Source organism: Streptomyces sp. NPDC050564 (genome assembly GCF_044457265.1).
Classification (GTDB): Bacteria; Actinomycetota; Actinomycetes; order Streptomycetales; family Streptomycetaceae; genus Streptomyces.
This window is the reverse complement of the sequence record NZ_JBITGS010000051.1, coordinates 1-54,186: the sequence shown is the minus strand read 5'-3', so window position 1 is coordinate 54,186 and position 54,186 is coordinate 1. Positions and strand designations below refer to the sequence as shown.

Sequence of the window (54,186 nt, the reverse complement as noted above, 5' to 3'; positions counted from 1 at the left end):
CCGTCTGGCGACGCCGCCACCAGGCCCGATCCCAGACCAGCCACTACCGGCGTCAAGCCGCTCAAGCATGAAGATCACGATCTACGGCTGTAGTATTAGGCGCTTTGGCGAACCCTCAGCGGTCGCCAACGCCGGCACCACGGCGGTTCGCTGCCGTGGTGCCGGTCAAACGTCCCGTCAGCGCACGGGGGTTGCCTTGGCCGGTACGGTGTCCCCGACGGGTGCGCCGGGCAGTCCCACGCTGCTCTTCCGCCCCACCTGGTTGAAGGCCAGATTGAGGCCGAAGGCCACCAGGGTTGCGCTCGTGACCGGTGATCCCAGGACGATCTGCACCCCGTCGGGGAAGCGGGAGTACAGGTCGGGCGCGACTTCGGGGGCCATTCCGGCGCCTATCGCCACGGCGACGACGAGCAGATTGTTCGTGCCCTCGAACTCGACTTTCCGCAGGGTGTTGATGCCGACCGTGGCCACGGTCGCGAACATCACCAGCGCGGCCGCGCCCACCACCGGCTGCGGAAGGCCGGCCACCACAGCGCCGAGCTTGGGCACTGCGCCCAGCACGACGAGGACGGCGCCCGCGACCGTGGCCACATGACGACTGCGCACCCTTGTCATCGACACGAGCCCGACATTCTGCGCGAAGACAGTGTCGATAAAGGCGTTCATCGCTCCGCCCAGCACGCCCGACAAGCCGTCGGCCGCCAGTCCGCGCGCCATGTCCCCGGTGGTGAGCCGCTTGCCGGTGAGTTCGGCGACGGCGATGAGATCGGCCGTCGACTCCGCGAAGAGCACGAGCATCACCACGCACATGGACAGCACGGCGACCGGCGGAAAGGCCGGCGCACCGAAGTGGAAGGGCGCGCTCACCCCGATCCAGTCGGCAGAACGGGCGGCGGTCAAGTCCACCAGACCAAGGGGAATTGCCACGACCGTGCCGGCCAACAGCCCCAGGAGCACGCCCGTCTGGGCCAGGAATCCGCGCCCGAACCGCGCCACCAGCAGGATCACGACGATCACGAACGCGGCGAGGGCGAGTCGCGAAGGCGCCGCGTGGTCCGGCGCCTTCGGGTCGTTGCCGACGACCAGACCGACGCCCACGCCAATCAGCGAAAGACCGACCACCGTGATCACGACGCCGCTGACCAGCGGCGGGAAGAACCGCACGGCCTTAGCGAAGGGCCAGGCGACGAGCATGCCGAAAACTCCGGCCGCGAGCATCGATCCGTATACGGCCTGCAGTCCGTAGTTCCCCGCGATAAGGATCATCGGGGTCACGGCGGTGAAGGCCGCGCCGGCCATTACGGGCATGCGGACGCCGAGCACCCGTCCCACGCCCGCGCCCTGGATCACCGTGATGACACCCGCGACCAGCAGGTCGGCGTTGATGAGCAGAGCTGTGGTCGAGGCGTCCAGCCCGGCGGCCGTGCCGAAGACGAGCGGCACCGTGACACATCCCGTATACATCACGAGGACGTGCTGGAGGCCCAGCACGGCGAGCCGCCCGAACGGCGCCCGCGGCTTGGAGGACATCATCACGACGGCTTCCCCTATCGCGCGAAGTTGGCGGCTATGCGCTGCTGGATGTAGTCCCCTGCGGTGATCGGGGGATAGCGCCTCTCCGGGCCTTCGATCACGACGTTCCGGTCGGCCTGCGCGAAGTAGGCGATGCTGTAGCGGGCCCCGCGGTCGTCATCTGGTCCTGGTGACTTCACGCGGTGGAAGTTGGACGGCAGCCGGTCGTCGCTCCAGCGCATGAGCATGTCCCCGATGTTGCAGGTGATTACGTCGGCCGCGGGCACCACGGGCGTCCACTCCTGTGCCTCGGCCTCCCTGCCCGGGCAGACCTGCAAGCCGCCCTCGCCGTCCCGCTGGAAAAGCAGGGTGAGGCAGTCGAAGTCGGTGTGCGCTGCTGCCCGCCAGACGTCCGGGTCCAGCTCGGCGTCCTCGGGGATCGCGAAGTAGTGGAGCATGCGCAGCGTCGACTGGTGGCTGTCGCTCGCCAGGTCGTGAGCACGGCCGAAGAAGTCCCGCTCGAAGCCGAGCCGTTCGGCGAAGCAGGACAGCACGCGCATGGCGACCTGGCGGCACCGCGCCTCGAAGGCCAGCGTCTGGGCACGGAAGTCCGGCAGCACGTCGTCGGGCCACAGACCGTCCATATGCGGCCGGGTGACCTGGTACGACTCCTTCTGATCGGGTGTCTTGACCGACGGCCTGACCTGCGTCATCGACTCCCAGCCGGCGTTGCGGCCCTTCTTCAGCCGGTGCCTTCCCTTGACGTCCTCCGGCAGGGCGAAGAAGTGCCTGGCATCGGCGAAGGCGCGGTCCACCAGATGCTGTTCGATGCCGTGGTTGACGAGCTGAAAGAATCCGATGTCGGTGGCCGCGGCCCACAGTTCCTCAGTGATCTCGGCCCTGCGCCTGTCGAAGTCAGAAAGGTCGACGCGCCGGATCTCCCGGTCGGCGGTCTCCTTGCCCGCACCGCCCATGCGGGTTTCCCTGTCGAGCTCGGCGAGGGTGTACGTCGTTTCATTCATCGCGGCTGCTACTCCTGTGGAGTGTGGTCCGTCTCGGGATGCAGTCACCGCCCCTGCAGTCCCCACCGCGGACACTGCGAGGTCCGCGGGCACGGTCGCGAAGGGAGCCCGTCGGTGGGCCCCGCGCCGTGGGCTGGCATGTGAACCATGCGCGATGGGGAAAGCCTTTCGCTGCTGTGTTTCCTTGCGGCGTCGGGGCGTTACGCCCGCGTAAGACATGTAAGAACGGGGTGGGGAGCCGTGCACCGCTCCTCACCCCGCACTTGGTCAGCCCCGCAGCGAGTCCGCGAGCGACTCCTCACTCAGCCGGAGGCTGCGGCCCCCGCGCAGCACTGCTTCCCCGGCCACCACGACCGTATCCACGGTGCGGCTGCCCGCGCAGGTCAGCAGCGTCGCGCCGGGGTCGCGCACCGGCAGGCACGCGAAGTCACGGTCGAAGCGGTGCACGACCAGGTCGGCCGGCATGCCCGGGACCACGCCGGAGGCCGCGGACTCCAGCCCCAGCACGTCGTTGGCGCCGCTCGTGGCGATCCCGATCATCTGCTCGAAGCCGAGCAGATCCGCCCGCCGGTGCGCCGCGCGCTGGAGGTAGGCGCCGATCCGCATCGCCTCCAGGATGTCCTGGGTGTCGTTGCTCGCCGCTCCGTCCACCCCGAGGCCCACGCGCAGCCCCGCCGCCAGCATCGCCGGCACCGGTGCGATGCCGCTGCCCAGACGCATGTTGCTGAGCGGGTTGTAGGAGACCCCGACGCCATGCCGGGCGAGCCCCGCCTGACCCGCGTCGTCCAGTTCCACGCAGTGCACCGCGAGCAGGCGGTCCCACAGGAACCCGGCCCGCTCCAGGTACTCGACGGCGCCCAGACCGGTGTGCTGCCGGCACATCGTCTCGTCCGTCGCCGTCTCCAGGAGATGGATCGACACCGGGAGACCGTGTTCCTCCGCGTAACCGCGGACGGCCCTCATCCCCTCGACCGTAAGGGAGCGGGGGTTGGGAACGGCCAGCCCCAGGGAGATCCGACTCCCGGTCCCCTCGGAAGCCATTTCGGCGGTCAGCTTGTCGACGTGCGCGAATACGTCGTCAAGGGGCTGCATGAGGCGTGGGTCGAAGCCCCACTTACGGGTCGGGTCGACGAGGTCGGCCACACCGCGGCAGACCACCGCCCTGATCCCGGTGTCGCGTAGGGCGCGCAGCACCGCGTCGTGTACTTCGGTCGACGGATGCGGCCACATGTGCTCGACGAGGGTGGTCGTACCGCCGCGCAGGGCTTCCGTCGCCGCCGCCGCGGCCGCCGCGTACGCCCGCTCGGGGCTGATGGCGGCAGTCTCGTCACCGACCTCGCGCAGCCAGGACAGCAGCGGCTGTCCCTCCCCGATCCCGCGCATGACCGCCTGGAACAGATGCGTGTGCGTGTTGACGAGCCCAGGGGTGACATGGCAGCCCGCGGCGTCCACCACCCTTGTCCCGTGCGGCAGCTCGCCGGCGGCTGTCACGGCCGTCACGCGTCCGTCCGCGACATGCACGTCACGGGACTCGAGCCACTGTCCGTCGCTCCACACGGTGGCGTTCGTGAGGGTGTCGATGTGGTGCATCAGGAGGTCCCCTCCGGACTGGCGTCGCCGGGCGGCGAGAGCCGCGACGCGGGCCGGGACCCGGCATGGTGGAAGAGGAAGTTCAGCGTGAAGGCGACCAGCCCTGTCATGGCGATACCACTGTCCAGCACGGTGCGGAGGGTGGCGGGCAGAGCACCATAGACGTCCGGAGCGCCGACCGGGAGCATGCCCAGGCCGAAGGCGAGCGCGGCGGTAAGCAGATTGCGTCCGTCCCCCAGGTCGGCCTCCGCGAGAATGCGCAGCCCGACCGCCCCGACCGTGCCGAAGATGATCACCGAGACGGCGCCGAGCACCGGACCCGGTACCGCTGCCACCGCGGCTCCCAACACGGGGAAGAAGGCGAGCACGACCATCATCGCCCCGGACAGGGCGACCACGTGACGGCTCATCACCCGGGTGACACTGAGCAGTCCGACGGACTGACCGAACGTCACGATGGGGAAGGACGCCAGTCCGCCGGAGAGGACCGTCGCCGCACCGTCGGCACGCAGCGCCCGTACGACGGTCTTCTGGTCGTTGCCGCGCCCGGCGATCCTGCCGACGGCGAGGGTGTCGCCCACCGACTCGACCATGTTGACCAGTTGCACGACGAGCATGGCGATGACGGCGGGCAGGACGAACGTCGGGGCACCGAACGCCGTGACATCGGGCCGGGCCACGGCGTCGGCGTCCGTGACGCCGGAACCGTCGAACAGGCCCAGGGGGAGCGCGAGAAGGGTCCCGGCGGCCAGCGCGAACAGGACAGAGAAGCGGGCCAGCGCGGGCGGCGTCAGCCGCTCGACCAAGACCACGAGGGCGATGGTTGCGGCGGCCAGGGCCAGCCCCCTCGCTCCGGTGCCGCCGCCCGAGCCCGAACCGGTGATCAGGCTTGCCGCCGAAGGCACCAGGGAGAAGCCGATCACCGCGATGACCGTGCCGGTGACCAGCGGCGGGAAGAGATGCAGGCAGCGGCCGAACCAGGGCGCGACGGCCACGGTCACGAGCCCGGCGACGACGGTCGCCCCGAACACCGCGGCCAGGCCGTGCTCCCGCCCGATGAGTATCGCCGGAGTGATCGCCGTGAACGTCGACCCCATGACGATCGGGAGCCGGGCGCCCACCCACTTGACGCCCAGGCTCTGCAGCAGCGTGGCCAGCCCGCTGACCAGAAGGTTCGCACTGATCAGCAGACGGATACGGTCCCCAGGCAGGTCCAGCGCGACTCCCACGAGCAGGGGCATCGTCGCCATGCCCGAGTACGACACGAGCAGATGTTGCAGGCTCAGGGGCACCATCCGGCGCAGGGGCGGCCGGGCGTCCACCGGAGGCGGAGCCGATTGTCCAGAGGCGGGCCCGTGGTCGTCGGGGCCGGGGTGGGACAGGGTGTCGGTGGCGTGCGTCTGTGCAGCCATCGGTCCTCCCTCGAAAAGGCGGTGGAAGATGGCTGGTTAGCGCCGACTGGGGCCGGTCACGCGCCGGCCGTTGCAGCCATGACCGGTGTGCGGAAGACCATAAGGATGGTGTGTTTCGGCCGCGTTGCGGCCACGAACCCGGCGCGTTCCAGGAGGGCGCGGCACCGCATGACGGGACCTGGACAGGACCGCCGAAACTCAGGGACCCGGACCGCTCGGTGAACCAGACAGCCGACCCCTGGGATGGCCGGAAGGCTGACCCGGACCGGCCCTGGGAGTCACGGCGAGGCGTCTGGTGGGCGGATCACCCATGACGTGGGGGAATGTCCTGCGGCTCGTGTTCGACACGGTGTGGGCCGAAGGCTGAGCGGTATTTCGGGGCACCCGACGTTCGTGTGCCTCTATGGCGGGACGCCATCGCGGAGTCACGGCGTACGGTCATCGGGCGCTCGCCCCGGCTTCCACAACCTCCAGTTGCTCCCCGGAAGGTTGGACGGTGTCCTATGTGGTGATCGCTCGTTGGTCTGTGTATGGGGCGGGGTACGTGGAGTTGGATTGTTCCGGACGGGCTGTGGGAGATCGCCGAGCCGCTGATCCCACCGTCGAAGGTGCGGCCGCAGGGTGGCGGAACGCAGGACACGCCTGATGAGACGCTGTTCGCGGCGATCATCTACGTGCTGGTCAGCGGTTGTGCCTGGCGGGCTCTGCCGCCGTGTTTCGGGATATCTAAGTCGACTGCGCATCGCCGGTTCCTGATCTGGTCGCGGGCCGGGGTGTGGGGCCGGCTGCATGAGGCAGTGCTGCACCGGCTCGATGACGCCGGCCTCATCGATGTCTCGCGCGTGGTTCTCGACTCCGCTCACGTGCGGGCTAAAAAGGGGGCGAACTCACAGGTCCGAGCCCCGTGGACCGGGGTAAGCCGGGTTCCAAGATGCACGTCCTGTCGGACGCGAACGGCCTGCCCCTTCTCGTCGGCGTCTCCGCCGCCAACACCCACGACAGTGAAGCGCTGTCATGCCCGGCCAGGGAGGGCGGGAAAGCCGTCCGCAGGGCGAAGGGGGCCAGGTGATCGGGACACCCGAGACCCGGGAGGTATGCGAAATGCAGAACGCCGAAACGGTGCCGGATGTCCAGCGCGAGCAGCTGAACCACTCACGCAGTGATCACTGGAGAGCCGGATGATCGGGAAACCATCACGTCCGGTTCGGCGGGAGGCCGCGCGGAACAGGACCTGCCACGGCAGGCACCTCGCCGCGCGGCCGACCCGACCGGGTGGCTGATGTTCCACCGCCGTCTTGCCCGCGACTACGAGACCCTCCCGGCCCGCTCCGAGGCCATGATCCACCTCGCCATGACGGACCTCATGGCCCGCCGCCTCACCGGCGAAGCCACCATCTCCTGGCGCGACCGCAAAGTCGTCTGCGAGGCCGAGTGCCGCTGGGGGAGGACTTGTCAGTGCCTCCCGTGATAATCACCTCGCCACGCTGACCATGCCGATCGGAGGCACCTGTTGTCCGCGCTCCATGAGTTCACGACGTGGGAGCCGCTGCTGCACGTCCTGCGGTCCACTCACACCGCGACGCCGGACGCTTTGGGCGGTCACCTCGCCGGACGGATCGGCACCCATGCGTACAGCGTGCCGATGCCATGGGGGACGATGTTCACCATGCACGGGCAGGCGTCTGACGAGGCGGACAGGCGGCCCGAGTTCGACGCCGTGCAGCGGGTGCGGGGCGCGCTCGCGGAGGCCGGCGCCGACGGCGTCTCCTTCGTGGCCCGGATGTCCCCGGACGGCCCGGCCGTGCTGGACCTGCTCGACTTCGGGCCTGCCGTGGAGGCCGAGGGCAGCGGGCCGCTCCCAGGTGCGCTCGTGCTGGTCGAAAGCGCCGTGCCCGGGCCCTGGCGCCGACTGCCCGATCCGGTACCCGGCGCGAAGCTCTCGCCGGCGGCGGATCCGGCGGCCCTGGAGAGTTTCCTGCGCGAATGCCTCCCCGACGCCGTCGGCGCCACGGAGGCGGAGCTGGCGGAGGCGGAGGCACGCCTCGGTGTCGCGCTGCCCGACGAGCTCAAGGCGCTGTACCGGGTGACCCGAGCCCTGTGGGAAGACTGGAACGACGACTACGAGTCGGCCATGCGGGTCGCCAACGCCGTCGGCTGCCAACTCTTGTCCCTCGACGAGCTGTACATTGCCGACGCCGCCTCACGCCCGTCCCAGTGGCGGTTCGCGGCGATGGAGGCGGAGGCGGTCGACACCCGGCCCGACGCCGCGGTGCAGGGACTGGTCGGCTCACCCGGCTGGATCGTCTTCGGCGACTGCGACGGTGACCGGATCGCGGTCGACCTGACCCCGGGGCCGGGCGGGCACACCGGGCAGGTCATCATCCTCAGCCGCGAGGAGAGCATCGGCGCGGGCCTGATAGCCGGCTCCCTCACCGAGCTGGTGCTCCCCGGATGGGGGAAGCGCGGCCCCCGCCGGCGCGCGGACGACGAGCCCCCGGCCGTGGCACACGTCGACATCCGCGGTCTGAGCAGCGTCGAGGCCGCCGCGCACCCCGCACTGGAGGTCCTGAGCATCGGTGTGTGGGAGGGCGAACCGCTCAGCCTGGAGCCCGTCGTGGACCTGCCGCGGTTGCGGACCCTCAGGGCCGAACCCGGTACGCTCGCCGACCCGTTGGAGATCTCCCGGCTCACCGGCCTGGAGTTCCTGGAGCTCTGCCCGCAGGACTGGCGCGTGCTCCTGGACGCCGACGCGGTGCCGCGCACCCTGCTGGCCGCCGGCATCGGGGTGCGCAACGACGTCGACCCCCTGCCGGTCGCGGACCTCGCCAACGAGATCCTCGCCCGCTGGGACCGCCCCTTGATGACCCGCATCACCCTGGAGGGCAGCCTCGGCCCCGTGTTGTAGCCCAGGTGGCGGTTCGGCAGGCCCGACGAACCCGGTCCCGTCCAGGTACGGTTACGGCTACACCACCCGTTGGTTCGGCGCCGAGTCCCCTTCGGAAAACTCGAACCCACGGCCCTTCGCCATCTTTCGGAGCACGGCCGCGGTCGCCCGACAGTCCCCGAGCGGGGCACCGACGGAATTCGCTGATCAGCGGGTACGCGAGGGTGGTCACAGGTCGTTTCCCACGCCCACGGAGATCGTTTCCCACTGCCCTGGTCACACAGGTCCACATCCTGCATCCCTCACAGGCTGCATCTCCCGGCGGCGAGCGCCGTGATCGCGCACTCGGCGGCGTGCCGGGCCGCGAGCGCGGAAGGGAAGGGGCCGCAGCCGTGGGCGGTACGGCCGGTCGGTTCGTTCGTGATTCGCCACTGCCAGGCGATGCGGCCGCCAGCAGGCGAGGGGTGATACCAGACCGGCTGTGCGGCGGAGGGTGCGTTCTCTGCCTGTTGGATCAGTACATCGTGGACCACTTCGCCGATCACGGTTGAGGCGCGCCCTACGTCGTCGTCGGTGGTCCAGTTCAGGGGCGCCGGGGTGGACTCCGACACTTCCAGAAGGACGTCGGCGAGGTCGGCCAGGGTCCGGTACAGCGCGGCACGGACCGCGTCGGTGTGGTGACGGCCCCACTGGCATGGGGTCCGTTCGGTGATTTCGTCCGCGATGGCCTGCGCGGCGAGTTCGTCCAAAGGGTCCGGCTGTGCGAGACGTTCCCGTCCCAGGACCGCGGCGGCACCCCATGTGAGGTCGTCGCGGGTCATGGCGGTGCCGCGGGCCAGCGTCCACAGGTCCCCGGGGCCCAGGTCGTCGACCGTGTGCTGGATGCAGCGGGTGGCCGCGTCCGACGCGGGTGGCACGTCGGCGTTCAGGAGGCCGGCGCGCACCTCGGTGGCTGCGGTGACGTCGCCCGGTTGCAGCGCGCCCATGGGCAGCGACGCCACAGCGCGAAGCACGTGCTCGTGGACGCACCGTGCCGGATGAGACCTTGAGGGGGGCGAAGGGCGCCCCGACAGGGAGCACAAGGCGTCCAGCAGGTCTCCGGGTGCGACCCGCAGGTTGACGCACGCCCTCGACAGACGGACGTCCATCCTGCCCCCCTTTCCGATCTCCAGAATGGAGGCTGGTCTGGCACGGCCCCGTGGACCGTGCCAGACCAGCCTTGCTCTCGCGTTTCTGTGGCTGTGTCAGTCGTCCAGCACTGCCAGGGCGTCGATCTCCACGAGGAGTCCCGGCGGGAGCTGCATGTAGACGGTGGTGCGGGCGGGGAAGGGCTCGCCGACGGCAGCCGCGTAGGCCTCGTTCAGTTCGGGCAGGTGGGCGGGGTCGGTGAGGTAGACGCGGAGCATCACGACGTCTTCCAGGCCCGCGCCGGCCGCTTTGAGGACGGCGGTGACGTTGCGCAGGACCTGTGCGGTCTGCTCGGCGACGGTGGTGCCGACGACCGCGCCGGTGTCCGGGTCGAAGGGGAGCTGTCCGGAGACCTGCAGGACGGGGCCCTTGCGGATGCCCTGGGCCAGCGGGGCCGGGAGAGCTGGGGCGTTCTCGGTGGTGATGACGGTTCTGGTCACGGTGTTCCTTGAAGCGGTGGTGTTCCTTGATGAAGGTGAGCTGGCGAAACCCGTACGAGCGTCAGCTCCAGGCCTGTCGTTCCCGGCTGCGGGGGTCGTCGATCTGGCTCCACTCGGCGTCGATGTGCATCGTGGCCCTGCGCTCGGTGTCGTACGGGTCCCAGCCGGGGTCGCCGGTGGTGGCGAACCGGATCCAGGTCTCGTGCATGCGGTCCGCGAGATCCGCCGGGGGCTTGTCCGGGCCGAGCAGGGCAGCGGGGCCGAGTAGCTGCGGCAGGTCGGTGAGGTCGAAGACGAAGGGCAGCTCGACCGCGTGCGTGGCACCGAGCTCTCCGTCCAGGGCGTGCGATCGCCAGGCGAACTCGTAGGCGAAGGTCGCGGACTCGGGGTGGGCGGAGTGGGCGGCGGCCAGGGCCCGGGTGCCCGCGCCGAACAGCGCGTCGCCCATGATGGCGGAGCGCAGTTCGCCATAGGACGCCTCGGGACGTGTCTTGCGGTACGTCTCGACGAGCTGCGCCGGGTTCGGGTGCGAGCGCGCCGCCGTGTCGTCCACGTCCTCGGCGGTCGAGGAGGCGTACTTGTCCACAGGGACCAGGTAGAGGAGGCCCTCTTCGGTGTTGGTCCCGATGAGCAGGTCGACGTCGGAGCTGAGTCCGGCGGCGACGGCTTCGGCGGGCTGGGTGTCCAGGACCAGGCTGAAGGGGCTGAGGCCGATCAGCGGGTCGGAGTGGGTGGCGGTCTGCAGGTCGATGCCCGCGAGCTTGGAGGCGACCTCCACGAGACGCTCGTCGGAGATCTCCGCGAACGCGTCCACGTGCGGCTCGACGCCCAGAGCCTCGGCGGCTGCGGCGGTGACGCGGGCCGCCTGCTCGGTGGTGAACGCGCCCAGGCCGCTGCCGCTCTGCACGATCGCCCGCCGGAACAGGCCCGCGGCCTCGGAGGTGGCGAGGACGCCTCCGACGATGGTGGCACCGGCCGACTGGCCGAAGAGCGTCACGTTGTCCGGGTCACCGCCGAAGCCGGCGATGTTCTCCCGCACCCAGCGCAGCGCGCCGACGACGTCGAGCAGACCGCGGTTGGTGGGGGCCCCGGGCAGGTCCAGGAACCCGGCGATGCCGAGCCGGTAGTTGAGCGTGACGAGGACGACGCCGTCACGGGCGAAGGCGGACCCGTCGTACATCGCGGACCGCGTCGAACCGGCGACGAAGCCGCCGCCGTGGACGAACACCATGACCGGCAGGTCGCTCTGCGCGACGGCGGGCGTCCAGACGTTGACGGTGAGGTAGTCCTCGCCGCGGCTCCAGCCGGTGCCGAAGTAGGGGGCCATGTCGATGCTGCCGAGCTTGCGCTCGGACTGCGGCGCGTTGGGTCCGGGGACTGTGGCGTCGCGTACGCCGTCCCACGGCTCGTGCAGCTGGGGCGGGGCGAACCGGTCGGCTCCGCGGGGTGGGGCGGCGTAGGGGATGTTCAGGAAGGCGGCGGTGCCGTCCTCCTGGCGCAGGCCGCGGACGGCTCCCTGCTCGGTGGTCACGACGGGTTCCGGGTGGTGGTTCATCTCTCGTGCCTTTCCGCAGGCTTCAGCGCTGCTCGGTGTACGGGGTGAAGGGCGCCCAGCCCTTGATGGCGAAGGTGCTTCCGTCGCGTACGACTTCGGTGGCGCCGTGGCCGCCCAGGTGGGCCGGGATCAGCAGAGCGTTGTTGTCGGCGGCCCAGCCCAGCACCTTGCGGCGGGTGGCGCGGGCTTCGGCGGGGTTCTCGCAGAAGCAGCTGTTGGCGTCTGGCTCCAGGATCTGTACCGGGCTGTGCAGCATGTCGCCGACGAATACCGCGCGGTCCGTGCCGGAGGTGAGGGTCAGCACGGAGGAGCCGGGGGTGTGCCCGGGAGCCGTGTCCAGGCGCAGGTTCGCGTCGATCTGGTGGCTGTTCTCCCACAGCTGGGTCAGGCCGGCCTGGTGGACGGGGGCCACGCTGTCCTCGAAGACGTTCTGGTTGCCGCGGCCGAGGAGCGGCTGGTGGCCGTTCTCGGGGTTCCAGAAGTCGAAGTCGTCCTTGGGCATCAGGTAGGTGGCGTTGGGGAAGGTGGGGACCCACTGCCGGTCGTGCAGGTAGGTGTTCCAGCCGACGTGGTCGATGTGGAGATGCGTGTTGATCACGATGTCCACGTCCTCGGGCTGGACGCCGGCCCGGGCGAGGTTGGCCAGGAAGTCCGTTTCGAGGTGGCTCCATACCGGGGCGTAGGGACGCTCCTTGTGGTTGCCGACGCCGGTGTCGACCAGGATCGTCTTGCCCTCGCTGCGCAGCAGCCAGGTCTGGATCGCGGAATTCACGATGTTGGTCTCGGAATCCAGGAAATGCGGGGCCAGCCAGTCGGCACCGGTCTCCCAGACTTCCTTCGAGCTTTCCGGGAAGAACGTGTCGGGCGTCATTTCGACGGGACCGAAGTATTCCCACACCCGGGTGATGGAGACATTGCCGAGGGTGATCTGTTCCATGGGATGTCCTTGGAATTCGGAGGATTTACTCAACCGTACGAGCGGCCCTGGCGGGCCCGGTATCCGTCACGTGACTGCACCTGTGTGTACAGCTCTGAGCACGGGGTTTTCCTCTTGTGGCCAGGTGAAAAAAGGTGAGGCGGCTCCCGTTCCGAGTTCCATTCCTGGATACCTCGTCGACGAGCACATGGCGACCTCACTGCAGTCAGAGGCCGGAGCCGGATGCGTATCGGCCGTTTGCCGGTCGTGTTGTGCGCGGCGGCCGTTATGCGATCTGCCGGGGTGTCAGCCGGCTTGGGCGCGTTCGCACCGGTGGGCGAGATCGGTGCAGCGCACCGCGGCGGCCGGGTCCGGGAGGTGCGGCGCCGGGATGTCAACGCGCTCGGAAGGGACCGAAGCGGTGTGGTTGTGGTCCGAGGTGAGTGGGGCCAGGGCTCGTACGAGCGCGGTCAAGGTGGCATCGAGGCGATTGATGTGCAGGAGCAGGCGTTGCTCCAGCGACGGCCGGTCGCGGCTCACGCGTCGCTCGTCCGAGAGCAGGGACAGTGCCCCGATGACCATGGGGGGTGCCGTGCGCGCGGTACTTTCCGGCCGGTGGCCGGTGACGCGGATCAGGTGGGCCGCCGTCTCGTGCGCGCGGTCGGCCGCGGCGGTGAGACGGGTGGCGCACTCGGGGACGTGGCCCGCCGGGAGACGTTCGGCCGTGGCGGCCAGGCTCCGTGCGTGGTACGCGCCGGCCTCGATGAGTTCCAGCAGGTGGCGGGCGCGGTGGCGTCGGGCACGCTGTGGATTGAGCGGATGGGTGAGAGGCAGGCACGCCTTGCGGAAGGATTCCAGTGCCTGGTCGAGGTCGTGTGCCGCATGGACCCAGCTCGTCGGGGTTTCTGTGTACGGGGTTTGTGACGCGATGGCCCGAAGGAGGCGGTCCAGGACGCGCAGGAAGCCGACCAGCTCCTCGTCACTGGCTCGGCGGACCGTGGTGGGAAGGACGAGGGCGGCAGCAAGAATCCCGCAGGACACTCCCAGTGCGGTCTCCTGGACACGCAGGAGCAGCACGTGGGTCGAGAAGGTGTCCATGAGCGCGAGCAGCATGCTGAGCGTGCCGGTGATGAAGAACGTGACGGCCCAGTAGGCCTGTGACGGGGTGTAGAACATCCCGAACATGCACAGCAGGAGCAGGATCAGCAGGGCAGCGCCGTCTCCGCCGACCAGGGCGGCGAGGCCGTAGCCGAACACCACGCCGAGGACGGTGCCCGCCAGCCTCCGGGCGCTCTGCAGCAGTACCTCGCCGGTGCTCTCGGTCTTGATGAAGACGACCCATGCGGCCACGACGGCCCAGTACCACAGGTGCGGGGACAGAAGATGACCGCCCGCGATGGCGAGGGCCGAGGCAGTGGTCACCTGAAACGCCTGACGGGTGGCTCCGCGCTGCAGGCTTTCGGTGTCTCTGTCCCTCTGTGGCACCGTCCCGAAGGCTCGCGAGGCGGGCTTGCTCAGGGGGTTCCCGAGTCCTGCCCGGCGGCCTCGTGGGCCGAGAACCCTCAGGGCTGCAGCGAGTTCGTCGACTGCCGGGAAGCAGTCCTGCACGTGTGCGGAGCCGGTCGGCCGGTTCGCCGGACCGGCGTCGTACCTCTCCTCACGCTGCTCGGGCGCACCAGCCGTTTCCGTGGTGAGCCGGTGGCTCAGAGCGCGGATCCGCTGCGCGAGCCGCTGTCGCGCTGTCCGTTCCGCCAGATCGTTGCGGGCCGCCGGTGTGCGGACCGCGCGGACCGTCAGTACGGCAAGACGCTGCGCGGCCACCTCCACCCGGCTGATGTGCCACAGCAGCGCCTCGGTGTCCTCGTCGACGGCGCGCTCGTCGAGAAAGTCCTCGATCAGCAGCACGGATGCGTGCAGCCTGTCGAGGCGGTCCTGCAACGAGCGGCTCCAGGTGCCGACGTCCTGCCCAGTGGCGACCATCGAGGCCGTGTCCCGCAGGACGTCGTGCAGACGCACGTCGAATGCGTGCCGCAGCCGCCTCAGAACTCCGGCCGCCGTGACGGGGCCGGCGCAGTACCAGACGGCCGTGACAGCCCCGAACGCCACGAGCACCGACGCACCGAGCTGCGGAAGCTGGTCTGCTGGGGCCCGGGTGAACTGAGACAGCAGGAAGGCCATGAAACCGAAGATCCCCAGGCCCAGCCCTCGTGGTCCGAACCGGCGGGCCTGGACGGCAAGGTAGATCACCACCAGGAAGACCAGCTTGGCTGCCGTCGGGTACGGCGTCAGCACGGCTCCGGCGGCCAGCGTGGCGAGGGAGAGCGGAGCGCCGAGTCCAAGAGTGATGAGCTGGTTGCGCGGGTGCAGGTCACTGATCGCCAGTGATGTCACCATCGCGGTGAAGCCGCCGACCACCAGCGCCGTCTCGGGCGCCTGCAGCGTTGTCAGCACGGCAAGGGCCGCGGCGGTGCCGAGGACGGCGCGCGTCGCGGAGGCCAGACGGATCAGTCCGGGGTCGACGGCGGCGAAGCGGTCCCACAGCGATGTCGTCGTCCTTGTCACCATGGGGGTCTCCGTAGATCGTTTCGCCTGTGCACGGCCGGAGACTGTCCCTGAGGTCCTGACCGGTCACCGTCCGCGTCACCAGTCTCGGCACGCAGGGGTTGCGTCCGGTATGCGTCAGGTGACTGCTCCGGGAGGTGCCGCAAAGACAACGCGTCCGTTGTCGGAGTCGACGATCGCGCGGCGCCGGACTGGCCTGCCTCCGTCGGTTCCAGGGAGCTAGGCAGTGCAGGGACTGGGGACGCACAGCCGCCAGGTGCCCAGAGCATCACGCGACACCCGGCGCATCTCGACGCAGCTGTCGTCGAGCCGCAGGTTGGCGTGCGCCGCGCGTTCGCTCGGGTCGTTCGCCCGCTCAAGAGCAGCCTCGTGGGCCCGCTCCGGATCGGCCATGCCGTCCACGACGTAGAAGTGGCGTACGAGCCGTCCGCGTGGCGTACGGAACCCGAGTCCGACCAGCCACGAGCGTCCAGTAACCATGACAGCGCCTTCCGGTGGAGATGTACGGCTTGCTCGATCCCCGTCTGTGGTGGCGCGACGCCACCGGCGACGCACGGCCGTGTCTGTCCGCCGACCCGGAAAGGCGCGGCCGTGCCCGTTTCACGATTCTGCGACCGGTCGAACAGCCGGGGGTATGCGTCACGTGACTGCATCGGCGCTGGTCACCCGCGAGGGCGCCCGAGCCTGCCCGATGTCCCGCCGTGCCGGTCCGCGGGCGGATAGAACTCCTTGGATGCCACGGCCAGGAATATCCCGGACGACGACTGCGCTCGGATGTGCTTTTGAGCAGCCTCTATGCCGCTACCGCGGACGCTGCCGTGGTTCTCGCACGCTAGTATCTGGGATATCTCAATTCCCTGGAGCATCCGTGGAAAACGATGTAACGGCTCGTGGGGACCAGCGCTCGACGTGGAATTCCGATCTGCCGCTGGTAGGCCGAGAAGCCGAAACCTCAGAAATCATCCGGCGTGTGGGCGCCGCCCGATCCCACAGCGACGTGTTGATCGTCACGGGTGACCCCGGCGCCGGAAAGAGCACGCTGCTCGACCTCGCGGCCGACCGCGCACGGGGTGCGGGCGGCCGCGTGCTGCGGGCGGTGGGGAGCGAATCCGAGGCGCACCTCGGATTCGCCGGTCTTCATCAGTTGTTGCGTCCGGTGATCGGTGCCGCGGAGATTCTGCCGTCGCGGCAGCGGTCCGCGCTCCGTGCCGTCCTGGGGCTGGACGAGTGTGCCGGGACCCCCGACGCGATGATCGTCGGTCTGGCGGTGCTGACCTTGTTGTCGGAGCTGGCGGAAACCGCCCCGCTGCTGGCGGTGGTCGACGACGCGCAGTGGATCGACCGCGAATCGCTGGACGCTCTCTCCTTCGTGGCGCGACGCATGGACAGCGAGCCCGTCACGCTGTTGGTGGGAGTCCGCACCGCGGACGCGTTGCCCGGCTTCGACAAGGGATATGAGCGCCTCGAACTAGGCCCGCTGGACGGTGAGGCGGCCAACCGGCTGCTTGACCGGCAGCCCACGCCACCCACCGGCCGAACCCGGGTACGGATCCTCGAAGAGGCGGCCGGCAACCCGATGGCCCTGGTGGAACTCGCACACGCCACCGCGATCCGGCAGCCCGAGGGCAGCAGCGTGGAGGGACCACTGCCGGTCACCGACCGACTGGAGCAGATCTTCGCGGGGCACGCGGCGGGCCTGCCGGAACCCACCCGCCGCATCCTGCTGCTCCTCGCGGCCGCCGACGCAGCGGACACGCAGGCAGCCGCCATGGGACTCCTCGAGGCGGACGGCACGGCATGGGAACCCGCGGACCTAGCCGGTCTCGTACGCCAGGACGGATCCGGGATCTCCTTCCGCCACCCCCTCGTCCGCTCCGCCGTCTACCACTCCGCGTCCTTCGAGGAACGCCGCCAGGCGCACCTGGCTCTCGCGGAACTGCTGCGCGAGGAGCCCGACCGTCGCGCATGGCACCTCGCCGCCGCGGCCGTACGCCCCGACCAGGACGTGTCGGCCGCCTTGCAGCAGACGGCTGACCGAGCCCGGCGCCGAGGTGGCTTCGCGGCCGCCGCCGCGGCCCAGGAGCGCGCCGCGGAACTCAGCCCGCGCCGTGAGGACCGGGCGCGCCTGCTGACCGAAGCCGCCGCCACCGCCGTCTTCACCGGCCAGCTCGGGTGGGTGGAACACCTGGCCGCCGCGGTCCGCGAATGCACCGACGACCAGGAGCTGCTGGGCAGAGCCGCGCTGGCCACCGGACAGCTCATGTCCCTTGGCACCCATCACACGGCAGCCTTCGCCCTTCTCATGCGTGTCGCCGACGAGGCGGCGGACGCCCGGTCGCCCCTCGTACTCGACGCGCTGGCTGCGGCGGCCGTGGTCCGTTACTACTCGGGCGAGGAGTCCCAGCAGCGACAGATCCAGAGCCTCGTCTCCCGCATGCCCGACGATGCCGCCAGAGCGGCGCTGCACGCCTGGGTACTGGCCGTCTCCGACCCCAGCGGCGCAGGAGGGTTGCTCGCACCGGTGCTGCCCGGGCTCATCGCCGAGGCCAAGGGTGACGCCAAGCGCCTGACCGCGCTGGCCATCGTCGCCTGGTTGCTCGACCAGACCACCCTCGCCGCCAGGACCTTCGACGAGGCGTTCGACCAGTGGCAGGCCCATGGACCACTCCCGGACGGACTGGGATGCGCGGCCGGCTGGACCCGCCTGGAGCAGGGCCGATGGGCCGAGGCCCGCTCCGTGGCGGCCGACATCGCGGCTATGGCGTCATCGGCCGGACTTGACCACGCCGAGGCGTGTGCCCAGGCACTCGACGCGACGGTGGCCAGCCTGCTCGGCGACCCGGACACCGCGCGCCGGCTCGCCGAGCGAGCCCTGTCCCTCGTCGATCCACTGGAGAGCCGCTCCGTCGCGGTCTTCGCCCGTCGTGCCCTGGGGCTGGCGGCCGTGGCCGAGGGCGACTACGACACCGCGTACACGCAGTTCCGCTCCGCGTTCACCGACGACGGCGATCCGGTCCACTACCACGTCTCCTACACCGTCCTGGCCGAACTCGCAGCAGCGGCCGTCCGCCGAGGCCAGCAAGAGCACGCCGCGGAGCTGCTGGAACGGTCGGCACGGCGGCTGGGTGAGAGCATGTCGGCACGGGTGGCCGCACTGATCGACCGAGGCCGCGCCCTGCTGGCGGATCCCGAGCACGCGGAACCGTTCTTCCAGACGGCGCTCGCGGATCCCGTGGGCGAACAGTGGCCCTTCGAACGGGCGCAGACGCGGCTCGACTACGGGGAATGGCTGCGGCGGCAGCGCCGTATCGCCGAGGCCCGTCCGCTGCTGAGCGCCGCCCTGGAAACCTTCCAGCGCCTCGGCGCGCGGCCGTGGATCGAGCGGGCACAGGCAGAACTGCGCGCCGCCGGCATCGAGGCGACCGACGTGGTGCCCAGCGCCTTCACTGAACTCAGCCCGCAACAGCAGCAGATCGTCCAACTGGCGGCCCGCGGTCTCACGAACCGCGAGATCGGGGAGAAGCTGTTCCTCTCACCGCGCACGGTCGGCTCCCACCTCTACCGGGTCTTCCCCAAGCTGGGCATCACCGCCCGCTCACAACTGCGCGACGTGCTCGAAGGCAGCCTGTCGGGTACCGGCGTCCAGGGCTGAGCGCCGAGTCTGCCCCGAATGCGCGCTGACGAGCGTGCCGTCTGCCGGGCGGCGCCCGTCGCGCTGCAGTCGGCTGACGGATACCCGCGGCTCGATTCCGCATGACAGATTCGTGGAGCGCGACGACGAGCGGTCACATGAAGTCGTCGAACCGCACAAGGGATTCCCCCGGGCGCCTTACCCCTGCGCCCGGCCCCTTGGGGGGCGTGAGAGCTGTCCGAGCCCTGGCCTGCCTTTCACGCCCCTACACCTGCGCCACGATCATGCCGAGTACTCCGGCCCCACCAGCGCCGACGACACGGCAGAGAGGACCGGATCGACGTGCTCGATCCGGTCCTCGGCGTCAATGGCGCTGTTCCGCACGAGGTGCCGCGTCCTGCGTCGGCTGCGGACCCCGCCCGGCGTTGCGCCCGGAGTTCACCTCACACCACCGACATCACCGGGCACCGGGTCAACACGGCCGGTTCCAGCCCCAGTTGCGCTCCCGGCTCCTTCCGGGTGGATCGAGCAGCTCCACCCATTCCCGGCGCCGTCCTTATCTCTGCGGGCGCTCCGAGAACACGACGGTCGCTTTGGAGCATGGTGGTGGGCATCCGCCTCCGCTGAGCGGTGGATGGGTGCCCAGGGAGCCCGGATGGTTGCGGAGTGCCGGGCCGGTGTGTCCGTGCCGACGCCTCGATCGTGGCCCAGCGGATGCAGTGCCCCTTCGCTCATCGCCGGAGTGGCCGTCGGAGGGGGCCCGGGATGCCGGGAGCTTCGTCCGGCCGGGTCAGCTGCGGCTGAAGCCCGCCCAATCCGTGATCTTGAACTGGCTGCCGTTGCGCTTCACTTCGGCAGCGCCGTGGCCGGGAAGATGCGCGGGAAGGACGAGGGCCTTGTGGTCGGCGGCCCACTCCAGTTCTCGGCGCCGGCTCGCGAGCGCCTGCTTCTCGTCTTCCTCGAAGCAACTGTTGAATTCCGGGTGCTCGAGCTGGAGTGCTGTGTGGAGCAGGTCGCCAATGAACACCGCCCTGTCAGTTCCCGACTCCAGCCGAACCACGGACGAGCCGGGAGTGTGCCCGGGCGCGAGATCCAGCTTCAGGCTGGAGTCGAGCGTGTGCGAGCCGTCCCACAGCTTCACCAGACCGGCCTCGTGAACCGGGAGCACGCTGTCCTCCCAGACGTTCTGGTTGCCCTGCCAGTACTTCGGCCGCACCGGCCCCTGCGGGTTCCAGAAGTCGAATTCGACCTTCGGGATCAGGTACGTGGCGTTGGGGAAGGTGGGCACCCAGTCACGGCCCTCACGACGCGTGTTCCAGCCGACATGGTCGTTGTGCAGGTGGGTGTTGACGACGACATCAACGTCCTGCGGCCTGACTCCGGCGCGGGCGAGTCGGCGCAGGAAGCCGGTGTCCATGTACTGCCACTGCTTGGCGTACGGACGGAACTTGTCGTTCCCGGCGCCCGTGTCGATCAGGATGGTCTTGCCCTCGCTGCGCAGAACCCACGTCTGCAGAGCGGAGTAAACCATGTCGGTGCTCGGCTTCCAGAAGTCCGGGCTCAGCCAGTCCTTGTTCTCCTGCCACAGTTCCTTCGAGCTGGACGGGAAGAACTGACGAGACGTCAATCCAACTGGACCGCTGAACTCCACGACACGGGTGATGGTGACCTTGCCCAGTTCGATGGTCTCGACCCGCGTCCGGTCTTCGGTGGCGGAGGAGGCCTCGGCCGGCTGGAGGATCTGGTTGCCGAACAGTCCCACAGCACCGACAGCCGCGCCGATACCCGCGGTCACTCCGACAAAGCGGCGTCGACTCAGGGAAGGTGAGGAATTTTCGCTGTCCATTTGAGCACTCCAATGAAATCGCTCATCACGTCCTGTGGTGCCAGCCGTGGGCGCGGCAGGACGGTGAGAGGGCCGCGTTCATGTCGTCGCGGCGGGTATCACCATGGTGCAAAATGGGGGAGCCGACGGGTATCAGTCACGTGACTGAAACGCAAAGACCGCTGACGTCGCGAGGAAGTCGCACTCTTACCGGCGCTCACGGACAAGGCAGCGACTAGGAACTTGGCAGGCGGTCATGCACTCGGTTGGGCCCGAAAATGGATCTCCACGTGGCCAAGAGTAGCCGACCTGCGCTCCTTCGCCGTCAAGGAAGCGAGCGCGTAGCCGTGGCCAAACTCCTGGCCACCGGAGGCGATTGAAAGGCGACGGCTCACCACCGTACCTGTGTCCGGCGCCCATTGACCCGTCAGTCACGCGGTTCGCCGCCATCCGCTGCAGCGCCGCGCCGAGCGGCGAGGCCACGAGCACAGGTGCTGTGCCCCGGCGTCGTCGCCACCGAATTCCACACGCGCCAGGGCCTCGACATGAGCGTCGTGGCCCGCATGTCCGCCGAGGACGTCGTCACCGCCGGCCTGCGCGGCCTCGAACTCGGCAAAGTCGTCTGCGCCCCCGGCGTGGAAGACGCCGGCCTCCTCGACGCCGTCTTCCACGCCGACCTCGCCGCCTTCGGCAGCCAGAGCCCCGAACGCGCCTGCCGCTACCGGACCAACTTAAGCCGCCTGAACCGGCACCAAGTAGCCGGAGAAGTCCTGGGTCGCTTTGGGGCTTACCTCGGCGGCCCCGCTGCTTCCCGATGACACGTCATGGACAGATCAGAGGCGCTCAGGGTCGCGGAGTCGCTGTCGGTGTGCATCTGCGGACCTCTTCTTCGGGTGGTCGGCCAGGCGGCGGGTGCTGTGGGGCTGGCGGCGCACTGTGTGCGGACGAGGAGGCCGACGGCGATGAATGAAGTTGTGGACTGGGTTTGGTCTTGTCCGTTGTCCATCGTTGAAACGCATGTATGGCCTGCACCACCGATGCGTCGGCTGTCACGCCATCACATCGGCCTTGGCGCGGGTTGCGAGTCACTCGGGTGTCGCGGTGGCGCGGTCTGGGGGGTCTGGGGTGTGAGGAACGGCTTGGTAGGAGGACAGCAGGTTGAGCTTCTCGACGTTTTCGGTGTTGCGGTCGGCGTGGTGGACGACGAGGAGCAGGCCGACCGATCCGGAGATCGCAAGTTTCCCCCGGTTCAGGGTGAGTTCGCCGACTTGCGGATGGTCGAGCGTGACGGATGCGCCTTCACTGGCGTGGACGTCATGGCGTGCCCAGAGCTGGCGGAACCGGTCGCTCGCGAGGGAGAGTTCGCCCACGAGTTCGATGAATCGCGGGTCGTCGGTGTCCGTGCCGACCGACTGGCGGAAGCCGGCGACCAGGCCGGCGGTGGCGTCCTCCCAATCCGGGTAGAGGGACCGTTCGGCCGGATCGAGGAAGACATCCCGCAAGCGGTTGCGGCCGGTGGCCAGGCGGGGCTGGAGCGCCGTCGCCAGAGGGTTGGCGGCCAGCACTTCGAAGTAGCGGCCTTCGAGGAAGGCCGGCAGTGTCAGCGAGTCCAGGAGCTTGCGGATACCAGATGGCACGGCCTCCTTTCGGGGCCGACGGCGTGTGCGGCGGGGCCTGTCGGACCCGAGGCCGAGCAGATAGGCAGTGCTGTCGTCGTCGAGTTGGAGCACACGGGCGAGCGATTCGAGGATCTGGACCGAAGGGTTGCGGTCGCGGCCCTGTTCGAGGCGCAGGTAGTAGTCGGCGCTGATGCCGGCGAGCATCGCGACTTCCTCGCGCCGCAGGCCGGGAACGCGGCGGACGCCGAACTGCGGCAGACCGACACTGTCCGGCGTGACGAGTTCGCGGCGGGCGCGCAGATACTCGCCGAGCATGTTCGTGTCGCGGGTCATGGACGAAAAATCCGATTTGGGGAGCTCCTCGACAGCATCCAAGTCCCCTCCCCCGATGAGAGCTCGCTGCAGAAGACCAGCTCGTGAGGAGCGGGCTGGGCCCTCAACGTCCAGGTTCAGCTGGAGGGTGAGTGCCTCGTACTGACGGTTGACGGACCACCCGCCGCCCCAGGCGACCGCCGGCGGCTTCCCCGGGGTTGCTTGCCCAGGCACAGCCAGCCCCGGAAGCCGCCATGACGTTCAGCTCTGCGCCCGTGCTTCAGCTCTCGGTGTTGCCTTCCAGCCTGGCAGCAGGCGAGAGAGCATCGGATCGCTCTCGATCTTCTCCTGAGTGAGCCTCATGCCCTCATCGATGACCGCATCCCACTTCTCCGTGGCGAACTCCACCCGGCACGGTCACTCCTTGATGGCTCGGCGCTCCACGGTCAGATGCAGGACCGCGTGACTCCCCCGCTGACCGCCCTCAGCCTGCCCGGGATACAGAGTCAACAGCACCGCATCCCCCTCCTCAGCAATCCGGCGTGCGGCTTTCCGCGCCGCGCTCACCTCACCCTTCGTGGGAGCCCGCCCAAGGGACTGCGCCAGGACTTCACGCACATCGATCGTTTCTCGTTCTCCCAGCGCCGCAAGCAGGCACTGCCGGGATGAATCAACCATGGAACCCATGGGAAGAGTCTGGAGCCCAGCAGACGGCATTGGGCCGATCACTCTCGTTGTCCGAACCGTGTCGTGCCTTACGTGCCCCGAAAGAGGGCACGGCCGGCTGTAGCGGATCATTGTCGACGAGGTTCCCGACGGCCCGCCAGGCCGCCACCCTTCAGCCAACCGCCATATACGACCAGCTCAACCCCCTTACGGGCGCACCCTCGTGACGGGATTCGACCGTCCTCCAGACGTGGAGCACATTGAGCAATTGGCCGAGCTGGCGCGCTGTATCGACGAGCACAAACACCCTGGCCAGGCAGGCGCGCGATCTGTGAGGCTTCGCCAGCTTCGAAATGCAGGTCGGAGGCTCTGGCGTGGCGCTCGCTCGGGATACTCATGCTGATCTCGGGCGGGAATCTGCGGTCTTGATCAACCGTCATGTCATCGGTCGCGGCCGTCACATTTGGGTCATTGAACCCAACCCAGCCAGCCGGGTTGTTAATGTCAAACAGCCGCTCGCGGCGGCGCGGCCCGAAGGGCACATCAGCCCCCAGCGTCATCTCCCGGTGCGGTAGGCTCTCGCGGCCCACGGCCGGCGACGGCGTCCGCGAGGGGCGCAGCCAGGTCTCAGTTGTATGTAGTGTGCGGCCATGACAAGAAGCGAGCGGCTCGCGGAGCAGTTGGACTGGTACTGGCGCAAGAACCTGCGGCCGCGGCTGGAGGGTCTTACCGATGAGGAGTACTTCTGGGAGCCGGTGCGCGGCTGCTGGAGCATCCGCCCACGTGGCACGTCGGTCGCACCGATGTCGGAAGGTTCGGGGGAGTGGACGATGGACTCCGCGTCCCCTGACGCGGTGCCAGTGCCGGAGCCGGTGACCACGATTGCCTGGAGGCTGGCGCACATCATCGTCTCCTGCCTGGGCTATCGGGTCGGATGGTACTTCGGCGGCCAGGACGTCGACTCCGAGACATTCGCCTACGCGGGAACCGCTGACGAGGCGCTGAAACAGCTCGATGAGATGTATGGGAGATGGAACGCGGGGGTCCGCGAACTCTCGGACGCTGACCTGGAGAATCCGCCCACGGTGGGTCCCGAGCGGTTTCCCATGGAGAACAGGGTCCTGCACGTCAACAGGGAGCTGATCCATCACGGCGCCGAGATTTCCCTGCTGCGCGACCTCTACCGCTGGCAGGACGGAGCCGTACCGCGCCGAATATGACTTTCCGGTAACCGGCGATCGAGCTTCGGAAACCTACGTGGACTCCGTGACGCTCCGTGGCTGCGAGCTTCAGTGAAGCTGCGCCCTCTTGAAGTAGCTGGTCAGGGTGGTGGCGTGAGGGTCGTTCGGCGTGGTCATGCTGGTGTTGGGCGGAGGTCTCGGGTGTAGATCATCTGTCAGCGGGCTCCTTCGAGGTTCGTTAGGACGAACAGGGCGCGCAGCAGGCCGGTCGCGCGGGCGGGATCGGTGCGGAGCTTGGTGAGGATCCGCCAGTTCTTGAGAGGGGCGAAGCCGTGCTCGACCGGGGCGCGTGCGGCGGCGAGCGCCCGGTTCGCTTCCTTTTTCGCTGGTGGTGAGCTTGCGGGCCCGGGTGGCCTTGAAGCCGGTGACGATCACGGGGTCATCCGGGTCGTCGTCCAGGCCGAGGAAGCCGAGATCGGCCAGGGCGCCGAGGCCGGCGGCGCGTAGGTGGGACAGGATGCGGTCACGGCGGGCGGTGATGTCGTGAGTGCGGCCGAGCCGAGCCGCGGAGATCCAGATCATCCGGCCCCGTTCGTCGGTCAGGGCGAGGACGTGCAGGCCGTGGCGGTGGTGTTTGCCGGAGTAGTTCGGCCGGTTCGCCGTCCCGGTGCGGCGCTGGGTGGGGATCTGAGTGCCGTCGATCAGGACGACCTCGCCGCGCCGCCGGGCGATCTTCTTCAGGGCGCGGTCCAGCCGTTGGGCCTTCTTCGAGTCCGTCCAGCTCCGCACGACGTGCGGCGATCCGTTCCTGTATCTCGGGGTCCATCATGCGCCGGAGCATACGAGCGGCGCCGATCCCGACGGACGAGAACCCGCAAAACCAACCTTGCCAGACGATCTACACCTCAGACTGCCGCCCGCCACCAGCACGAGCAACGACCCTCACGCCACCACCCTGATCAGCTACTTCAAGATGGCGCAGCTTCCGTGATCACAGCTGCAGGTGTTGTCATGCCCGTCATCCTGCCTGCCAGCACTGACGTTGCCCGATGCAGCGGGAGGGATGAACGACGGCGAAGACGACGGGGCGAAGGCCATGCAGCGCCTAGTCCCAGCTCTCAGCGCCAGCAGCCACGCGTAGCACCATGGACATCATCTTTCGGTGCCGCCCATGAGCGGGCGAAGCGGCGTATGCACTCGCAAGAGGTGGTAGCGCGGCGCGTATACCGTACGGGATACTACGGGGTATGGCTGAAACCACTGTCAAGGTCGACACGAGCACCAGGGACACCCTGCAGGGCCTCGCCGCTGCCGAAGGTCTGTCTGTGAAGGCCTACCTCGCCAAGGTGGCTGGGGAGAAGGAACAAGAGCGAGCCCTGCAGACGGCGACCGCCGCTTTCCGCCGCGCGATCAGCGAGCCCGGCGTCATGGACGCCTTCGATGCCGAGTTCGGCGGGTTGCCGTCCGTCGCGCACGACACCTCGCGGGCGGCCTGACCTGTGCCTCCCGTCGTGTACGTCGACTACCGGTGGTTCCTCGAGCGCCAGGAAGAGATCCTCCGGGACGACCTGACCGTCAACGACTTCTCTGTGCTCGTCGGCATGGCCCAGCGCCACCGGGTCGACCCGCCCCGGCATGATCAGCACCATCCCGACGCCTTCTGGCGGGCTGCGGTCATGCTGGAGGAGTGCGTGCTGCTGCGCCCGCTCCCGGCCCGCAATGAGGTGTACGGATACGGCGCCGCCATTGCCTACCTCGAGGCCTCCGGAGAACGCGTGGACACGAAGTTTGAGCTCTGGCGGGAACTGATCTACGACATCCGGGGGCTGCGGCTGGACTCGTACGGCATCGCCGAGAGGCTGCGTTCCTGGCGCCAGGCCTGACCCTGACCGGCGCTGCGTATTCCAGGGAGAATCGACGGTTGCTCGCTCGGTGGACCGGGCCACGTGCTGCGCAGTCAGCGCAGCACACCGAAGTAGCTGAGCCCAACTCTGGCGAGGTTGCCCGGCTACCGTGGAGGGCATGGTCAGGGAACTTCGCACTGAGCTCGATGAGGAACAGTACGAGCAGCTTGCGCGCGAGGCTCGGGATTGGCACGAGGATCCGACGGTGTACGCCGGACGCGTCCTGGCCCAGGAGCTCGACAAGGCGCGGTTCCTCGAAGGCAGTGCTCGCTTCCTCAGCACGCCCGGTATCCGCGAGGAGTTCGCCAGCTGCTTCGGCCCGCAGCCCGGCGCGGCCCCGTCCGTGGCGTAGGACGGGCACCGACGCAGTGGATCTCTCGGCAGTGCCGACCTACTCGGCGCCGACGAGACCCCAAGCTCCGTCCAGTGGAGACGTTGCTGATCATCACGGCTGCCGTCCTGTGGGGCTGCGGCTCGGGCGTGCTCATTACTCCGGCACGACTTGCCCCTCGGCGCTGACCGGGGGGCCATCCCGTGAGCTGGCGGTGATGACCAACGGAACTGCGTGATCACCGGGTGGCGTTACTGCTGTCACCATCCTCTCGGTCAGCGCTGGGCTGGCAGGTGCCGCACAGTTCATGACGCCGTTGGCGGGTGATCACGCTTCCCCAGCCATTGCATGTTTCGCAGTCAACGGCCAGGGCGGCGTTGGCCCGGGGGGTCGGGTTGGGAGCGACATTCGCTCCGTATGTCATGTAACTCTCCAGGATCGATGGAACCTGTCCTAATGGTGCGTGCATCCGCTGCCGCCAATGCCCATTCTGTACCATTTAATGACTGATTAGTTCTGTTTCTGTGTATTTTGCGACTGCTTTACTTCCGAGTGCGGCTTCATCGCTGCCCGCGGCGGCACCGGGCCATCCAGCACGGTCGTCGGCGGCTCGGTCCGGAGCCGGGCTCAGAATCGTCGGCGGTCTCGTGGCCGGGAGGACGGGACAACCGCGCGGCGGTGGGCACCGAACACCGTGTCACCGTTCCTGCGGTACCAGCCCGACCCGCGCCCACACGCTGTGCGGGTCCGCCTCGGCGAGGTTGAACCCGTCCCAGGTCACCGAGGCCGTAGAGGCCACGCGCAGTCCGGTGAGGAGTGCGGACAGGGTGGTCTTGCCGCCGCCGTTCTCACCGACCAGCGCGATCAGCTCGCCTTGGCGCAGGATGAGGCTTTTCAACGACTCTGCCAGAACACCCCACTCCGCTCCCGACAGTTGACCAGCCGAAGATCGCCAACAGCATCCGGGAATCTCGAAAGAGCCATGGTTCAGCCGCCGCCGACAGCCCGCCTATCCCACGTCGACGACCTAGATGCCGTTCTCGTATGCGCAGAACTGCACCCACGAACGCGTCCGGAACCACTGCGCGCCGTGCCAGCCGCCCGGCGCCGGCCACGGCCCCAGTCGCACGAGGGCCGCAGCGATCACCTCCATGATCTTCTGCCGCTCCTGCTCAGGAATCTCCGCCAACGCTTCCGCGTGGAATGCCAGGGCGACTCGATACATTCCGTGTCGGCCCGGACGGCACCGGGCATCACGGCCTCCGTGATCCTGGCCGGGGAGGACTGGCCGCTGCGGCCGAATGGTCTTGCCTGGGAATCGCCGGCGCGGGCGCTGATCACCACCGAGTCGGGGCTTGCGGAGGTGGATCTGCAGAGGGGCGGCGGTGTGCGGTGGCGGCTGCCGTCGCCCGGCGTGCACGGCGCCGCCGTCGTGCTGCCGGACGGAGGCGTTGCGTACTGTGCGGGCCGGCGGTGGCGTCGGAGTAGACGGCTGTCGCCTTCACCGCGGCCAGTTCCGACAGGGAGGACGCGACGACAGTCTTGGGGACGCGGGTTTCCGTATGCGCCAGGGGCGTCCACCGGTCCCGAACGGCTTGAGCGATCGACGGTTCCACCGCGAGCACGTTCCCCGGGTTGATGTCCGTCAGGTTGCAGGGGTCCGCAACCTGCGGGAACCGGGATCCCGGCCGAGGCCCCTTTGACCCTCCTCCTGCGAGATCGACAACCTGGTTCACGAACACGTTTCCGTCGGCGTCTCGCCACAGAAACTCGTACGCACCGACCGCCTCGTCGTACTGACACGCGACGGCATCGACATGCACGGAGTTGTGCAACCGAAGGAGCCCTCGGGATCGGAACTCCGTCAGGTCGGTCGACGTCCACACCAGGACACAGCCACGGCTTTCCTCGTCCTGTGCTCCCCGGGGTGCGACACGGACGGCGACCAGCCCGAACCCGCCTTCTCTCGTGCGGAACAGGAAGGGGTTCTTGGCACCCTTCTCCAGGATCGTGTTGTGCTCGCTCACCGTGGCTTCGGGAAACAAGATCCCGTAGTTCTGGTTGAGCGGCTCAAACGGTGCTCCGTCTTCGCTCAACGCGAGGTGGATGCTGTTGCTCAGCGACTCCGTGTACTCGCCGAGCGGTGTCCGGGTGTAGACGAGAACTCTGTCTTCCATGACGAACCCCGTTCAGTGTCTGGCGCTGATAGATGGTCTCTGGATCCGACGACGGTTTTGGACGGAGGGCGACGTGTGGTCGGTCAACAACCCTATGAGGTCGTAACAGGATCATGAGCGGGTCTTCTTGAGGCGCCTCCAGCAGATGAGAGAACAGCCCAACGAGACGAAGGCGTCGTGGAGTTCGAGACGTCGTTCCCATCGGACGGCGAGGCGCTTGAACTGGTGGAGCAGGGCGAAGGTCTGCTCGACGACATAGCGGAGTTTGCCCAGGCCCCTGATGTTCGCAGAACCCTTGCGGGAGATCACCGGCAGGATCCGGCGCCGACGCAGTTCGTGGCGCACGGCCTTCGAGTCGTACGCCATGTCGCCGAGCACGGCATCGGGGCGCCGACGGGGACGGCCTAGGCGTCCGGCCACCGTTCCGGAGGGTGAGAGCCGCTCCGAGAGGCGAGGGCACGGGAGTTGTCGATGGCCGAGGTCGACGCCCTTTCCTGGCAGGACTTCGAGAAGTACGTCGGCGCCCGAGCACGGCGCGGACGTCGCGCTCTTCGTCACCACCTGCCGTGCCTTCACCCGGCCGCCCTCCAGTTGGCGGTGCGCCAGCGCCCGGAGTCCGGTCACGGCGGCTGGGTGCTTCTGCCGTGACCGGAGCCGGGGGTTCAGGCCGGGTCGCCGTAGATGACCCCCCGTCCGTTGGTGCCGAAGTAGACACGGCCGTGGATGCGGGGGTCTCCGGTGATGGTGCCGCCCGTCCAGGCGTATTGGTGCCGGTCGTCGTTGATGCGGACCCAGGTCCGGCCCGCGTCGTCGGACCGGAAGATGCCGCGCACGCCGCCGATCCTGGAGCTGGTGAACACCGCGGGGTACGGAGCGCCCGGTGCGGCCTTGCCGAAGCCGACGGCGTCGCCCTGCTCCACCGCTTCGATCCGGGTGAAGGTTGCTCCGGAGTCGGTCGAGCGCCACATGCCGTACGGCGTGGAGGTCCCGTCCTTGTCGGTGCCGCCGGCCAGCCAGATGTCGCCCTCGTGGCCCGGCACCGCCTTGAACCGCACGTTTCCGTCGGTGGGCAGACCGGTGGCCGCCGTACGGCCGAAGCTCTCGCCGCCGTCGCTGCTGACATAGAAGTCGCCGGAGGCGTACGCATAGAACTTCGCCGGGTTCACGCGGTCGGAGCGCACCGGCGCCCCCGCCGGCAGCCCCTTCGCGGCGGTCCAGGTCGCACCGTGGTCGTCGGACCAGCTGACCGCTGCTCCGGCCGGTGACCAGACGATCCGTCGGCCGTCGGCCCCGACGGCGACGGCCTGGTCCTCGACACCGGGGCCGGTGAGGCCGGCCGGTTCGTCGCCGGACGGTTTCCAGGTGTCACCGCCGTCGGTGGAGACAGCGAGGTGCTGGGTCCAGCCGCTGGTGGGGCGGCCGACCCGGACGACGGTGTAGGGCGCGAGCTCTGCGTAGTCCAGGGCCGGGGTGTTGTCGAAGGTCGGGGTGTCGTACATCTTCGACGCTTTGTGCAGGTCCGTGTGCCGGAAGCCGCCGACGTCCCCGATGCCGGAGAAGAGATGGGCGCGCCCGGTCGGCGGGCTGATCAGGCACAGGACCGCTGTCTCCTCCAACCCCTGGGCCCGCACGGACAGATGGACCGTGCCGTCGCGGTCCCAGTCCGTCAGGTTGTCCGCGCCGTAGATCGTCGCCCCGGTCCCGTACAGGAAGCGGTCGGAGTCGAACGGGTCGATCTGGACGGACTCCATCATCCAGCCCAGCTTCGGGGCCGCCTCGGGGGGCTTCGGGGAGGCGTTCCACGTCAGCCAGGGGGCGTCCGAGGTGTCGATGTCGTAGCGGAACGTGCGCTGCCCGTCCGCGTCCTGGTCCCAGATGCGGCTCCAGTGGGCGCCGCCGTCGGTGGACCGGAACAGGAGGCAGTCGGGGTACCACTTGACCTGGGTGGACACCATCAGGGTCCGCGGGTTTCGCCGGTCGATGGTCAGACCGCTGTAACCGTAGGCGTTCTCGTCGCTGGTGGAGGGGACGGGGCTGATACGGGTCCAGGTGTCGGTGGCGGTGTCGAGCTTCCACACGTCGCCCTTCGAACCGTCGTAGGGGCCGGCGGTGTCGCTGGTCGCGAGGTACAGGTAGCCGCCTTCGTGGTCGAGGACGGCGTGGTGCGGGATGTATCCGGTGGGCTGGCCGGGGACGCGCTGCCACGTGGCTCCCGCGTCGGTGGACCGGTAGAGGATGTTGTCCTTGTCGGCGACGGTGACGTACAGCGTCCGGGTCGCCCTGCCCGGTCTGCCGGTGCGCTTGTCGAAGACGACCTGCAGTACCCCCAGGTTGTCGCCGTTGTAGCCGCCGGGGTCCGACGGGTCGGGGACGAAAGTGCCGACGTTGGGAAAATGGGTCACCTGCGCGAAGGTCTTGCCGTGGTCGGTGCTGCGCCACAGACCGTGGCCGCCGCGCACGCCCAGATAGAGGATGCTGTTGCGGTTCGGGTCGATCACGAGGCGTTCGCCGATGCCCCGGCCGGGCATGTTGCCGCCCAGACGGAACGGCAGCGGGGTGGTCTTCCAGGTGCGGCCGCGGTCGGCCGAGCGCAGGATCGCCGCCATGTCCGGGTCCCAGTCGGGCAGGGTGTAGGTACCCGCCGCCAGATAGACCCGGTCAGGGTCGGCCTCGTCGGTGGCGATGCTGATGATGCCGGTGTGACCGTACTCGTCCCAGCCGATCCAGTCGGTGAGGGGGACCCACCGCCGGGACGCCGTGTCCAGGCGGTAGGCGCCGCCGATGTCGGTACGGGCGTACACCAGGCCGGGCTCGCGCTGGTTGAAGACGATCCCGTGGACGAAGCCGCCGCCGACTATCTCCGCGTTGCGGAAGCGGTACGGCGCTTCGGCCCTTCCGGAGCCGGCGGCGGACGCCGCGGAAGGGGCGAGCACCGGGAGCGCGGCGGCTGCCGCGCCGGCGGCCAGCAGTCCGCGCCGCGAGAGGTGCGGGGTGGGAGGCATGGACGGTCCTGCCTTTCTGGTGGGCGTCTTGTCTTGAGGGCCTGGCCGGTGTGCGCACGAGAAGTGGGTGCCCGGGGCGTCGTCAGGCCAGGTGTTCCGCCATGCCGGACCCCTCCCGCACGAAGACCGGGATGCGTTCCAAGGGCGCTTCGGCGTCGAGCGTCGTGCCGCCCTTCAGCAGGGCTCCGGTGGCAGGGTCGAGCCAGCCGGTCCCGGACGGCAGGTACACCCGGCGGGCCCGGGCGCCCGCCTCGTACACGGGCGCCACCAGGACATCGGGGCCCAGCAGGAACTGGTCGTCCACGTCCCAGGCACCCGGGTCCTCGGGGAAGTCGAAGAACAGCGGACGCATGGGCGGGGCGCCGGTGCGGTGGGCGTCCTCGGCGAGGCGGTGCAGGTAGGGGCGCAGGCGTTCACGCAGCAGCAGATGCTGCCGCAGGATGTCGTACGCCTCCTGCCCGTACGACCAGACCTCGTTCGGCCCGGCGGTCATGTCGGTGGAGAAGGTGGGGTGGTTCGGCTCCCGGTCTCCGTGCAGCCGCATGACCGGACCGAAGGTGCCGTACTGGAACCAGCGGATGAGCAGTTCACGGTAGGCGGGGTCGTCGGGGTCGCCGCCGGCGAAGCCACCGATGTCGGTGTTCCACCAGGGGATGCCGCTCATCGCGACGTTCAGGCCGGCCCGGATCTGGCGCGCCAGGGAGTCGAACGTGGTGGGGATGTCGCCGGACCACAGCAGGGCGCCGTGCCGCTGGCTGCCCGCCCAGGCCGACCGGATCAGTGACAAAGGGCGGTCCTCGCCCGTCGCGTGCAGACCGTCGGCCACCGCGCGGGCGTGCTGCAGCGGGTAGAGGTTGGCGGTTTCGGCGGCGGGCCCTGCCGCGTACACCGCGCGCTCGGCGAACGCCGGAGGCAGGTCGGGCTCGCAGGCGTCCAGCCAGAAGCAACTGACGCCCACGGCACGGTAGTTGTCGTTCAGGCGCTGCCACAGTGCCGCGCGGGCGCCGGAGTGCGTGGCGTCGTAGTACGCCATCGGGCGGGTCAGCGCGTCGCCGCCGTGGCGGGAGGGCCACGGGAAGGTGAGCAGGCCGCCGTCGGCGTCCGTGACGAGGTGCCCGGCCGCGCGCAGTTCGTCGTAGGTGTCGCTGTCGGGTTCGACCGTCGGCCAGACCGAGACGGCGAGTTTCACCCCGAGCCCTCCCAGCTCTTGCGTCATGGCGGCGGGGTCGGGCCACTCGGCGGGCTCGAAACGCCAGTCGCCCATGCGCGGCCAGTGGAAGAAGTCACAGACGATGACGGACAGCGGCAGGCCGCGTTCCTTGTACTGCCGTGCCACCGACAGGAGTTCGTCCTGAGTACGGTAGCGCAGCCTCGACTGCCAGAAGCCGGACGCCCACTCCGGCAGCAGGGGCGGCCGGCCGGTGGCCTGTGTGTAGGCGTCGAGGATCTGGGCCGGGGTGTCGCCCGCGGTGATCCAGTAGTCGATGCGTCCGCCGGCGTCCGCGGTCCAGCGGGTGGCGTCCGCGCCCAGCTCGACCCGGCCGGTGGCGGGGTTGTTCCACAGCAGCCCGTAGCCCCGCGAGGAGTGCAGGAAGGGGACGGCCGCCACGGTGTTGCTCTGGACGAGATCGATCACGCAGCCCTTCTGGTCGAGGCGTCCGTGCAGATGCTGCCCGAGGCCGTGGAGCCGTTCGCCGTCGTAGGCGTCGAAGGACTGCTGGGTGCGGCCGCCGGCCGCGAGGACGCGGGAGCCGGTGTGATGGGAGCGCGGGTCGCGCTCGGCGAGGAGTACGCGACCCAAGGCGACGTGACGGAACGTCAGCCGGCCGTCCGCCGACGCCTCCACGGCCAGCCGGCCGTTGACCAGACGGGCACTGCCGTCGTCCGATGCGGACAGGGCGTCGGGGGTGGCGGGCGCCGGGGTCTCCAGCGCGCCGGGGGCGGCGGGGTCGAGGGTCCCGGCCGTGGCCCGTACGCGTACGGCGTGCGGGCCCCAGGGCTCGATGCGGAGCATCTCCGCCGCGGTGTGGCGCTCCAGGCCGCCCGCACGGATGCTGTAGGACACGGTGTCTCCCTTTGATCGTCTCGGACGCGGCCCACGCCTATGAGGTCTCCCGGCCGCGGCAGGGGCCGCGGCGCCGGGATCAGGAGGGGGCACAGACTTCGCACAAACTTGTTTTGCGCTGGTGGGCGCGGTGAACGCTCAGTCGTCCGCCGGGGACGAGTGGAAGCGGTACGCGGCGAGGCGCAAGCGCCCGCGCAGGATCAAGGTCAGGTCGTGCGGGCCGGGTTCGACGCCGGACAGCTCGGCGGCTACCTCGGTCCACGCGTACCGGTCGCCGGTGACCGGGACCACGATCCGGCCCAAGCTCCGCTCGCCCGCCCGCACTTCCACGCTCGCCTCGCCCTCGGCCTCGGCCTCCTCCTCGCGGGCGACCTCGGCCGCGAAGCGGACGGCGCCGGTCAGATCGGCCGAGCGGAACAGCAGCGTCGTGGGGCGGGACGGATCGAAGGGGGCGACGGCGTCGCCCGCGGCCCGGGTGGCGTCGACCAGGACGGCGCGCGTGTGGTCGTCGAAGTCGCAGGCGCGCGTGCGGCGGCCGACGACCGTACGGGGCACGGGTGGTGGCCCGGTCACACGGAGCCCCGCGCCGGCGACGACGTCCCCGGCGGAGCGTGCCACCAGTACGTCGTAGTCGCCGGGGTCGACGGTGAAGGTTCCGGCCCCCACGTCCCAGTGGGCGAACTGCTCGGCCGGGAGCCGGAAGTCGAGCCGCCTCGTCTCGCCGGGTTCGAGCCGGACCTTGCGGAAGTCGGCGAGGCGCAGCCGGGGCGCCTGGTAACGGGCGTGACGGGGGCGGACGTAGAGCTGAACGACCTCGCTGCCGGGCCGGGATCTGGAGTTGACCGTCGTCACCGAGACGTCCAAGGTGCCGTCCTGGGCCATGGTGTGCGCGGAGAGCCGCAGGTCACGATAGGTGACATCCGCGTACGACAGGCCGTGCCCGAACGGGTAGAGCGGCGCGGCGTGGTGGTACTGGTAGGTCCAGCCGGCCTTGATGATGTCGTAGTCGAGCAGGTCCGGCAGTTCGTCGTCGCCGCGGTACCAGGTCTGCGGCAGCCGTCCCCCGGGATCGGCCTCGCCGAGCAGTACGGCCGCCAGCGCATGGCCGGTCTCCTGGCCGCCGTGGGAGGTCCACAGCACCGCCGGCAGATGCGTGTCGGCCCAGTCGACGGCGTAGGGGTAGCTGCTCATGACGACGAGCGCGGTCTCGGGACGGACCGCGGCGACCGTCCGCAGCAACGCCTCCTGGGCCTCGGGCAGGGCGATTCCCGAACGGTCCTCGGTCTCACGGCCGTTGATCATCGGGTGGTTGCCGAGGACGACGATGGCCGCGTCGGCCGACGCGGCGGCGGCCCGCGCCTCGGCCGTCCCGTCGTGCAGCAGCTCCCGCTGCCAGCGCTCGGCCGCCGCGAGGCCGTCGGCGGTGACGTGCACGCTGCCGTCCGCGGGATCGACGGCGGCGTAGCGGCCGGTGCGCACATGCCGGAGCACCAAGAAGTCGTCCTCGTCGTCCGGGGCGGGCTCCAGGCGGAACGTCTCGTCGACGAACCAGTTCTTGAGCGACGTCCGTTCGGCGACGAGTGAACCGTCGTCGCCGCAGCGGAGATAGCGGCCGGTACCGGCCTCGCACAGGGTGACAACGCCGTCGCCCCACTCCTGAACGTCGAAGGCGCTCTTGCCCAGGGGATCGCCCGTGGTACGGGAGCGCAGCGCGATCCGGTCGGTGCCCGGCACGCACACCACCTCGCCGCCCAGGGGCGCGAGCGCCGCCCGCAGAGCGGTCGCGATGCCGACCTGGTACGGCAGAGTGCCGCTGTACCAGTCCTCGTACAGCGCGTCCGCGTGCGAGCCGATGACCGCGATCCGCGCGGCACGGGCCGGGTCGAGCGGCAGCAGGCCGTCGTTCTTGAGCAGCACGACCGACTCCGCCGCCGCACGGCGGGCGAGGGCACGGTGCTCGGGGCAGTCGACCACCTCGGGCCCGATGCCCGCGTACGGGTCCAGGTCGGGGTCGAACTCGCCCAGTCGGAAGCGGAGTTGCAGCTGCCGGCGGACGGCGCGGTTCACATCCTCCTCGTCGATCAGGCCGCGCTCCAGCGCCTCGCGCAGTCGGCCGATCACGGTCGCGCTGTCCTCGCGGAGGTCGGTGAAGTTGTCGATGCCCGCCTTCAGGGCGGCGGCGTGGCCCTCGGCGTGGTCGTCGAAGTAGTGCTCCGGTGTGACGAGGTTGGTCGGCGCGCCCTCGTCGCTGACCACGAACAGCTCGTGGCCCGTGGGCCGGGCCCAGGCCCGCAGCTCTCGCTCGAGCAGTGGACTGACATGGCAGGGACGGCCGTTGACGAGGTTGTAGGCGGCCATGGCGCCGGTGGCCGCGCCGGAGGCGATGACCGGGCGGAAGGCGGCCAGGTCGTACTCGTGCAGTACGCGCGGGCGCAGGCCGGAGGAGGTGACGCTGCGGTCGGTCTCGTTGTTGTTGGCGAGGAAGTGCTTGAGTACGGGAGCGGTCCGCAGGTAGGCGGGGTGATCACCGGTCAGTCCTCGGCAGTACGCAGTGGCGACGCGCGAGGTGTGCAGCGGGTCCTCCGAGTAGCCCTCCTCGTTGCGGCCCCACCTCGGATCGCGCAGCAGGTTCACCACGGGCGACCAGACCTGCAGCCCGTTGGGGCCGGGCCCGGTCGGGGTGGGCTGATGCCGGTGCAACGCGCGCAGTTCGGCGGAGACGGCTTCGCCGACGGCGTGCACGAGTTCCTCGTCCCAGGTGGCGCCGAGCCCCACGGCCTGGGGGAAGACGGTCGCCCTGCCGAGGCCGGCGACACCGTGCAGCGCCTCCGTTCCGGTGCGGAACGCGGCGATGCCCAGGCGGGGGACGGCGGGCACGTACTGGTGCAGCATGGCGAGCCGCTCGTCGAGCGTGAGCCGTTCCAGCAGGTCGTCGACGCGCTCGTGCAGCGTGAGCGCGGAGTCGCGGAAGGGGGGCGTGGCTGCGGATGCGGACGCAGAAGTCACGTGAGGGATCCCTCGGCAGACGGGGGTCGAGTGGTGGTGGAGAGCATGTGTCGAAGCGCATCGACGCTGACATTCCCTCTCCGTTGCTGTCAATGGTTCGAACCGAGGGGATTTTCCCGGGAGTTGACACGTCATTCTCCCTCTTTCCTCTTGTTCCGAAGAATTGACTCGGTTAGCTTCCTGTTTTAGTGAAGCGCTTCGATTCCGATATCCCGCGACTGGCTTCCCCACCTCCGTACAAGGGACACCAAGGGACACCAAAGGACACCATGGACAACGAACAGCGGGACTTCCGCTGGGGTCACAGCGCCCTGCGACTCGACTTCACCGTCGGCGACGACGACCGCGTCCGCCTTGCGCATATGGGCCGCCCCGGCGACGTGGGCGGCGACGACGGCGCGTCCCTGCCTCTGGTGGAGGTGACGGCGGCGGGCCACGGCCGGGACTGGTCGGGCAGCCGCCTGATCGGGACCGCTCTCGGCGCCCGCCTGCGCCACCGAGGGCACCGGGCGGGCCGGGACGGAGACTGGCACACCCTGACCGTGGACCTGCACGACCCGGAGACCGGGCTCGCCGTCGAGATGACCTACCGGTCGCCGGACGGCGTCCCCGTGCTCCGCGGCGAGGCGACCCTGCGCAATGAAGGGCCGGACACGCTGCACCTGGAATCGGTCAGTTCGCTCGTCGTGGGCTGTCTCACCCCGCGGGACCCGGCAGCGATCGACGCGGCCGACGTGTGGTGGGCGGAAAACGACTGGCTGGCCGAGTGCCGTTGGCGGTCGCAGCCGATGCGCCGGACCACGCCCGCGGTGAGCGGCCGTGTGCCGTACGGGCACGGCAAGGCCGGATACGCAGTGACCGGCCAGGGCGTCTGGTCCAGTTGCGGGCACCTGCCGATGGGCGGCCTGACGGACCGTCACTCCGGCCGTGCGTGGGTGTGGCAGATCGAGCACAACGGCGGCGGCTGGCGCTGGGAGTGTCAGGAGCACGACGGGGCGGCGTACGTCGCCTTGTTCGGCCCCACCGACACCCATCACGGATGGCGGCACCGACTGGAGCCGGGCGCCGCCTTTCACACCGTGCCCGTGGCCCTGTCGGTCGCTGCCGACGCAGGCCCGGATGACGCGTTCGCCGCGCTGACCCGCTACCGGCGCGCCCAGCGCCGTCCGCACGCCGACCACCTGCGTCTGCCCGTCGTCTTCAACGACTACATGAACTGCCTGATGGGCGACCCCACCACCGAGAAGCTGCTGCCGCTGATCGACGCGGCGGCGGATGCGGGCGCCGAGTACTTCGTCATCGACGCCGGCTGGTACGACGACAGCGACGGCTGGTGGACCAGCGTCGGCGCCTGGGAGCCGTCCGTCTCCCGTTTCCCGGGCGCGCGCGGCATCCACGAGGTCCTCGACCGCATCCGTGCGTGCGGCATGACACCCGGCCTGTGGTTGGAGCCGGAAGTCGTCGGCGTGCACAGCCCCGTGGCCAAGTCCCTGCCCGACGAGGCGTTCTTCCGCCGTGACGGCGTACGTGTCACCGAGTCCGGCCGACACCACCTGGACCTGCGTCATCCAGCCGCCCGCGCCCACCTCGACCAGGTCGTGGACCGCCTGGTCGGCGCGTGGGGCGTCGGCTACCTCAAGTTGGACCACAACATCGACCCTGGTTCCGGTACCAGCGCCCACCCCGGCGAGAGCCCGGGCGACGGTCTGCTCGGCCACAACCGCGCCCACCTCGACTGGCTCGACGGCATCCTGGACCGCCACCCGCATCTGGTGGTGGAGAACTGCGCCTCGGGCGGCATGCGCTGGGATCACGCTCTGCTGTCCCGGCTGCAGCTGCAGTCCACCAGCGACCAGCAGAACCTCGTTCATTACGCGCCCATCGCGGCCTCCGCGCCCACCGCCGTCACCCCCGAACAGGGCGCCGTGTGGGCATATCCGCAGCCCGGAGACTCCCTTGACGAAGTCGCCTTCACGATGACGAGCGCACTTCTGGGCCGCATCCACCTCTCCGGCCGGCTGCCGGAGCTGGGGCCCGAAGCCCGCGGACTGGTCCATGAGGCGATCGCCGTGTACCGGGCCGTTCGTACCGATCTGCCGCAGGCAGTGCCGTCCTGGCCGCTCGGGCTTCCCGCCTGGGACGGCCCGTGGACCGCCCTCGCCCTGCACACCCCCGCCACCACCTACCTCACCGTCTGGCGCCGCCCGGGCGGGGAGGACACGGTGATCGTCCGCCTGCCGGAGCCGACGGGCGGCGCGACCCGCGCCGACGTGCTGTACCCCGCCGCACGCGGGGCGACTGCCGCCTGGAACCCGGACAGGGCCGAGCTCGCCGTGACCCTGCCCGCCGCGCCCTCGGCGGCACTGCTCCGCATCACCCGCACGACGCCGGACGCCTGAGTGCCGCCCCGGCTGCCCGCCGAACCGCCCACCGACGAAAGGACGTTCCAGGTGCCCGCCCCGAACCACCCGCTCCGCGCCGCCAACCCGATCATCCCCGGTTTCCACCCCGACCCGAGCATCTGCCGTGTCGGCGACGACTACTACCTCGCCTGCTCCAGCTTCGAGTACTTCCCCGGCATACCGATCTTTCACAGCCGCGACCTGGTGCACTGGACGCAGATCGGCAACGTCCTGGACCGGTCCGAGCAGCTGCGCCTGCCCGCCTCGATGCCGTCCTCGGGCGGCATCTACGCCCCCACCCTGCGCCACCACGGCGGCCGCTTCTGGCTGATCGTCACCAACTGCGCCGAGGGCGGCGGCAACCTGATCGTCACGGCCACCGACCCGGCCGGACCCTGGTCGGACCCGATGCCGGCGCCCGGCGTGCCCGGCATCGACCCCGACCTGGCCTGGGACGAGGACGGCACCTGCTGGTGCACGGGCGCCGGCATCTCCCAGGTCCGACTCGACCCGGCCACCGGCCGGACCCACGGTTCTTCGCGGCAGCTCTGGTCGGGCGCGCCCGGCGCCCAGGCACCGGAGGCTCCGCACCTGTACCGGATCGGCGACTACTGGTACCTGCTGATCGCCGAGGGTGGCACCGAGCGCGGCCACGCCGTGTCGATCGCCCGCGCGCGGACACCCGACGGCCCGTTCGAGCCGTGCCCGGCCAACCCGGTTCTCACTCACCGTGGCACGAGCCACCCCGTCCAGAGCACCGGCCACGGAGACCTGGTGCAGGGCCCCGACGGTTCCTGGTGGCTGGTCTTCCTCGGCGTACGGCCCCGCGGTGGCACCCCCGGCTGGCACGTCCTCGGCAGGGAAACCTTTCTGGCGCCGGTGACCTGGCAGGACGGCTGGCCGGTCGTCGGCGAGGTCACTTTGGACCTCGCCGCTCTGCCCTGGCCGCTCGACCCGGCTCCCGCCGAGGAGCGGCGGGACGACTTTGAGAATGCCGAGCTGCGTCCGTACTGGATCTCGGTGCGCGACCGGTCCGTGGAGCACTGCACCACCAAGGAGCGCCCCGGCTGGCTGACCCTGCGCGCGCGGGGCGGCTCCCTGGACGAACCCGACGTGGTGTTCACCGGCCGCCGCCAGCAGCACCTGACCTGCCGGGCGCGCACCCTGATCGACCCGTCCGAGGGGCGTGGCGGCCTGGCCGTGCGGCTCGACGAGCGCCACCACTACGCGATCGAGGCGACCGGCACGCACGTCCAGGTGATCGCGCGCATCGGCGACCTGCGCACAGTCGTGGCCGAACAGCCGGTCCCGGCCGAGCCGTTGGTGCTCGCCGTGACGGTGAGCGACCCGACGTCCTCGCGCGGGCCGCTCACCGGGCCGGACGTCGTCTCCCTCGGCGTCGAGGCGTCGGACCGGACCTTCACCTCGCTCGCCGAACTGGATGGCCGTTACCTGTCGACCGAGGTCGCCGGCGGCTTCACCGGCCGCGTCCTGGGTATGTACGCTGCCCGGGGCGCCGTCCACTTCGACTGGTTCGACTACGAGCCCCTCGACGGCTGAGCGCGCGTTCCGCGTGAGGTGACACCTCGTCAACCGTGACACCCCCTGGAATGCGCAGTGCGCGGCGGGGTCGGCCAACGCATTAGCCGTGGCCGGCCCCGCCCTTTGCCTTTCCTCGACCCTGTTCCTCGGCGTCAGCCCTTGATGGCGCCGGTGAGCATGCCCTTCTTGAAGTGCCGTTGGACGAACGGGGAGACGACGGCGACAGGGATCAGAGCGAGGACCATGACGGCCATCTGCAGGCCCAGTGCCGAGAGTTGGCCGGTGTGGACCGCTTGCGCGAGACCTGTCGGCGCCTCCGTGTTCTTCTGGACCAGTTGGATGAGGACGTTCTGCAGCGGCATCATCTGCTGGTCGGAGAGGTAGATGGAGGCGTTGAACCAGGCGCTCCAGTAGCCGACCGCGTAGAACAGGGCGATGACGGCCAGCACCGCCCGGGACAGCGGAAGGACTATGGTCAGCAGGATGCGCAGGTCGCCTGCGCCGTCGATGCGGGCGGACTCGGTGAGTTCGGGGGAGATGCCCATGAAGAATGCCCGCAGCACCAGGATGTTGAAGACGCTGACGGCGCTCGGCAGGATCAGTGACAGATAGGTGTCGGTGAGGCCGAGTGTCTGCACGAGCAGATAGGTGGGGATCAGCCCGGCTCCGAAGAACATGGTGGCCATCATGGCCGTCAGGAAGACCCGGTGTCCCAGGCTGCCGGGCCGGGACAGGCCGTAGGCGGCGAGCACCGACACCGTCATGGAGAACAGGGTGCCGACGAGGGTGACGCCGACCGAGACCGTGATCGCCCGGCTGACCTGGCCGCCGCTGAGCAGTTCGGTGTAGTTGATGAAGGTGATGCCTTTGGGGATCACGACGAGGCCTCCGGCCTGGTCGATCACGGGTTTGGGGGAGAGGCTGGTGACGATCACGATCCACAGCGGTGCGAGCACTCCCAGACAGCAGAGCAGGAGGAATCCGCTCTTGGCGGTGATGCCGGTCTTGCCCGGCGGCTCCTCCCACACGGGGCGTGCGGGCGCCTTGAGGCTGCGGACGAGCTGTGTGTTGAGGCTCATTTCTTGTACACCCCCTGCTCGCCGAGCAGGTGCGCGAACTTGTTCGCGCCCAGGACGAGTGCGACTCCGATGAAGCCCTTGACCAGGCCGACCGCGGCCGCGTAGCTGAAGTCGCCGTTCTGGATGCCCATGTTCCACACGTAGGTGTCCAGGACCTCGGCGGCGCCGGCCCCGACCGCGTCACGCTGGAGCAGGTACTGCTCGAATCCCACGCTGAGCGCGTCGCCGACCCGCAGGACCAGGAGCAGCGCGATCACCGGGCGCAGCGCGGGCAGCGTCACGTGCCACATGCGGCGCCAGCGCCCCGCGCCGTCCATGGCGGCGGCCTCGTACAGGTCGGTGGAGACGGCGGACAAGGCCGCGAGAAAGACGATGATCCCCCAGCCGGCGTCCTTCCACACGGCCTGTGCCACGACCATGTACTTGAACAGGCTCGCGTTCGTCATCAGGTCGAAGCCGCTCCACCCGTGGTTCTGCACGGTCTGGGCGATGATTCCAGCGCCGCCGAAGACCTGCTGGAAGACGGTGACCACGAGGACCCACGAGAAGAAGTGCGGCAGATACATGATCGCTTGTGCCACGGCCCGCACCCGGGGCCGGATCACGCTGTTGATGACCAGCGCGAGCACGATGGGGACCGGGAAGAACAGCGCCAGTTGGAGCAGGAACAGCACGAGGGTGTTCTGCACGGAGTCCCAGAACGGCGGGTCGTGGAGCATCCTCGCGAACTGTTCCATGCCGACCCAGGGGCTGTGGAAGACGGCTGTGATGCCGTTGCCCGCGGCGTACGGGTCGTAGTCCTGGAAGGCGATGACGTTGGCGAGCAGCGGAACGTAGTTGAAGACCAGGAGAAGGACGAGGACGGGCAGCGTCATCAGGATCAGCGTGCGGTCGCGGCGCAGCCGGCCCCGGAAGGGCACCCTGCCCGTGCGGCGGGCCTTGCCCGGCACGTGTCGGGTGAGGACGGCAGTGCCAGCCGCGGCCACCGGCTCCTCGACGGCCGCGGGGGGACGCGTCCCGTCCGGCCTGCTCCCCGCTGTGAGGGACATCAGCGACCACTGCCGTTCTTCTCCAGCAGCTTCTTGTACCAGTCGCGCAGTTTGTCGCCGCCGGAGGTCTTCCACGTCGAGATGGCCTGCTGAACGTCGGACAGCTTCTTGTTGCCGCGCACGAAGTCGATCTCGAGCTGCTCGAACGGGGTGGAGATGTTGGCGTAGCGGCGCGGTTCGAGGATGTTCATGCCGTACGTGGACGTCTTCTTGACGAAGACGCCCTGGCGCTGCTGCCACTCGACCTGCTTGCGGGCGACGTCGGGAAGGTCGGGATGGGCGAGGTAGGGAGCGGGGGCCCCGAGGAACACCCAGGCGTTGTTCACCTCCTGCACGCCCCGGTCGTTCTTCACCGGAACACCGTTCTTGACCGTGTAGTGGGTGCCCTCGACGCCGTAGTCGACGAACATCCGCTCCTTGGTGCCGTAGGGGGCCGCCGCGAAGTTGGCGGCGGCCAGTGCGTTCTCGACCGTCTCCTTGGAAGCGCCCTTGCGGATCATCGACCAGATGCCGGCGGGCTGGGTGGCGTACAGGGTCGGGTCACCGCCGTCGGCGGCGAAATAGTCCATGCCGTCGATCACGAAGTCCGGGTTGGCCTTGGCCTGTTCGGCGGTCGTGCCGTACCAGCCGGACACGTCGCTGTTGAAGACCAGGATCTGCCCGGCGGTGAACCGCTGGGACGGGTCACCGGTGTTGGCCTTGTCGCCGGGGTGGACCACGCCCGCCGCGAACAGCTTGCGTACCCACTCCAGGTGTTCGAGGTACTCAGGATGCTCGATGCGGTACGTCAGCTTGCCGTCGCTGCCCATGTTCCAGCCGAGCGTGCCGGCCGGCTGGAGACCGAAGATGGCCGCCGCGGCCCACCGCATGTCGGCGCAGGCCCACACCTTGGCCTTGGCGCTGGTGGCCTCCTTGGCCCAACTGAGGAACTCCTCCGCCGACTTGGGGACGGTGTATCCCCTCTTGTCGAAGATGTCCTTGCGGTAGAACGGCACGATGCCGGGCACGGGAGCGGCGGGCATCGGGATGCCGCGCAGTGCGCCGCCGAAGATGCTCATGCGCCAGGAGTCGGTCGGTATCGCGGCGAGGTTGGGGTACTTCTTGACCTTGTCGCCCGCCAGGTGGGGGCCAAGGTCCATGAACTTCGCGATGACGGCGTTGGGGATCTTGCCGGTCAGCTCCCAGCCGGGCACGACCACCACGTCCGGTATGGAGCTGGAGGCGAGGACGGCGCCGAGCTTCTGGCCGTAGGTGTTGCCGTCCTGGTTCTGCCAGGTGATCTTGGTGCCCGCCGCCTTGTCGAGTTCCGTGTAGTAGGCGCAGTCCGGCTTCGGCGGGGTCCCCCAGAGCGGGGACATGACCTTGAAGGGGGCGCCGGTCCCGAGCTTGTCGGGGACGGAGGCGGCAAGGTCGGCGAGGTCGATCTTGCCGGTGTACCCGGCGGCCGAGCCGTTCTTCGACGGCAGGTCCGGCCGCGCGGTCGTGCTGGCGACGTACGTCGGGAGCAGCTTGGCTGCGTTCTTGCCTGATGTGGTGCCCTCGCCTGAATCGCCGCTCGAACCGCCACAGGCGGTCAGGAGCGGCATTCCGCCGGCCACTGCGGCGGTGGCGACGGCCGTGGAGGTGAGGAAGTTCCTGCGGCTCATTCCGGCTGGGGAGACGGTGTTCGGTGTCATTGCTTCAACCCTTCGTTGTGCACCTGGACACCCGGCGGTGGGCCGTCGGCTGCGGTGTCGGGAGAACTGGCTGAGCTGAGAGCGGCGCGTCGGCACGGCTGCGCGAGGACGCTGTCGAAGCGCTTCGATTTGGCCGTGAGATTAAGTGACGCCCTCCGTAGTGCACAAGAGATTTCGCCTTAGTTTCTTCGAAAAGGCGGAAACCGGGATGCGTACGGGCTGGGTCTCTATTTGACGGCATCAAAAGCGGCGCCTCGTCGGATTAGGCCGTTATCGAAGCGCTTCGACAAAGCATGGAATTGTGGCATGAGTGTGCCTGCGCGGAAGGCGGCGCGAGAGTCGGAGTGCGCGTGATGGCGCACCCGACGACTTCACTCAGCCTGAAGCGACCCTGGCGGCGCCTGCTCCGGGGCCGGCCGCTGCTGTCCGTGGGCGTCGCGCCGGTGTCGGGGCGTGGCCCAGGACGTAGCTCTGGATGACGGTGGCCGCCGCGCCACGGGCCCAGTGGGCGAAGTTGTTGTGGCGGACGTCCACGTCGACAGGGGCGGCATCCGGGACCCGGTCGGCCCGGATGCCCTCATCCATGGCGGGACGGGCGGCTTCCGCCAGACGCACGGCTTCGCCGGTGACCACGATCTTCTGTACCAGCGTGAAGTTGGCGACCGCGGCCAGCAGGCGGCCGAGGGCGCGACCGGAGGCGGTGACCACGGCCGTGGCGACTGGTTCGCCGCCGGCTGCGAGGTCGAGGCACTCGTCGTAGGTCACCGGACGGCGCAGTCCTACGGAGACGGCGGAGCGGATGGAGGCGACGGAGAGCATCGCCGTGGCGCAGCCTCGGTGCCCCCGCGGGCAGAGCGGGCCCATCGGGTCGAGGGGGTGGTGCCCGAGCAGCCCGGCACCGACGTCAGGGATGTCGACGACGGCGTCGTGCATGACCAGGCCGTAGCCGATGCCCGCGCCGATGGCGACGACCGCGAAACGGTCATGACCGCGTGCCGCGCCGAACCAGTGCTCGGCCCGGGTGAGCGCCAGAAGGTCGTTGTCGACGGTGACGCAACCGTCGAACGCGTCCTGGAGGAGGCCCCCGAGGGGAACGCCTGTGGTCCATCGCAGAAACGGCGCGTCGGTCACCGTCGTATGGTCGACGACTCGCCCTCCGAGACTCACCCCCAGTCCACTCACCTGCGCATGCCTGGGGGTGAGCTCCTGCGTCAGCTCGTTGACGGTCGCCACGACGGAGGCGGGGTCCCGGCCGGTCAGAGGTCTGCGGCTGGAGGCCACCACCTCGGCGCGCATCGTGGTGAGGACGGCGTGGACGTCGTCGCCGGTCACCTTGGCGCCGATGAAGTGGTGGGCGGTGGGGTTGACGTCGAGCGGCCGAGTCCGGCGCAGGGTCCCGGACTCGGGGCCACCGTTGGTGTCCACCTCCACGAGTAGACCGCTGTCGACCAGCGGCTTGGCCAACCGGGTGAGGCTGCCGGCCGACATCTCGAGGCGACGGGCGATCTCGCTGCGGGGCAGGGGGCCGCTCAGCAGCACTTCCAGGGCGACCGCGCGGGTCGACGGAGCGGTGGTGGCGTCCACGGGTGGCCCTCCCCAGGGTCGGCATGCGCGGCAGGTGCTCGGCTAGCAGGGGTCAGCATTCCACGCAACCGCGATTACTTCCATGGCGGAAGCATGATTGCCTGAATTTTGCGAGCAGGCCCTAGAAGGTGGGGTGACTTCGAGGAGCTTCCACCTCGACTCTTTCGTTGTGAAAGTGTCGGTGGCTCAAGATGCCCCTCCTGTTCGGTCGACGCCATGTCAACGTTCGGTGCGACGGGCCTCCTACTCGGTGGTGAGGCCACTCGCCGAACCGGTTCCGCGCCGCGACCTGCGGCCTCGTGCCGGGATCCAGGCGCGCCCGCCGCGCCCCGTTCCCACGGCCCCGACCGCCGCCACCGCGAGGAGCACCAACGCCACGGCCGGACCCGCCACGGTCCACGGCGCCAGTTCCACGTAGGGCTGGTTCTCCGAGAGCAGGCGGCCCCATTCCGGGGTCGGCGGCTGCTCGCCGAGGCCGAGGAAGCCGACGGAGGCCAGGACCAGGATGGTGGTGGGCAGGCGGAGGAGGTCGCTGAGGGCGAGGGCGGGCAGGACGGCGGGGAGGTAGTGCCAGGTGAGGAGGTGGCGGGGGCCGGCGCCCAGGGAGCGGGAGGCCAGGAAGTGGCCGGAGGCGCGTTCCTGCTCGATCAGGGCAGCGGTCTGGGCGGCGTACGGGGTCCAGCCGACCAGGCAGACGGCGAGCGCGGAGCCCCACGGCTGCTGAAGTGCGGTGCTGTAGATAGGCCGAGAATGTCGTAACTGCACGGACAATTAGCTTGGTTGAGTGTGGTCGGTGTCGAGTGCGTGATCTTGGTTTTCGGGGCGTTTGCTGGCGGAGGGGTGTCGGTCAGGTGTGGCCGTTGAGGCTCCATCCTCCGGGCGCGGGGGGCGAGTTCAGTGGTGATCGTTTCGCCGACTCGGAAGGGCAGGCAGGAGCGGGTTTCGAGGGTCGCGTGTCAACGGCCATCTTGTGCGGTTCTGATCCACTTCTTGTGGGGCGGTGATGCGGCGTCACAGCAGGCTGGCAGGATGGCTGTTCGTGTGATTGCAGCGCGTTCTCGACGTTCTCCACGGCGTTCTCCCGCCTGTCCTCCGTCGTGGTGGACGAGGTCAGAGCGGAGGACGGCGGGATAGCCCTCACGGCACGGACGGTGACGAGCGAGGCGGCGTGTCCAGACTGCGGCGGGGTGTCCGGCCGTGTCCATGGCGGTTACCGGCGGCGTCTTGCAGACCTCGCGGCGGCCGGGCAACGGGTCGTGATCGACCTGCTGGTACGACGCTTCCTTTGCCCGGAGGCCGCGTGCGGTCGCCGCACGTTCGTCGAGCAAGTCGACGGGCTCACCGAGCGATTCGCGCGGCGCACACCGCTGCTGCGTCGCTCGCTGGAGAAGATCGCTCTGGCGCTCGCCGGACGCCCGGGTGCCCGGCTGGCCGCACACCTGTCCATCCCGACGAGTGCGAATTCCCTGCTCAGGCTCGTACGCAAGCTCCCGGACAAGCGTGTCGGCGTCGCACCTCGGGTGCTGGGTGTCGATGATTTCGCCCTGAAGAAGGGGCACGTCTGCGGGACCATCATCTTGGACATGGAGACCGGGGAACGCGTCGACGTGCTGCCCGACCGCACCGCGGACACCCTCACCGGGTGGCTTCGCGCACACCCAGGAGCGGAGATCGTCTGCCGGGACCGGGCCAGTGCCTACGCCGAGGCCGTACGCACCGCCTGCCCCGGCGCGATCCAGGTCGCGGACCGCTTCCATTTGTGGAAGAACCTGTGCGAGGCCGTCGAGAAGTGCGTTGCCACGCACCGTAGTTGCCTGACCGAACCTACCGAGGACACGGCTTCTGACGCCACCGACGGGCCGACGGCCGCGACCAAGGAGGAGGTGTCGGTGCGTCCGGAGGGGATGCGCGTGATCCGGCGCCGCGAGCGTCACGCCGCCGTACATGCCCTCTGCGGCAAGGGCGTCCCGATCCAAGCGATCTCCGACGCCCTCGGGCTGGACCGCAAAACCGTGCGCCGGTACGCGCACGCAGCCACGCCCGAGGACGCGTCGCTGGCCACCGGGTCGCGCCGCCAGGGCGAAATCCACGCCTACTCGCCCTACCTCCACCGGCGTTGGAACGAGGGCTGCACGGACTCGGCACGGCTTCACGCCGAGACCGTCGAACTCGGCTTCACCGGCAGCAAGCGGACCGTGCGCCGGCATCTCCAGGAGATCCGGGCGAGCGGCAAGCCCGCGCCCGACGAGCCCAAGGCGCTGACGGTCCGCACGGCTACCTGGCTGATCACCTCGCACCCGGACCACCTGGACGAGAGCAGCACGCTCAAGCTCAAGAAGCTCCTGTCACGCAGTCCCGAACTGGACACCGTCGCCGCGTGCGTCCGCTCCTTCGCCGCGATGATGGCCAAACGCCGCGGTAGTGACCTGGAGAAATGGCTTGACATCGCCGAGGCCACCGGGATGAAGCCGCGGCAGAGCCTGGCCCGTGGCCTGCGACAGGACTTCAATGCCGTCACCGCCGGCCTCACCCTGGAATGGAGCTCGGGCAAGGTCGAGGGCAACGTCAACAGGGCGAAGCGGATCAAGAGGGACGGGTATGGTCGCGCCGGATTCGACCTCCTCCGCCTGCAGATACTCCTCGCCGACTGAAGAACGTCACCCTCCGTAACCGCCCCACAAGAAGTGGATCAGAACCACTTAGGAGTTCCGTGAGGCTTCTGCAAGGGGTTGGAGGAAGTCTCTTCGAAACGCTCGGAGCTGTACTGCATTCCGCATGCCGTCCGATGTGTCGAACGATGTGGGGGTGTGCGTACGGGTGTCGTGTCCGCGAAGCCCCTCGCTCGACAGTCCGACAACTCCGAGTGTCGACCGGGTGGATGAACCTGAATCAACCTCAGAGTCGCCGGCATCTCTCGCAGTTGCTCGCTTGATGCGCAATGCGGGCCGATGCGGGTCATGGGGGCGCATCCATCACCTCTTGCCTGCGGGGATCCATCAACGAGCGCACGCGGAAAGCGATTTCTCCAGGTCACCGGTTTTCGTAAGGGTCGGAAAAAGGGGATGCACGACTCTTGACGTTCGACAGGCCAAACGGATCTTATGGGCCCTCCTCCGTTTGGTCTCGTTTGCTTCTGATCGAACTTGTGCCCTCGTGGGTTGCGCCCCAAAGGCCCGCTGCTCTGCCCCAGGAGTCGTCATGCAGCTTTGTTCCCCGGTCTTTCCTGTCCCGGCCCCGACCGCCGCGCGCTGTGGCGGTGGCAGGGGGACGGCGAGTGACCCGAAGACCGTCACCTTGGGCTCGAAGGGGTCCGACCAGTGCCGAAGACGCGGCAGCGGAGTACTCGCACTGGTTGTCGGTGGTGCCCTCGCCCAGGCTGGCCCAGTCCAGAGGGCGACCAATGGAACGCAGTTCACCGCCATCGACAAAGGTCCACCGACACCACCGAAGGCGCAGTATCCGTGCAGCCGCACGCCCACGGTCACGGAGTGATCACCCAGTACACCTGCGGCACTTGCTGGAGCCAACAGTTCCAACGGCGCATTGCCTGACCGAGAGCCGCAGCATTCCGGCCGGTGATCGAGATGTGCGTAATGGCCCCCCGCTACTCGAAGTCCGCGACAGCAGTACCACACAACCAGCCGATGCCGAGAGTGGTGGACGACGACGCCGACAGGCACCACAGGCGAAGCCGACTCCAGCGGACCCACCTTGAACCGACAGCTGCCACGGCTCAAACGAAGTCGACCTTCGGTTCGGCACCCGTCCGCGCCACCTCGATCGGCGGCCTGCACAGAGCCGTCTGCACAGAGCCGCGAGCACAGAAGGGACACGACATGCTCAACTACCAGCCCACCCGACCCAGTTCTCATTCCACCGCACCCCCTCCCACAGGTACGCGCGCCCTGCACCGCGTGGCAACTGGTCTGCTGGCCGGGCTGATCACCGTGTCGATCAGTACCTTGTCCGGCGCATCACCGGCCGCCGCCGAAGACTCCACGCTGGACGCCGGCCAGTTCCAAGGCGTGAACTGGGCCAGGGTGGGAGACAACTTCACCTACGGAGCCGTTGTCCCCGAGGGGCTGAACGAATCCGACAGCTACGAGACCGTCAAGGCCAAGGCCAACACCATCCTCAGCGGGTTCCAGAGCACGCTCGGCGCCAACACCGTACGGCTGCCGATCAACAGCCACTCCGTCCCGGGCACGACGTGGGGCGACAGGTATGCCGGCGCCATCGATGCCGCGACAGCCAAGGGCTTCAAGGTCATCCTCTCCTACTGGGAAGGGGACGGCGAGGACAAGAACAACGACGGGAAACCGGACGGGCCCGGCTGGAACGGCAAGGTCGTCGACGCGGATGCGTTCAAGTCGATGTGGAAGGCCGTGACGGACAAGTACGGGTCCAATGGCCTGGTCTACTTCGAGCCGTTCAACGAGCCCCATGGGCACAGCGCCACCGAGTGGGCGGACATCGCCGCCAAGTGGATCGCCGACCGCCCGTCGGTCCCCAGGAACCGCATCATCGTGAGCGGGCCCGGCTACAACGACTACGTCACGAGCGTGTGCGCCGACTCCCGCCTCGACGGGACCTACCTCTCGCTCCACCACTACGCCTTCGGTAAGCCGGCGAGGACCTATGGCGAGTGGGTCACCGACTTCAAGAGCAAGGTCGGCACCTGCGCCAAGCGCACCATCCTGGACGAGTTCGGCGCACCGATGGACGGCGCAGGGGCAGACGCCGGCAAGGACTACAACGACGCCAACAGCACCGACAACTTCGTGCGGTACCTGCGCGCCGACACCGACACCGTCCACGAACTCGGCATGGGCGCGGTCTACTGGCCTGCCATCGGCGGCAAGTACCAGGAGTACCCCGACCACGACTACTACTCGCTCTTCGACCTCAAGGGCAGCGGTGCCAACCTGGCGGTGGGCGTCCGCAACATCAGCGGTATCGACGCCGTCAAGCGTGCCTGGGGTGCCGACCCCGGCTCACACACGAGCATCCTGCGCAACGCCGACGGCAAGGGCTGTCTCGACGTCCCCTATGTCAGCCACGACAACGTCCAGGTCCAGGTCTACGACCAGTGCTCGGGCGGCGCCAACCAGCAGTGGACCCTGACGCCCTCCGGGCAGCTCACCGTCTACGGCGGCACGAAGTGCCTGGACGCCTACCGTGAAGGCACGAGCAACGCCACCGAGGTCGGCACCTACGACTGCAACGGGCAGAACAACCAGAAGTGGATGTTCTACTCCGACGGCACGATCCGCTCAGTGAAGTCCGGTCTGTGCCTGGACAAGGACCTGGCCACCTCCAAGGTCCAGCTCTGGTCCTGCTGGGGCGGCGACAATCAGAAGTGGAAGACCAGCTAGCGGAAATCCCCACTGGGCACGCCCGTAGGCCGGTCGCGGACGCCAAGCGCCGCGACCGGCCTCCTTGGGGGCGCCCTCCCACCTTGATCAACCAGAAGATCATCCCACCGGGTCAGTCAACGTGACAGAGCCCGTCCGGTGCGTCGGCGCGGTGATCTCCCTTTTGAGGATCTTGCCGCTGGGGCCGTTCGGCAGCGTGTCCACGAGCCACACCTGGCGCGGGTACTTGTACGCCGCCACACGCTCCTTGACGAACTGCTGGAGCTCGGCGGGCGTTGCCTGCGCCCCAAGGCCAAGTTGAAACGGGACGACCCAGGCCTCGACAAGACGTACGTCTATACCCGCTCCACCCCACCACAGTGGCCGCGGCCCCCGGACACTTCACCGCTTCGGACGTGTCAAGCGCCGGGTGGCCACCGGACTTCGAGCCCACCTGCTACGCCTGCGGTTCCACCGGCTTCGTCGAGAAGGCAGCCGGCCTGCTGGTGGCCCTCGGCCACCACCCTGGCCGTATCCGCACCGAGCGTTTTGGACCCAGCGAACGACAAGACGGTGAAACACCGCGACCGTAAGTGGCTTGGCTTTAGCGCGTGCAGGCGCCGCCGCCCCGGACCGCCCTGAGGCTTGTCCTGGTTCCTACGGTTTGAGGGGTACGCCTTGCACCACACCCTGCGACTTCTTACGCGCAGGAGCCGACAGCACCGCGCTGCTGCTCGCCGTCGGCCTCGCAGAGAGCCAGGTTCTACCTGGTCGTCCATAATGGGTGGTATACACGCCAGTGGCGGGGTGCCCGGGCTGGCGACTTGCAGCGGTGGGAGCCCATCAATCACCTTACGTGTGCAGACGGTCCCATTGCGGTTTGCCTGCCGCGTTCGGTCTCTGCCTGAGGCACACCCGTGATCCCGGTCGACAGGCCCGGGCGTATCGGTACGACAGGGAGCTGAATGGCTATGGCCCTGACGCCTGACTTCCTTGACGGCAACGCCGCCGCCGGGGACCTCGAGTCCCTGTTCGGGACCGACATGACCATGGCTTCCGGACGATGCCGCGGCTGCGGGGCACAGATGGTGCTTGCCCAGACACATGCCTACCTCGATGGCCCCGGGATGGTGCTGCGCTGTCCCGGGTGCGACAGCGTTCTGCTTCGCCTGGTCGTATCTCCCACCCAGTTGTGGCTCGACGCGGGCGGACTGGATTACCTCAAGATCCCAACACCGCAATGACCTGCCTACGACAAGTCCGCATGTCGGCTCGGGAGTCTCCATGGCAGACATGAACGACCGCCTGCAAGATCTGGCCTCGCGGGTACGCACCCCCGACGTCGTCGATGCCATGGGACGGATACACCGCCATAGGTGTCACATCAACGACCTGGTGAGTCCAACTCCGGGCCGGGTCCTGCTGGGCCCCGCGGTTACGGTCTCCTATCTCCCTTCATGTGAGGAAGCGCTCCCACCCGAGCAATTCAACTTCTTCCGGCTGTTCAATGACGCCATCGGAGATGGCGCACAGGGGCGCGTGCTGGTCCTGGCGAGCAATGGGCATTCAGACGTCTCACTCGGGGGCGGAACAAAGCTGTCGCAGGCGGCAGTAGCAGGACTTGCGGGCATTCTGGCCGACGGTCGTCTCCGGGACTTCATCGAAATCGCCCGATACGACTTCGCCGTCTACTGCTGGGGGCAGACGACCAAATGGGGCGGCGATGTGGTCACGCCGTTCGAGGCCAACCGGCCGGTCGTCGTAGCGGGCGTGACCGTCCGCCCGGGTGATTACGTGTTCGCGGATACGTCCGGCGCTGCCGTCATTCCCGCTGCACAGGTCCTCAGTGTGTTCGAAGAAGCCAGCCGCGTAGCACAGGACGAGGCAGCCTTCGTCGAGAGAGTGCGCCACGAGAACCCCGCCGACTACAGATCCGAGCAATAACACGTCCCCACTCGCTCATCGCATGTCTGCGCATCTCTCGCCGCGGGCGAGGAGCCGGTCGCGGGCGACCTGTCGACGACGACGATCAACCTCGATTCTTCAGCGTGATTCTTGCGAGGAACCCCGGGGCGTTCACGCCCGGGAGGAATCGTGTCCTGAGGTGAGCGGTGCGGAGCACCGCGGTGGCGTCCGGCGCGGAGCGCCGGGATGGCGGGTCCGGGATGGCGGGTCCGGGATGGCGGGTCCGGGATGGCGGGTCCGGGATGGCGGGTCCGGGATGGCGGGTCCGGGATGGCGGGTCCGGGAGGGCGTGGGATTGTCCCGTGTTCGAATGCGAGGCCTGGGAATTCCGGTTGGCGTCACGGGTGTGAAGCTGGTTGTGCAGGTCAAACTGTTGCCGACGCCCGTGCAGGCGACGGCACTTGAGGCGACTTTGCGCGCGTGCAATGAGGCGGCCACCTGGGTCAGTGAGGTGGCCTTCGAAAGGGATGTGAAGAACAACTTCGCGCTGCGCAGGCTCACCTACGGCGAGGTGAAGGCGCGGTGGAACTTGGGGGCGCAGGCCGCCCAGCATGTGATCAAGAAGACCTGTGACGCGTATGCGACGCTGAAGGCGAACCTGAGGGCCGGGAACCTCGGGAAACCCGGCTCCCGGCGGTACCGCAGGGCCACCGAAAGGCCGATCACCTTCCGCGCGCAGGGGGCGCAGCCCTACGACGACCGGATGCTGTCCTGGCGGATCGCCGAACGCCGGGT

General features: G+C 69.0%; 40 protein-coding genes and 5 pseudogenes. 17 read left to right on the top strand and 28 right to left on the bottom strand.

The window, feature by feature from the left end:
- Window positions 1-177 precede the first annotated feature (177 nt).
- The 4 genes from ACIBK0_RS45670 to ACIBK0_RS45655 all read right to left on the bottom strand — a co-directional run bounded on the left by ACIBK0_RS45670 (window position 178) and on the right by ACIBK0_RS45655 (window position 5,536).
- On the bottom strand, window positions 178-1,533 hold the full coding sequence (locus ACIBK0_RS45670) for a nucleobase:cation symporter-2 family protein (protein ID WP_399094425.1): 1,356 nt from the start codon (window positions 1,531-1,533) through the stop codon (window positions 178-180).
- 14 nt (window positions 1,534-1,547) lie between these two features.
- Window positions 1,548-2,534, bottom strand: coding sequence for an isopenicillin N synthase family dioxygenase (locus ACIBK0_RS45665; protein WP_399094422.1), 987 nt, complete (start codon window positions 2,532-2,534; stop codon window positions 1,548-1,550).
- A gap of 267 nt (window positions 2,535-2,801) precedes the next feature.
- Window positions 2,802-4,124 carry an amidohydrolase family protein gene (locus ACIBK0_RS45660; RefSeq protein WP_399094419.1) on the bottom strand — a complete coding sequence of 441 codons (1,323 nt, stop codon included), beginning with the start codon at window positions 4,122-4,124 and terminating at the stop codon, window positions 2,802-2,804.
- Window positions 4,124-5,536, bottom strand: a complete 1,413-nt coding sequence (locus tag ACIBK0_RS45655; protein WP_399094416.1) for a uracil-xanthine permease family protein — start codon at window positions 5,534-5,536, stop codon at window positions 4,124-4,126. The genes ACIBK0_RS45660 and ACIBK0_RS45655 overlap by 1 nt, the downstream gene beginning before the upstream one ends.
- 530 nt (window positions 5,537-6,066) lie before the next feature.
- Between ACIBK0_RS45655 and ACIBK0_RS45650 the strand changes: the two are divergent.
- The 3 genes and pseudogenes from ACIBK0_RS45650 to ACIBK0_RS45640 all read left to right on the top strand — a co-directional run.
- Window positions 6,067-6,548: pseudogene (locus ACIBK0_RS45650) on the top strand (IS5 family transposase); the annotation flags it as partial.
- A gap of 258 nt (window positions 6,549-6,806) precedes the next feature.
- Window positions 6,807-7,004, top strand: a pseudogene (locus ACIBK0_RS45645) (hypothetical protein); the annotation flags it as partial.
- Window positions 7,005-7,046: 42 nt separating this feature from the next.
- Window positions 7,047-8,441, top strand: coding sequence for an SMI1/KNR4 family protein (locus ACIBK0_RS45640; protein WP_399094413.1), 1,395 nt, complete (start codon window positions 7,047-7,049; stop codon window positions 8,439-8,441).
- 281 nt (window positions 8,442-8,722) lie between these two features.
- Here the strand turns inward: ACIBK0_RS45640 and ACIBK0_RS45635 are convergent, their stop codons facing one another.
- The 6 genes from ACIBK0_RS45635 to ACIBK0_RS45610 form a co-directional block, all read right to left on the bottom strand.
- Entirely contained in the window at window positions 8,723-9,421 is a 699-nt protein-coding gene (locus tag ACIBK0_RS45635) for a hypothetical protein (RefSeq protein WP_399094410.1), read from the bottom strand.
- 243 nt (window positions 9,422-9,664) lie between these two features.
- Window positions 9,665-10,048: a RidA family protein gene (locus ACIBK0_RS45630; protein WP_399094407.1), complete on the bottom strand. Its 384-nt coding sequence runs from the start codon at window positions 10,046-10,048 to the stop codon at window positions 9,665-9,667.
- A gap of 61 nt (window positions 10,049-10,109) precedes the next feature.
- Complete coding sequence (locus tag ACIBK0_RS45625; protein WP_399094404.1) at window positions 10,110-11,603, bottom strand: carboxylesterase/lipase family protein; 1,494 nt, start codon at window positions 11,601-11,603, stop codon at window positions 10,110-10,112.
- A gap of 22 nt (window positions 11,604-11,625) precedes the next feature.
- The gene (locus tag ACIBK0_RS45620; protein WP_399094401.1) at window positions 11,626-12,540 is read right to left on the bottom strand and encodes an MBL fold metallo-hydrolase; all 915 of its coding nucleotides are present in this window, start codon (window positions 12,538-12,540) and stop codon (window positions 11,626-11,628) included.
- A 285-nt stretch (window positions 12,541-12,825) separates the two neighbouring features.
- Entirely contained in the window at window positions 12,826-15,084 is a 2,259-nt protein-coding gene (locus ACIBK0_RS45615) for an FUSC family protein (RefSeq protein WP_399094398.1), read from the bottom strand.
- A 216-nt stretch (window positions 15,085-15,300) separates the two neighbouring features.
- A complete protein-coding gene (locus ACIBK0_RS45610) occupies window positions 15,301-15,561 on the bottom strand; it encodes a hypothetical protein (protein ID WP_399094395.1) in 261 nt (86 codons plus the stop codon).
- A gap of 388 nt (window positions 15,562-15,949) precedes the next feature.
- Between ACIBK0_RS45610 and ACIBK0_RS45605 the strand changes: the two genes are divergently transcribed.
- Window positions 15,950-18,733 (top strand): AAA family ATPase, encoded by a 2,784-nt coding sequence (locus ACIBK0_RS45605; protein ID WP_399094392.1) that lies wholly within the window; start codon window positions 15,950-15,952, stop codon window positions 18,731-18,733.
- Window positions 18,734-19,502: 769 nt separating this feature from the next.
- On the opposite strand, the gene ACIBK0_RS45600 is transcribed toward ACIBK0_RS45605, so the two are convergent.
- The gene (locus tag ACIBK0_RS45600; protein WP_399094389.1) at window positions 19,503-20,558 is read right to left on the bottom strand and encodes an MBL fold metallo-hydrolase; all 1,056 of its coding nucleotides are present in this window, start codon (window positions 20,556-20,558) and stop codon (window positions 19,503-19,505) included.
- A gap of 470 nt (window positions 20,559-21,028) precedes the next feature.
- On the opposite strand from ACIBK0_RS45600, the gene ACIBK0_RS45595 reads away from it, so the two are divergent.
- The gene (locus tag ACIBK0_RS45595) at window positions 21,029-21,355 is read left to right on the top strand and encodes a hypothetical protein (RefSeq protein WP_399094386.1); all 327 of its coding nucleotides are present in this window, start codon (window positions 21,029-21,031) and stop codon (window positions 21,353-21,355) included.
- A gap of 267 nt (window positions 21,356-21,622) precedes the next feature.
- Here the strand turns inward: ACIBK0_RS45595 and ACIBK0_RS45590 are convergent, their stop codons facing one another.
- Complete coding sequence (locus ACIBK0_RS45590; protein ID WP_399094384.1) at window positions 21,623-22,489, bottom strand: helix-turn-helix domain-containing protein; 867 nt, start codon at window positions 22,487-22,489, stop codon at window positions 21,623-21,625.
- Between the two features lie 240 nt (window positions 22,490-22,729).
- On the bottom strand, window positions 22,730-22,876 hold the full coding sequence (locus ACIBK0_RS45585) for a hypothetical protein (RefSeq protein WP_399094381.1): 147 nt from the start codon (window positions 22,874-22,876) through the stop codon (window positions 22,730-22,732).
- 54 nt (window positions 22,877-22,930) lie between these two features.
- Between ACIBK0_RS45585 and ACIBK0_RS45580 the strand changes: the two genes are divergently transcribed.
- Both ACIBK0_RS45580 and ACIBK0_RS45575 read left to right on the top strand, forming a co-directional pair.
- The gene (locus tag ACIBK0_RS45580) at window positions 22,931-23,137 is read left to right on the top strand and encodes a hypothetical protein (protein ID WP_399094378.1); all 207 of its coding nucleotides are present in this window, start codon (window positions 22,931-22,933) and stop codon (window positions 23,135-23,137) included.
- Between the two features lie 647 nt (window positions 23,138-23,784).
- On the top strand, window positions 23,785-24,354 hold the full coding sequence (locus ACIBK0_RS45575; RefSeq protein ID WP_399094375.1) for a DinB family protein: 570 nt from the start codon (window positions 23,785-23,787) through the stop codon (window positions 24,352-24,354).
- A gap of 176 nt (window positions 24,355-24,530) precedes the next feature.
- Here ACIBK0_RS45575 and ACIBK0_RS45570 read toward each other — a convergent pair.
- Both ACIBK0_RS45570 and ACIBK0_RS45565 read right to left on the bottom strand, forming a co-directional pair.
- Window positions 24,531-24,653: pseudogene (locus ACIBK0_RS45570) on the bottom strand (IS5/IS1182 family transposase); the annotation flags it as partial.
- 175 nt (window positions 24,654-24,828) lie between these two features.
- A pseudogene (locus ACIBK0_RS45565) lies at window positions 24,829-25,104 on the bottom strand (transposase family protein); the annotation flags it as partial.
- Window positions 25,105-25,562: 458 nt separating this feature from the next.
- Between ACIBK0_RS45565 and ACIBK0_RS45560 the strand changes: the two are divergent.
- From ACIBK0_RS45560 to ACIBK0_RS45550, 3 genes are all read left to right on the top strand, one after another.
- Entirely contained in the window at window positions 25,563-25,811 is a 249-nt protein-coding gene (locus ACIBK0_RS45560) for an antitoxin MazE7 (protein WP_307679828.1), read from the top strand.
- A 3-nt stretch (window positions 25,812-25,814) separates the two neighbouring features.
- A complete protein-coding gene (locus ACIBK0_RS45555; RefSeq protein ID WP_399094371.1) occupies window positions 25,815-26,198 on the top strand; it encodes a toxin Doc in 384 nt (127 codons plus the stop codon).
- A gap of 139 nt (window positions 26,199-26,337) precedes the next feature.
- Window positions 26,338-26,571, top strand: coding sequence for a hypothetical protein (locus tag ACIBK0_RS45550; RefSeq protein ID WP_399094368.1), 234 nt, complete (start codon window positions 26,338-26,340; stop codon window positions 26,569-26,571).
- Window positions 26,572-27,247: 676 nt separating this feature from the next.
- On the opposite strand, the gene ACIBK0_RS45545 is transcribed toward ACIBK0_RS45550, so the two are convergent.
- The 7 genes from ACIBK0_RS45545 to ACIBK0_RS45515 all read right to left on the bottom strand — a co-directional run bounded on the left by ACIBK0_RS45545 (window position 27,248) and on the right by ACIBK0_RS45515 (window position 36,800).
- Complete coding sequence (locus tag ACIBK0_RS45545) at window positions 27,248-27,448, bottom strand: ATP-binding cassette domain-containing protein (RefSeq protein WP_399094365.1); 201 nt, start codon at window positions 27,446-27,448, stop codon at window positions 27,248-27,250.
- A 129-nt stretch (window positions 27,449-27,577) separates the two neighbouring features.
- Window positions 27,578-27,739 (bottom strand): hypothetical protein, encoded by a 162-nt coding sequence (locus tag ACIBK0_RS45540; RefSeq protein ID WP_399094362.1) that lies wholly within the window; start codon window positions 27,737-27,739, stop codon window positions 27,578-27,580.
- Window positions 27,740-27,887: 148 nt separating this feature from the next.
- Entirely contained in the window at window positions 27,888-28,727 is an 840-nt protein-coding gene (locus ACIBK0_RS45535) for a hypothetical protein (RefSeq protein WP_399094359.1), read from the bottom strand.
- Between the two features lie 111 nt (window positions 28,728-28,838).
- Window positions 28,839-29,351, bottom strand: coding sequence for a transposase (locus ACIBK0_RS45530; RefSeq protein WP_399094356.1), 513 nt, complete (start codon window positions 29,349-29,351; stop codon window positions 28,839-28,841).
- 38 nt (window positions 29,352-29,389) lie between these two features.
- Complete coding sequence (locus ACIBK0_RS45525) at window positions 29,390-31,729, bottom strand: xyloglucanase (RefSeq protein WP_399094353.1); 2,340 nt, start codon at window positions 31,727-31,729, stop codon at window positions 29,390-29,392.
- A gap of 82 nt (window positions 31,730-31,811) precedes the next feature.
- Complete coding sequence (locus tag ACIBK0_RS45520) at window positions 31,812-33,794, bottom strand: TIM-barrel domain-containing protein (protein WP_399094350.1); 1,983 nt, start codon at window positions 33,792-33,794, stop codon at window positions 31,812-31,814.
- Window positions 33,795-33,932: 138 nt separating this feature from the next.
- Window positions 33,933-36,800, bottom strand: coding sequence for a glycoside hydrolase family 3 C-terminal domain-containing protein (locus ACIBK0_RS45515; RefSeq protein ID WP_399094347.1), 2,868 nt, complete (start codon window positions 36,798-36,800; stop codon window positions 33,933-33,935).
- 269 nt (window positions 36,801-37,069) lie between these two features.
- Between ACIBK0_RS45515 and ACIBK0_RS45510 the strand changes: the two genes are divergently transcribed.
- Together ACIBK0_RS45510 and ACIBK0_RS45505 are read left to right on the top strand one after the other, a co-directional pair.
- The gene (locus tag ACIBK0_RS45510) at window positions 37,070-39,199 is read left to right on the top strand and encodes an alpha-galactosidase (protein ID WP_399094344.1); all 2,130 of its coding nucleotides are present in this window, start codon (window positions 37,070-37,072) and stop codon (window positions 39,197-39,199) included.
- 51 nt (window positions 39,200-39,250) lie between these two features.
- On the top strand, window positions 39,251-40,762 hold the full coding sequence (locus ACIBK0_RS45505; protein ID WP_399094341.1) for a glycoside hydrolase family 43 protein: 1,512 nt from the start codon (window positions 39,251-39,253) through the stop codon (window positions 40,760-40,762).
- A gap of 134 nt (window positions 40,763-40,896) precedes the next feature.
- On the opposite strand, the gene ACIBK0_RS45500 is transcribed toward ACIBK0_RS45505, so the two are convergent.
- The 5 genes from ACIBK0_RS45500 to ACIBK0_RS45480 all read right to left on the bottom strand — a co-directional run bounded on the left by ACIBK0_RS45500 (window position 40,897) and on the right by ACIBK0_RS45480 (window position 46,897).
- The gene (locus ACIBK0_RS45500; RefSeq protein ID WP_399094338.1) at window positions 40,897-41,823 is read right to left on the bottom strand and encodes a carbohydrate ABC transporter permease; all 927 of its coding nucleotides are present in this window, start codon (window positions 41,821-41,823) and stop codon (window positions 40,897-40,899) included.
- Window positions 41,820-42,872 carry an ABC transporter permease gene (locus tag ACIBK0_RS45495; protein ID WP_399094335.1) on the bottom strand — a complete coding sequence of 351 codons (1,053 nt, stop codon included), beginning with the start codon at window positions 42,870-42,872 and terminating at the stop codon, window positions 41,820-41,822. Before ACIBK0_RS45495 ends, ACIBK0_RS45500 begins: the two co-directional genes overlap by 4 nt.
- The gene (locus ACIBK0_RS45490; protein WP_399094332.1) at window positions 42,872-44,548 is read right to left on the bottom strand and encodes an extracellular solute-binding protein; all 1,677 of its coding nucleotides are present in this window, start codon (window positions 44,546-44,548) and stop codon (window positions 42,872-42,874) included. Before ACIBK0_RS45490 ends, ACIBK0_RS45495 begins: the two co-directional genes overlap by 1 nt.
- A gap of 375 nt (window positions 44,549-44,923) precedes the next feature.
- Window positions 44,924-46,132 carry an ROK family protein gene (locus tag ACIBK0_RS45485; protein WP_399094329.1) on the bottom strand — a complete coding sequence of 403 codons (1,209 nt, stop codon included), beginning with the start codon at window positions 46,130-46,132 and terminating at the stop codon, window positions 44,924-44,926.
- A 243-nt stretch (window positions 46,133-46,375) separates the two neighbouring features.
- Window positions 46,376-46,897 carry an ABC transporter permease subunit gene (locus ACIBK0_RS45480; protein ID WP_399094327.1) on the bottom strand — a complete coding sequence of 174 codons (522 nt, stop codon included), beginning with the start codon at window positions 46,895-46,897 and terminating at the stop codon, window positions 46,376-46,378.
- Between the two features lie 335 nt (window positions 46,898-47,232).
- Between ACIBK0_RS45480 and ACIBK0_RS45475 the strand changes: the two genes are divergently transcribed.
- Window positions 47,233-48,783, top strand: coding sequence for an ISL3 family transposase (locus tag ACIBK0_RS45475; RefSeq protein WP_399094324.1), 1,551 nt, complete (start codon window positions 47,233-47,235; stop codon window positions 48,781-48,783).
- Window positions 48,784-50,046: 1,263 nt separating this feature from the next.
- Complete coding sequence (locus ACIBK0_RS45470) at window positions 50,047-51,507, top strand: ricin-type beta-trefoil lectin domain protein (RefSeq protein ID WP_399094321.1); 1,461 nt, start codon at window positions 50,047-50,049, stop codon at window positions 51,505-51,507.
- Between the two features lie 99 nt (window positions 51,508-51,606).
- Here the strand turns inward: ACIBK0_RS45470 and ACIBK0_RS45465 are convergent, their stop codons facing one another.
- A complete protein-coding gene (locus ACIBK0_RS45465) occupies window positions 51,607-51,846 on the bottom strand; it encodes a hypothetical protein (RefSeq protein WP_399094428.1) in 240 nt (79 codons plus the stop codon).
- Between the two features lie 605 nt (window positions 51,847-52,451).
- On the opposite strand from ACIBK0_RS45465, the gene ACIBK0_RS45460 reads away from it, so the two are divergent.
- The 3 genes and pseudogenes from ACIBK0_RS45460 to ACIBK0_RS45450 form a co-directional block, all read left to right on the top strand.
- Window positions 52,452-52,730 (top strand): DUF6510 family protein, encoded by a 279-nt coding sequence (locus tag ACIBK0_RS45460; protein WP_399094318.1) that lies wholly within the window; start codon window positions 52,452-52,454, stop codon window positions 52,728-52,730.
- Between the two features lie 40 nt (window positions 52,731-52,770).
- Complete coding sequence (locus ACIBK0_RS45455) at window positions 52,771-53,430, top strand: RraA family protein (protein WP_399094315.1); 660 nt, start codon at window positions 52,771-52,773, stop codon at window positions 53,428-53,430.
- Between the two features lie 367 nt (window positions 53,431-53,797).
- Window positions 53,798-54,186, top strand: a pseudogene (locus tag ACIBK0_RS45450) (RNA-guided endonuclease TnpB family protein); the annotation flags it as partial.

Excerpts from the sequence above, each read along its gene's own strand:
- ACIBK0_RS45670 (WP_399094425.1), bottom strand. The coding sequence starts at position 1,533 with ATGATGTCCTCCAAGCCGCGGGCGCCGTTCGGGCGGCTCGCCGTGCTG.
- ACIBK0_RS45665 (WP_399094422.1), bottom strand. The coding sequence starts at position 2,534 with ATGAATGAAACGACGTACACCCTCGCCGAGCTCGACAGGGAAACCCGC.
- ACIBK0_RS45660 (WP_399094419.1), bottom strand. The coding sequence starts at position 4,124 with ATGCACCACATCGACACCCTCACGAACGCCACCGTGTGGAGCGACGGA.
- ACIBK0_RS45655 (WP_399094416.1), bottom strand. The coding sequence starts at position 5,536 with ATGGCTGCACAGACGCACGCCACCGACACCCTGTCCCACCCCGGCCCC.
- ACIBK0_RS45625 (WP_399094404.1), bottom strand. The coding sequence starts at position 11,603 with ATGAACCACCACCCGGAACCCGTCGTGACCACCGAGCAGGGAGCCGTC.
- ACIBK0_RS45620 (WP_399094401.1), bottom strand. The coding sequence starts at position 12,540 with ATGGAACAGATCACCCTCGGCAATGTCTCCATCACCCGGGTGTGGGAA.
- ACIBK0_RS45615 (WP_399094398.1), bottom strand. The coding sequence starts at position 15,084 with ATGGTGACAAGGACGACGACATCGCTGTGGGACCGCTTCGCCGCCGTC.
- ACIBK0_RS45610 (WP_399094395.1), bottom strand. The coding sequence starts at position 15,561 with ATGGTTACTGGACGCTCGTGGCTGGTCGGACTCGGGTTCCGTACGCCA.
- ACIBK0_RS45600 (WP_399094389.1), bottom strand. The coding sequence starts at position 20,558 with ATGGACAGCGAAAATTCCTCACCTTCCCTGAGTCGACGCCGCTTTGTC.
- ACIBK0_RS45590 (WP_399094384.1), bottom strand. The coding sequence starts at position 22,489 with ATGACCCGCGACACGAACATGCTCGGCGAGTATCTGCGCGCCCGCCGC.
- ACIBK0_RS45575 (WP_399094375.1), top strand. The coding sequence starts at position 23,785 with ATGACAAGAAGCGAGCGGCTCGCGGAGCAGTTGGACTGGTACTGGCGC.
- ACIBK0_RS45560 (WP_307679828.1), top strand. The coding sequence starts at position 25,563 with ATGGCTGAAACCACTGTCAAGGTCGACACGAGCACCAGGGACACCCTG.
- ACIBK0_RS45550 (WP_399094368.1), top strand. The coding sequence starts at position 26,338 with ATGGTCAGGGAACTTCGCACTGAGCTCGATGAGGAACAGTACGAGCAG.
- ACIBK0_RS45535 (WP_399094359.1), bottom strand. The coding sequence starts at position 28,727 with ATGGAAGACAGAGTTCTCGTCTACACCCGGACACCGCTCGGCGAGTAC.
- ACIBK0_RS45525 (WP_399094353.1), bottom strand. The coding sequence starts at position 31,729 with ATGCCTCCCACCCCGCACCTCTCGCGGCGCGGACTGCTGGCCGCCGGC.
- ACIBK0_RS45510 (WP_399094344.1), top strand. The coding sequence starts at position 37,070 with ATGGACAACGAACAGCGGGACTTCCGCTGGGGTCACAGCGCCCTGCGA.
- ACIBK0_RS45500 (WP_399094338.1), bottom strand. The coding sequence starts at position 41,823 with ATGAGCCTCAACACACAGCTCGTCCGCAGCCTCAAGGCGCCCGCACGC.
- ACIBK0_RS45495 (WP_399094335.1), bottom strand. The coding sequence starts at position 42,872 with ATGTCCCTCACAGCGGGGAGCAGGCCGGACGGGACGCGTCCCCCCGCG.
- ACIBK0_RS45490 (WP_399094332.1), bottom strand. The coding sequence starts at position 44,548 with ATGACACCGAACACCGTCTCCCCAGCCGGAATGAGCCGCAGGAACTTC.
- ACIBK0_RS45460 (WP_399094318.1), top strand. The coding sequence starts at position 52,452 with ATGGCTATGGCCCTGACGCCTGACTTCCTTGACGGCAACGCCGCCGCC.
- ACIBK0_RS45455 (WP_399094315.1), top strand. The coding sequence starts at position 52,771 with ATGGCAGACATGAACGACCGCCTGCAAGATCTGGCCTCGCGGGTACGC.